The sequence below is a fragment of the Novosphingobium sp. 11B genome (genome assembly GCF_054589055.1).
On the sequence record NZ_BAAILP010000191.1, the window covers coordinates 24,256 to 71,438 of the forward strand.

The window sequence follows — 47,183 nt, forward strand, 5'->3', positions numbered from 1 at the left end:
CGCCTTCGATCCAATTGCAGGCAATGACCGGATCGAATTTTACATCACTTTGAATTTATAGTGTTTTGTCGTTCGTTGCCACGTGGCAACAGATCAATCGACCTTCCCGGCGCGGCTTTCCCAGGTGCGCAAAACGTCCTGTTCAATGTCATGGCAGACGTCGTTGAGGAAGCGTACGCACCGATTATGGACCTCATGCGAGGTGACCGGGCGGTCGAGTTCGAAGACCGTCTTCATGCGCGAACTGGCATTGTCGATCTCGGCGCTGACCTTGAGCACCGAGCCGATCATCGAGCCGCCGAACACCTGCCGCATCATCGCCAGGATCTCGCGGTGCATGGACTTGCTGTCGTCCACACGGCTGGCGACGAGGCGGATGAAATTGTAGGCAGGCCTCACCCTGCCCCCCAGCTGCTCCAGCTGCTTCATGGTGGTACGGGCCATGTCGATGAAAGACACGGTCGATGCGAAATCGATCACGCTGGGCGGCGCGGGGATGACCATGGCGTTGGCAGCCTGAAGCACGGCCATCGACACCATGCCCAGTGCCGGCGGCGGATCCATGACCACGATGTCGTAGTCGTCCACGACCTCATCGATCGCCTGGGCAATGATGTCGATGATATCGAAGCTCTGGTTCTGGGCTAGGTAGCCGGCGATCTCGTACTCAAGGTTATAGAGCTTGAGATTGGCGGGGATCAGATCGAGCCCGAAGAAATGCGTCTTGCGGATGATCGAACGCACGCCGAGCAGTTCGGGATTATGGAAGTGCCCATAGAGCGTGTCGTCCTCTCCGAGATCAACGTCGGGGCGATAGCCAAACATCATCGTCGAACTGGCCTGGCTGTCGCAGTCGATGAACAGGACACGGTAGCCGCGGATCGCGAAGTGCTGCGCCATGTGCAGGGCGAGCGTGGACTTGCCGACGCCTCCCTTGAAGTTCGACACCGAAAGGATCGCCGGAGTATCGCCCGGCGCGCGCCACGGCCGCGTGCCGAAGACGGCGCGCATGTGATCGAGTTCCTCCAGCGTATATTGTACCCGGTGCCCGGACGCGGTGCGGTCTCGCTCGGGCAGGCGGCCGTCGCGCTCGGCCTCGCGGATCGCCGAGGCCGTCCGCCCGACCAGGGACGCGGCCTTGGAGATCGGGTAGGAGGGACCGACCTTGTGGCCGGTCTCCGGATCGAGCGCGCCGTCGCGAATACGCTTGAGGATGGTGAGAGCCTTGCGGTGAAGCAGGCCAAGGCTATCTTCCAGCAGTTCGTCGCCGCTGATGTCAGAAGGAGCAGGGGTCGTCGCCATAGATACCCGTCTTGTGAGTTTGAAGCCCGACCCTACCCGGGTTGGAAGTTTCGAGCAACGACCGTCCACCAGTGTTACAAAACCACCGATGATCTCCGTGCTTTTTGCCCCGAAAAGAACGAAGGCGGCTATTGCCTCGATTCGCGCGACCGATGATCTCGGTGCCGTTGGCGACCTGCAGACGCAAAATCGCCCTTCAGGGGCAGCGCATCCCGATCGTTTGCGAACGCAGGGGCGAGGTTTTCCCCAAAGACCGATGATGACGGTGCCCAGCGATGATGACGGTGCGTTTGAACGATGATCTCGGAGCGGTTGGGACCGATGATCTCGGAGCGCATACCTATTACAAGAATCCCTAATCAATATCCGATTCGCGAATCGGCTTGATTGAAAAACAGGGAAATTTGGCAGTGGCGCGAAAAAGGCACCGAGATCATCGGTGAGCTTGTAGGTTTCAACCGCCAATTCCTGCCGAAACTGCCAACCTCCTTGCCAATCAGGCCGAAACCTGTTGTCTAAGCGGGACATTACAGGTCCCTGAGTCGGGGCAGAGCAGGGCGACATGAACGGAGATAGCAGCAAGCCGATCGGACACCAGTACGCGCTCGCCATGCTCGATGGCGGCGAGGCGCGGGTGCGTTCACTTGCCCAGGCTGCCGGATCGCAATTGACGATGGATGCGTTTCTGCGCGTCCACGACGAGGAACCGGTTCCGGCGTTCCTCCATTCGGCGCTATGCGCCATGTCGCTGCCGACCAAGCGGCCCAAGGACGAGACCCAGCCCATCCTGCGCGAGGATGGCAAGTATGCGCTGGCCATCAATCCGCGTCCCGTACTGCAGACGGTGGACGGCAAGCCGGTGCTGCGCAGTCTCGGCGTGCCGTATGGCGCCTATCCGCGCGTCGCGCTCATCTATCTGCTGTCGCAGGCCGTCTCGAAGCGGTCGCGGGACGTCTATCTCGGGCGCAACTTCACCGAATGGATGCGCAGGCTCGGCTACCAGACCGTGTCCTATGGACCGCGCGGCACGGCGAACCGCATGCGCGAGCAGGTCGATCGCCTGCTCGCCTGCGAATGGCAGATCCGCTGGGACGGCACAGAGGCGGGCGATAATGCGTTCGCGGTGCGCGACGTCAAGATTTCCAACGAATATGCCGGATCGCTCGAGAAGAACGGGGCCTTCGCGCGCGAAATCCGCATGTCGGAAGGGTTCTATTCGCACCTGATCGAGCATGCGGTGCCGCTCAACGAAGTCGCCATCCGCGAACTCAAGGGCACGCCCACGGCGCTCGACCTCTATACGTATCTGGCCTATCGGCTGCCGCGTATCGGCGTGGACAAGGGGCAGACAATCTCCTGGGACCAGCTGGCGCGCCACCTCGGCAACGACGCGGACAGCAAGCGTTTCCGCCAGACCGTGCGCGAGACCATGCAACTCGTCTCGGCAGTCTACCCGAACGCCAATATCGACATGTCCGGGCGAAAGGTCGTGCTTTATCCCTCGCCGGCGCCGCTGGAGCGCAAGCTGGTCGGACCGCATCTGCGGCTGCTGGGCGCTCCCGCGGCAAAAGAGGCACCGAGATCATCGGTCCCGGCGAAGGGCAGCGGCAAGCTTCGGCCGGATTCCGGAAATGCCGCGTCCGACGAACCCCTGCTCGACTTCCCGAACGGCAGCATGAGCTTCGGCGCGCGGGAAGCCGCGTTTCGCAAGATCGGCCTGGACAAGGGCCATCCCTGGGCGGTGGACCAGATGGCCGACGCATTCCGCGCCGGCTTCCCCGGGATTTCGCGCAAGCGCAGCGAAACCGAGTGGTTGCGGGTGTGGGACGCCTTCGTCGTCAGCTATGCCAGACGGCGTAGCGCTACCGAGGCCGAATGACCGATGATGTCCGAGCCGTTTGACGGCTGCGGGCACGCCATGTCACTCGCCTGACAGTTCGATCAGGCTGCGGAAGTTGCGCGTCGTCGGAGAGGCATCGCGCAAATGCAGCATCAAGAGCTGGCTGGAGAACGGCATCTCGATCGACCGGAAGGTCAGCGTATCGACATTGAAGCGGGCAAGCGAACGCGACAGGATCGTGATCCCGAGCCCTGCGGCGGTAAGCCCCACGAGTGTACCGAAGCTGTCGGCCTCCAGCGACACGGTCGGACGGAAACCGAGTTCCTCGCAATGGAGGCCGAGCATCTCGTTGAAGCCGGCGCCGTTCATCGAACTGAAGAGGATCAACTGTTCGCCTTCGATGTCGGCCAGCGTAAGCGGGCGATCGTACCGGGTGAACGGGTGATCGCGGCGCATCGCCAGCATCATTCCCTCGCACTGGAGCGGAAGCATCTGCATCTGCGGCAGCAGCGTCAGCGGTGAGAAGGCGCGCAGGATACCGATGTCCAGCGTTCCGCGCTCGACGCCGCTGATCTGGTCCTCGCGCGGGAGTTCGTGCAGTTCGACGCTCACTTCCGGAAACTTCGCCCGGAACCGGGCGAGTGCGTCCACCACATAAGGGGTGAACGGCACCGAAGGCGAGAAGCCGAGGCTGAGACGGCCGACCTCTCCGGAATCCGCCAGCCGGGCAATGCGGGCGGCGCGGTCGGCCTGCGCCAGCGTCTCGCGCGCGTGCGGCAGGAAATGCAAGCCGGCCCGGGTCAGCTTGACGCTCCTGCTGGTGCGTTCGAACAGGCGCACGCCCAGTTCGTCCTCCAGCGCGCGGACCTGCTGGCTAAGGGGAGGCTGGGAGATTCCCAGGCGCCGGGCTGCGGCGCCGAAGTGCAGTTCCTCGGCCACGCAGATGAAGTAGCGCAGGTGCCTGAGCTCCAAGGGTCATGCTCCGATTGATAGGTTTTGGATATTGATCATGCGTCCATATATATTGGACAGAAAAGATCCAAGCGCGCATCGGCGATCCCGTGAGGGGTTCCTCTCACGATGCGGCCGGCCAACACCGCTCCCGAACAACAAGGCGGGTGACCGATCCGTTTCCTGACCCGGCATCGCCGGCCGGGCTTTCGTCTTGCGCCTCGGGCGCGGCGGGGCAGGGCGGTGCGGCCGGTCTACGACGAGGATGGCGTTGAAGGGGTCGCGAGGCGCGGATCGACCGTGTCTTCGCGGCGCATGGAGAAGTCGATGATCGGTATCGTCAAAGTCGCCCTGAACCGCCCGCTGACGTTCATCGTCATGGCCATCCTGATTGCCGTCGGCGGTATACTCGCGGCGTTCAGAACGCCGGTCGACATCTTTCCCGAGATCAAGGTTCCGGTGATCGCGGTCGCCTGGCAATATGCGGGTCTGCCGCCGCAGGACGTCGGCGATCGCATGATCACCCCTTACGAACGCGTGCTGACCACCACCGTCAACGACATCGAACACGTCGAGAGCCAGTCCTACCAGGGCATCGGCATCGTCAAGATCTACTTCCAGCCGGGCGTCGATATCCGCACCGCGACGGCGCAGGTCACCTCGATCTCGCAGACGATCCTCAAGCAGCTTCCGCCGGGTGCGACGCCGCCGCTGATCCTCAACTATTCCGCTTCCACCGTGCCGATCCTGCAGCTTGCGCTATCGGGCAAGGGGCTGACCGAGCAGCAGCTTTTCGATCTGGGCCAGAACCAGATTCGTCCGCGCCTCGTCACCGTGCCCGGCCTTGCCATGCCGTTCCCGTCCGGCGGCAAGCAGCGTCAGGTCCAGATCGACCTCGATCCGCAAGCGCTGCAGGCGCGCGGGCTTTCAGCGCAGGACGTCGGCAACGCCATTGCCGCACAGAACCAGATCAACCCGGCTGGTTTCGTGAAGATCGGTGCGACCCAGTACAGCGTGCGCCTCAACAACTCGCCGAGCACGATCGACGCGCTCAACGACATCCCGGTCAAGGTCGTCAACGGCGCCACCATCTATATGCGTGACGTCGCCTACGTGCGCGATGGCAGCGCGCAGCAGCAGAACATCGTGCATGTCGATGGCAGCCGCTCGGCGCTGCTGACCGTGCTCAAGAACGGCGCAGCCTCGACGCTGGCCATCGTTAACGGGGTGAAGGAGGCCATGCCTTCCATCCAGCAGACGCTGCCCGACACGCTCAAGGTCCTGATCGTGGGCGACCAGTCGCTGTTCGTGAAGGCGGCGGTCAGTGGCGTCATCCACGAAGGTGCGATCGCCGCCGCGCTGACCTCGCTGATGATCCTCCTGTTCCTCGGCTCCTGGCGCTCGACGGTGATCATCGCACTGTCGATCCCGCTGGCGGTGCTGGCCGCCGTCATGGCGCTGGCGATCTTCGGGCAGACGCTCAACGTGATGACGCTGGGCGGCCTTGCGCTCGCGGTCGGCATCCTCGTCGATGACGCGACGGTGACGATCGAGAACATCAACTGGCACCTCGAGCAGGGCAAGGGCGTCGTGGAATCCATCCTCGACGGCGCGGCGCAGATCGTGACGCCGGCGTTCGTCTCGCTGCTGTGCATCTGCATCGTCTTCGTGCCGATGTTCTTCCTGCCGGGCGTCGCGGGCTATCTTTTCGTGCCGATGGCGCTGTCGGTGGTCTTCGCGATGATCGCCTCGTTCATCCTGTCGCGCACGCTGGTGCCGACCATGGCGATGTACCTGCTCAAGCCGCATGCCCCGCACGGCGAGAACCATCACAACGCCGGAGAGCCAGGCTCGCGCAACGTGTTCGTCCGCTTCCAGCGCGGCTTCGAGGCGCGGTTCGAAAAGGTGAGGGCGGTCTACATCAGCCTGCTGCGCCGGGCGTTGGGATCGAGCAAGGGCTTCATGATCGGCTTCCTTGCGATCGTGCTCGTCTCGTTCGGACTGATGCCATTCCTGGGCAGCAACTTCTTCCCGGCGGTCGATTCCGGGCAGATCGCCATGCACGTGCGGTTGCCCGCAGGCACCCGCATCGAGACTTCGGCCTCGCGGTTCGAGGCGATTACCAGCGAGATCCGCCGGATCATTCCGGCAGAACAGCTTGGCACCGTCACCGACAACATCGGCCTGCCGGTCAGCCCGCTCAACACCATCTATTCGAACAGCGGAACGATCGGTCCGCAGGATGGCGACGTTCTGGTCACTCTCAAGGAAGGCCACCAGCCGACCGAGCAATTCGTCGATCGTCTGCGTGTGGAAATGCCGCGCCGCTTCCCCGGCGCCACGTTCGCCTTCCTGCCCGCCGACATAACCAGCCAGATCCTCAACTTCGGTTCGCCTTCGCCGATCGACATCCAGATCGCGGGCAAGGACCAGGACGCCGCGCGTATCTACGCGCACAAGCTGATGACCAGACTTTCGCGCATTCCCGGGATCGCCGACATGCGGCTACAGCAGCCCGCGCGCTCGCCGCAGCTTGACGTGGAGGTCGATCGGGCACGCATCGGTCAGTACGGACTGAGCGAAAGGGACGTGACGACCAGCCTTGCCAGTTCGCTGGCCGGCACGGCGCAGACCGCCCCTCTGTTCTTCGTGAATCCGGAAAACGGCGTGTCCTATCCGGTCGTGGCGCAGGCGCCGGAGTATCAGGTCGGTTCGATGAACGCGCTGTCGGACATCCCGGTCTCGGGCACTGCCGGAACGCCCACGCAGCCGCTCGGCGCGCTGGCCTCGCTTACCCGGTCGAGCACGACCTCGGTGGTCTCGCACTATAACATCCAGCCCGTGATCGACATCTATGCGACCACGCAGGGCCGTGATCTCGGCAATGTCGCGGCCGCCGTACAGTCGGCCATAGATTCGCTCGAGAAGGAACAGCCCAAGGGTTCCAGCGTCACGATCCGCGGCCAGTACCAGACCATGAACACCGCTTTCTCCGGCCTCGGCTTCGGCTTGCTGGGGGCGATCTTCCTGATCTACCTGCTGATCGTCGTGAACTTCCAGAGCTGGGTCGATCCCTTCGTGATCATCACCGCGCTGCCCGCCGCGCTTGCCGGGATCGTATGGATGCTCTTCGCCACCGGGACCACGCTTTCGGTGCCTGCCCTTACCGGCGCGATCATGTGCATGGGCGTGGCGACCGCGAACTCGATCCTCGTCGTCAGCTTCGCGCGCGAAAAACTCGCCGAACTGGGCGATGCCACCAAGGCGGCGATCGAGGCGGGCCTCGTGCGCTTCCGCCCGGTGCTGATGACCGCGCTTGCGATGATCATCGGCATGGCGCCGATGGCGCTCGGGCTGGGCGAGGGCGGTGAGCAGAACGCCCCGCTCGGCCGCGCGGTGATCGGCGGCCTGATCTGCGCTACGATCGCAACCCTATTCTTCGTCCCTACCGTGTTCAGCTTCGTCCACCGCCGCCGCACCCATGGCGACGAGCAGACCCGTTCGATGGAAATGCAGCCCAGCCATGCTTGAACCCGAGATCACTGAAAACACCGCTTCCGTCCCCGGCCCGTCCAGCGGAACGCTGAAGAAGGTCGGCATCGGCGCCGCCGTCGTCGCGCTGGCCGTCGTCGCCTTCGGCGTCGCGAGCCGGATCAGCGCCACCAACGACCTCGAGGCGGTGGCCGCAGACGCTGCGGTTCCGACCGTCACCGTCGTTTCGCCCGCCACGGCCGAGGGCGGCGACGGGCTCGTCCTGCCGGGCACGATCCAGGCCTACAACAGCGCCGCGATCAACGCGCGGACCAACGGCTACGTCCGCCGCTGGCTGGCCGACATCGGCGATCACGTGAATGCCGGGCAAACGCTCGCCATCCTTGACGCGCCCGAGATCGACCAGCAGCTGGCACAGGCCAAGGCGGACTACCAGACGGCGCTCGCCAACCAGCGCCTTGCCGCGACGACATCGAAGCGCTGGCAGTCGATGCTGGCGCAGGATGCCGTCTCACAGCAGGAAGCGGACGAGAAGGCGGGCGACCTCGCGGCCAAGACCGCGCTGGCGAATGCCGCGCTGGCCAGCGTGCGCGAACTCAATGCCAAGCGCGGTTTCACCCAGCTTTCCGCGCCGTTCAGCGGTGTCGTCACCAGTCGCTCGGCCCAGATCGGCGCGCTGGTGGTGTCGGGCAATGCTGCCTCGCAGCCGCTCTTCACCGTCTCCGACGTACACCGCATGCGCATCTACGTGCGTGTGCCGCAGGTCTACTCTTCGCAGATCCATGCGGGGATGAAGGCCAGCCTCGATCTGCCCGAATTCGCAGGCCGCGATTTCGAGGCGTCGCTGACCCGCTCGGCCAATTCGGTCGATGCCCAGTCGGGCGCCATGCTGGTCGAACTGCAGGCGGACAATTCCGACGGCGCGCTCAAGCCCGGTGCCTTCGCCCATGTGCGCTTCGCCATCGACGGAGTTGGCGGTGGTTTGCGCCTTCCCGGCAGCGCGATCATGGCGGCGGAGGACGGCCCGAGCGTCGCGATCGTCGGCAAGGACGGGACGGTCACGCTGCGCCGCGTCACCATCGCCCGGGACGAGGGCAAGACCGTGCTGGTCTCGGTAGGCCTGAAGCCCGGCGACAAGGTTATCGATTCCCCGCCGGACTCCATCCGCACCGGTGACCGCGTCCGCGTCGCCGCGCCGGACGGGAAGGGCGCCAAGGAGGCCGGCGGCAATGGCTGACCCCATGGTTGACAGGGGCAGGGGCATGCTCGCCCGGACGCTGGGCCTGTCGGTCGCTCTCGCGCTGGGCGCCTGCTCGATGGCACCGGACTACCAACCGCCGCAGACCGCGGCGCCCGCGCAGTTCAAGGAAATGCCCGGCTGGGCCGCCGCGACTCCGCGCGATGCAGAGGGCAGGGGGCCTTGGTGGGACGTTTACGCCGATCCCACGCTGGCCGATCTCGAGGCACGCGCGGCCAAGGCCAGTCCGACCCTTGCGGCAGCCCTTGCGCGGTACGACGCCGCGCGCGCTGCGGCGCGGGTGGAGCAGTCCGATCTGTTCCCGCAAGCGGGCGTGAGCGGGCAGGCTTCGCGCGAGCGGCTGTCGGCGAACCGGCCGCTCAGCACCGGAAGCTCCCGCAAGTATAATGACTATACCGTGGGCGGGTCGATCGATTACGAGCTGGACCTGTGGGGCCGCATTCGCAACCAGGTGAAGGCGGCCACGGCGGAATCGGATGCGAGCGCCGCCGATCTCGCTTCCGCGCGCCTCAGTCTGCAGGCTGCGGTTGCGGACGCCTATTTCCGGCTGCGCGGGCTCGATGCGCAGGCGCAAGTGCTCGACCGTTCGGTCGAGGCTTTCGCCCGGGCTTATGACCTGACCGACAAGCGGCACACCGGCGGCGTCGCCTCCGGGATCGACGTCAATCGCGCCCGCACCGTCCTCGGCAATGCGCGCGCGCAAGTGGCGACGATCGCCAACCAGCGCGCCGCCACCGAGCACGAGATCGCCGCGCTCGTCGGCGAAGTGGCGTCCGGCTTCGATCTGCCGGTGGCGGTCGGCGATTTCACGCCGCCCGCGCCTCCGGCGGCGACGCCGTCCGATCTGCTGCAGCGCCGCCCGGACATCGCAGCTGCGGAGCGGCGGGTCTTCGCCGCCAATGCCCGCATCGGCGTGGCCAAGGCGGCGTTCTTCCCCTCACTGACGCTGGGCGCGGCGGGGGGATGGGAAACCACCAATGGCCAGTTGCTGACGACGCCGAACACGTTCTGGTCGCTCGGTCCGCTCACCAGCCTGCTGACGATCTTCGACGGCGGCCGCCGCTCGGCGCAGGTCAAGATCTCGCGCGCGGACTACGAGGAGACGGCAGCGGACTACCGCGAAACGGTGCTGACCGCCTTCCGCCAGGTCGAGGATGCGATCGCGGCGATGCATCACCTTTCCTCCGCCGCCGTCGCGCAGAAGGAGGCGGCCGACGCCGCGCAGCGCACGCGGGACATTGCCATGTCCCGCTACCGCGACGGTGCGGCCGGTTACCTCGACGTGGTGACGGCACAGACCGACGCTCTCGATGCTCAGCGCGCCTACATCTCAGTTCAGACGCAGCGGATGCAGGCGAGTGTAGCCTTCGTGAAGGCGCTTGGCGGCGGCTTGACGGAGTTTGGCGGCGCCATGTCGGGCGATTGAGCCAATATTAGGTCAGTTGAGCCGGAGTTCGCCCTGACGCGTTTCGCTTCGGCCCGGCGGGGCGGGCTGGTGCATGGCGGCCGATCGCCCCATCAGGCACCGGGCTCCGCCGACCAGCGTATAGACCGCATGCCGCCCGGCTCCGCGGTTCTGGTGATCGACGCGGAAGCCCTGGTAATGGCGCCGGACCAGTCCGGCCTGCACCAGTTCCGATACCGCGCGGCTCAAATTGGTCTTGCCCGATTTGCGGATACGCTCGTGCACTTCGGCGGCGATCACCGCTTGCGCTGCGGCCGGTTCAGCCGGGGCTCTGCCGGATGAGAGCAGATCAAGGCGCACTTTTTCAGCCAGCATCAGTCGCTTAGGATCGCGCGCACCCATCGGAGCGAGGGCGTCGCAAAGCCAGTCGCGCAGCAGGGTAGTGCGGCCCTCGCGCAGGATGAACGGCCCGGCGCTGCCATCGGGCCGCGCGATTTCCGCGATAAGGCTCAGCACCATGAAGGCATAGCGCGGCCGCGAACTTGTCTGTGCCACGCGGTCCAGCAGGTCCGCCATGTCGCTGGCCTGCCCGCGATGCGGGGAGAGGGGCGTGTGAAAGAACATAGCGAGGCAAAATAGAGCACATAAACGGAATCGTGAGAATCCCCTTTCCGGGCCGCGCTTCGCTTTGTCAGCAATGACACTTTGCCGCCGGTAAAGTGTCACGGGTGAAGGTTTCCCATGAGCCGCTGATTCGACCATCACTGCGGACCTCTCAAGCCAATCCGCGCAGCGCCGTCATTTTGCGACATTTGATAGAATTGGTAAGACCGAATGCAATATTGCGCTCGGTCTTGGGCGCCTCAGCCAAGTGCATGTGCCGCGAACTTCGGCTGATTCCTGAGTAAAAGTGTCATTTCCGGCACTTACCTCATGTCTGATGGCGCGCGCTTCGACAAATCGCCACGGCGAATGGCAACAGGAGCATCATCGCCGGGAAGATGTTGGCTACCACTGCTTCATTCCAGGCCGCCCCCCTCGTATGGTCCGCAAGCCGATCACGGGACGAAAGTCTTGCAATTGGCCGGACAGGTTTCCGCTTCGAGGAGACCTGGGGAACAATGGCCCCGCCACAAGAACGGGGTGATCGCCGGTCATTTCCCGAACCGCGCGGCTCGCAGGCCGCGTGGGGGAACGGCCGGAACGGTAAGACCAATGATGGGGATGATGTGATGAGGCTGCTTTCGTCTGTACTTTTGTGTTCCGCCAGCCTGGCCGGTCTCTCGACCCCCGCCCTTGCGCAAAATGCGGATACTTCCGCTGACGAAGCGGTCGCCGGCAACGTCATCATCGTCCAGGCTCGCCGCCGCGACGAGGCGGTGCAGGATGTTCCGGCAGTCATCGACACGGTTACGGCGGACGACGTGGCCAAGCTCAACATCCGTGACTTCAAGGAAGTCTCCACCCTCGTCCCCGGCCTCCAGCTCACCACCGAGGCGAACGGCGTCGGCGGCGGCGGCCGCCTGCGCGGCGTCAACTTCGACGTCTCGGCCAGCGGCACCAACCCGACGGTCGAATTCTACTTCAACGACGCGCCGATCACGGCGGGCGTGATCCTGCAACAGATGTACGACATCGGGCAGATCGAAGTGCAGCGCGGGCCGCAGGGCACGCTGCGCGGCCGCGCCGCGCCTTCGGGCTCGATCACCATCGGCGCCAAGAAGCCCGACCTCTACTCGGTGGGCGGCTTCACCGATATGACTGCCAACGATATCGGCACGCTCAACTTCAAGGGTGGCTTCAACCTGCCCATTATCGAAGGCATCGCCGCGATCCGCGTCGCCGGTGTCTGGGACGAGAACGAGGCCGACCGCGTCCGCCCGATCACTTCCGCGCGCGATCCCTTCCAGCGCACCAAGAGCGGCCGCATTTCCGCTATCGTGCAGCCCACCGACTGGCTCAAGTTCGAGGGCATGTACCAGAAGATGGACCGCAAGGCCCGTCTCTACGACCAGGTCGCGTCCTTCAGCGAAGTGAACCCCGACGCAGCTGCGAGCCCGGTCTATATCGACAGTTCGGACCGCCGCTCGATCATGGAATCGCCGCGTCCGATCCACCAGATCTACGACATCTACAACTGGCGCGCGGAGGCATCGGGCTTCGGGCAAGTGCTGATCTATCAGGGCCAGCACTATACCCAGAAGATCACCGGCATCGAAAATTCGGACGAGGCCAACTTCTTTTCCGCCGGCACCGTTCAGGATACGTATTCGTCGCCCAAGGCGACCTCGCATGAAGTGCGCCTGCAGAACGACGCGCGCATCGCCGACATCTTCGATTACGTCGTCGGCTTCTTCGACTACAAGAACGACAACCCGACGACCCTCAACCGTCCGACCATCCTGGGCTATCCGACGAGCGCGACGACCGGTGCCATCTTCGGCATCGTCAACACCGCGATCCAGCGTACCAATACCAGCCACGAGCAGTCGTTCTTCGGCAACCTGACCGCGCATCTGGGCGAGGGGACCGAAGTTTCCGGCGGCGTGCGCCACATCTCCTACACTTCGCAGAACGGCTTGTTCATCAATGGCGCCTCGACCGCCACGACCGGTCAGGACGCGAAGAAGTGGATCTACTCGGCTTCGGTGAAGCACAATTTCTCGCCAGACTTCATGGTCTATGCGAGCACGGGAAGCTCCTGGCGGCCCGGTATCAACGTGGTTGGCGATTTCAGCCAGCGCATGTCGGAACTGGAGGAGAGCTTCGTCAACCTGCCGCCGGAAAGCTCCAAGTCCTATGAGCTGGGCTTCAAGAGCACGCTTCTGGGCGGCCGCATGCGCCTGAACGCGACGGCCTACCACCAGAAGTTCAAGAACTATCCGTACCGCACCGGCGGACGCGGGGTCTACTTCGTGGACTACACCAATCCGGCCAACCCGGTGGTGACCCAGTTCAACTTCGTCGGCGCCGTCCCGGTCGAGGTCAACGGCATCGAGGGCGACGTCTCGATCGACGTGATGGACGGCTGGAACCTGGGTCTCGTCGCCAGCTACTCGATCGGCAAGATCAAGAGCGGTACGGTTCCATGTAACGACCTCAACGGGGACGGCGTGCCGGATGTGATCACGTCCGCGCCTTCGCTGCCGGTTCTGCAGGCTGCGGTTGGCAGTGACAACATTTCGGCTTGCCAGGTCAACCAGCGCTCCGGCTTCCAGGCGCCGTTCAGCGCAACGCTGACCAGCGAATACAGCTTCGCGGTGAGCGATCACGTCAATGCGTACGTGCGCGGCCTGTTCAACTTCTTCGGCAGTTCGCGCGTCGACCCGGTGAACATCTACGACAACCTCGGCTCTTACGGTCTGGTCAATATCTTTACCGGCATCCGCGACGCCAAGGGGGCGTGGGAAGTCTCGCTCTTCGCCAAGAACCTGCTGGACACCACCAAGACGCTGACCCGGACCGACCCGCTGTTTACGTCCTATCGCAACATTCTGGCGGGTGGCGCGGCGACCACGTTCACCAGCACTTACAACGGCGTGACCACCACCGCCCCGCGCGAGTTCGGTATCAACGTCCGCTACGCCTTCGGCAGCCGCTGAGACGCCAAGGACTTCGTCATTGCGAGCCGCGAAGCGGAGAAGCAATCCAGGGCAGCTTTACGTTGCTCTGGATTGCTTCGCTCCGCTCGCAATGACGAAGTGAGGCGGACTTTCGCTAATTCGCCGTTTCCCCTGCCAGTAGAGCGGGCAATCGGCGGCGCAGCAGCGCCACGAACAGGCTGACCTTGGGCGACAGGTGCTTGAGGCGCGGATAGACGGCCCAGATCGGCTCGTCGTTCGGGCATTCTCCGGCCAGCACTTCCTCCAGCCGGCCCTCCGCGATCGCCGAGGCCGTGTAGAACGCGGGCAACTGGCATACCCCCATGCCTTCCAGCGCCGCTTCCAGCACCATCGTTCCGTTGTTGCAGCGCCAGCGCCCTTCCGGACGAAAGGTTTCGCCGCGCTGGAAGTGCCAGAGCGCGGCCGAGCCGACGAGACAGTCGTGCTCCTTCAACTCGGCGATGCGTTGTGGGCGCCCCTTCGCGGCGAGATAGGCGGGGGCGGCGACGGTGACCATCGCCCGCGAAGCCACCCGCGTCGCGACGAGGCGCGAGTCCTCCAGATGCCCCGTGCGGATGGCGATGTCGTAGCCGTCGCGGATCAGATCGACGACGTCGTTGTCGAGGTCGCAGGCGATTGCGAGCCTGGGATGCTCACGCGCATACTCGCGCAAAACCGGGCCGATGAACCGTTCTCCCAATGTGTACGAGCAGGTGATGCGCAAGTTGCCGCGCGGGCTACCCTGCGCGGTGACGGCGGCGATGGCGTCCTCGCGCTCGGAGATCAGGCGGCTGCCGGTCTCGTAGAAGATGCGGCCCGCTTCGGTCAGCCCCAGCGAGCGAGTGGTGCGATGGAACAACTGGCTGCCCAGCTTCGCCTCCAGCCGGGAAACGGCGCGGCTCATGTGCGTGACCGAAGCGCCGAAGCTGCGTGCGGCGGCGGTGAAGCTGCCGGTCCGCGCCACCGTCACGAATTCCTCGATGCCGTCCCATGCTCCAATCACGATTTTTTCCACTCGGTTATAATGCTTTTCCCAAGAACCCCATTAACGACAATCCGGCAAGGCGCTAGAACCCGCGGCGAAAAGGAGACACCCCGCATGAAGACCCGCGCCGCCGTTGCCTTCGAGGCGAAGAAGCCGCTCGAAATCGTCGAAGTGGACCTGGAAGGGCCGAAGGAAGGCGAAGTCCTAGTCGAGATCATGGCGACCGGCATCTGCCACACCGACGCCTACACGCTCGACGGCTTCGACAGCGAGGGCATCTTCCCCTCGATCCTCGGCCATGAAGGCGCCGGGATCGTGCGCGCGGTGGGACCGGGCGTCACCAGCGTGAAGCAGGACGACCACGTGATCCCGCTCTACACGCCAGAATGCCGCCAGTGTAAGTCGTGCCTCTCGGGCAAGACCAACCTGTGCACCGCGATCCGCGCCACGCAGGGCAAGGGCCTGATGCCCGACGGCACCAGCCGGTTCAGCTACAAGGGCCAGCAGATCTTTCACTACATGGGCTGCTCGACCTTCTCGAACTTCACCGTTCTGCCCGAGATCGCGGTCGCCAGGATACGTGAGGACGCGCCGTTCCAGTCGTCGTGCTACATCGGCTGCGGCGTCACCACCGGCGTGGGCGCGGTGATCAACACCGCCAAGGTGCAGGTGGGCGACAACGTCGTTATCTTCGGCCTCGGCGGCATCGGCCTCAACGTGATCCAGGGCGCGCGGCTTGCCGGGGCGAACAGGATCATCGGCGTCGACATCAATCCCGATCGCGAGGAATGGGGCCGCCGCTTCGGCATGACCGACTTCCTCAACACCAAGGGCATGAGCCGTGAGGACATCGTCGCCAAGATCGTGCTGATGACCGACGGCGGCGCCGACTACACCTTCGACGCCACCGGCAACACCGAAGTGATGCGCACCGCGCTCGAAGCCTGCCATCGCGGCTGGGGCACCTCGATCATCATCGGCGTGGCCGAGGCGGGCAAGGAGATCGCGACGCGCCCATTCCAGTTGGTCACCGGCCGCAATTGGCGCGGCACCGCGTTCGGCGGCGCCAAGGGCCGTACCGACGTGCCCAAGATCGTCGACATGTACATGACCGGCAAGATCGAGATCGACCCGATGATAACCCACGTCATGGGCCTTGAAGAAATCAACAAGGGCTTTGACTTGATGCACGCGGGCGAATCCATTCGCTCGGTCGTGGTCTTCTGAAGAGGGAAATTTCGATGTTCACGCATATCATGGTCGGCGCCAATGACGTTCCGGCCGCCAAGACCTTCTACGATGCCGTTCTCGGCGCGCTCGGTCATGGCGAGGGCAACTTGATCGGCGAAGGGCACGGCGTCGGATACGCGACGTCCGGCGGCTTCTTCGCGGCGGTGACCCCGCGCGACGGCAATGCGCCGAGCTTCGCCAACGGCGGCACGATCGGCTTTGCCGCACCCGGCCCCGAGGCGGTCGATGCCGCCCATGCTGCAGGTCTCGCTGCAGGCGGCACCTGTGAAGGTGCGCCCGGTCCGCGCGAGATGTTCCCTGGTGCCTACGGCGCGTACTTGCGCGATCCGACCGGCAACAAGCTCTGCATCTGGCAGGCACCGAAGGCCTGATGCGATGAGCCTGGAGACGATTTCCACCAACCGCGGCCACGGCGGCACGCAGGGCGTCTATCGCCACGACAGCGCCGAGACCGGAACGCCGATGACGTTCTCCGTCTTCGTGCCGGACCATGAGCCGGGCACGAAGCTGCCGGTACTATGGTATCTCTCCGGGCTCACGTGCACGCATGCGAACGTCACCGAGAAGGGTGAGTTTCGTGCAGCATGCGCGCAGCATGGCGTGATCTTCGTCGCGCCGGATACCAGTCCGCGCGGCGACGACGTGCCCGACGATGAGAGCTACGACTTCGGCAAGGGCGCCGGCTTCTACGTCGATGCGACGCGTGATCCCTGGGCGCAGCATTTCCGCATGCGCTCCTACATCGAGGCCGAATTACCCGCGCTCGTCGCGCAGCATTTCGCGGTGGACACTGCGCGTCAGGGGATCACCGGCCACTCGATGGGCGGCCATGGTGCGCTGACGATCGCGCTGCGCAACCCGGATCGTTTCCGCTCGGTCAGCGCCTTCTCGCCGATCGTCTCGCCGCTGAACTGCCCCTGGGGCGACAAGGCGCTGACGGGCTATCTCGGCGATGACCGTGTCGGCTGGCGTGCCTATGACGCCTGCGCGCTGATCGAGGATGGCGCGCGCGTTCCCGCGCTGCTGGTCGATCAGGGGACGGCGGACGGCTTCCTCAACGAACAACTGCGCACGCCGCTGCTCGTCGCGGCATGCGAGAAGGCGGGGCAGCCTGCGACGATCCGCATGCAGGAGGGGTACGACCACTCGTACTACTTCATCTCCACGTTCATGCCCGAGCACGTCGCCTGGCACGCGGAGCGCCTTCGCGCCTGACTTTATCTCTTTCGTCATTACGAGCGAAGCAACCTGCCGCGGCAAGGCACTGCACTGGATTGCTTCGCTTCGCTCACAATGACGGAGGGTGTTTCCCTCTGATGCCTTACCGCGGCATGGCGACGCGCAGGGCCATCAACGCCCTGCTAGAATGACCGGGGCGATCTGGCGGCTGGCCACTTCGCGCAGGACGAAGCTGCTGCGGATGCGCCGCACGTGCGGGAGCACCGACAGTTCCTTGCGGTAGATCATGTCGTAGTCCTCCAGCGACTGCACGTTGAGGATCATGAGGAAGTCGGTGTCGCCCGTGACGAAGGCGCAGAACTGCATCGACGGGCTCTGCAGCACGGCGTTCTCGAAGTCCTGCAGCACCGATTCCGTTTGCGCGACAAGTTCGATCGAGACCATAACCAGCGTCCCGTAGCCCAGCGACCGGACGTTGAGGTTCGCGGAGTAATGGGTGATGTAGCCCGCTTCCTCCAGGATCTTGCGGCGACGGGCGACCGCCGTGCTCGACAGATGGACCTTCTCGCCCAGCCACACGTCCGATGCGCGCCCGTCGGAAACGAGGGCACGCATCAGCTTGAGGTCGGTATCATCGAGTTCATGCTGCGCGGGCTTGCCGCGCGCAGCATCCAGCCAGTGCAGTTTACCGGACTGCATATCCATCTTGTTGAGCGCCCCTTTTTTCAACTTCGAAACCATAGTGCCGAATGTCCTTTGGATTTCAAACAAAAGGGCGTGGGAGGGTGCGTTATTCCGACAGAATGTTGTCGAACCATCCGGTATCGCCACCGATCGGCATCCCGGCGGGGATCGGCGGGCGGGGGCGGCTCTGCTTGCCGATCTCCAGTGCGAGGCGTCCAGGGTCGCGCAGCAGCGCGGCCATCGAAATCTGCCACAGCGCATCCTCGGAACTGCCCTTCGCCTTCGCGAAGCCGCTGGCGGTTTCCTTGAGGTAGCCGTCGAGCAGGGCAGCGACGTCGGCGGGGGTATCGGCATCGGCCCGCGCCGCGGCGATCGCCAGCAAGGTCGCCTGCGAAATCCGGCGCGACACCGCATCGCCGTGCGCGGCCACGACCGGGGAGAGCTTACCCAGCAGCGTGCCAACGCCGGGCTGGCCTGCGTCGTAGCCGTGCTGGATGTGCAGGCGCGTCAGGCGCGCCGGTGCGAGCAGGCTGTCGAGCGTGACTTGCGCGGCGACTTGTGCGGCGACGAGCGGATCGAACACCGCCGCGCCCGCGCCGCGCATGACTTCGGGCATAGCCTCGGCGTCGGGGCGGGCGCTGCTGCCGCTCGACAGCATCATCGCGAGTGATGCGGGCACCGTCAGGACGCTGGGCGAAAGCGTGCCGACAAGCGCGTCGATCGCCTCCAGTTGCTGCGCGGCGGGGACCGGAGAGGGCGCGCTGCGCCCGTCGCCGACGACGGCGTATTCATAGTTCACCCCGCCCACCAGCTTGCCGGTGGCGTCGATCGAATAGCGGTGGAACAGCCAGATCGGCACGAACTTGCGCCGCAGGTTGGACAGCGGCTCGCCCGACAGAAGCACGCCGGGGCCGAAGTTCGCCAGCGCGATGCGGCGGACCTCCATCGTGTGGGCAAGGTCGGCTGGGGTGTCGTCGCCCTCGGTCCACATGTTGACGCCGGGCACCGCGAGGTCGGGCGCGCGGCCATCGACGTCGGTGCCGAAGATCAGGCCTGCCTTGTGGATCGCATCGGCCTTGGCGGCGGCTTCCACGTCGCCGTTCACGCCGGGGGCGGGCTGGCCGTAGAGCCAATCGACGGTGAACTTGTCCCACTTACCGATGCCTGCGGCGTAAGCGTCGCCGAGGTCCAGCTTGCCACCGGCGATGGCGACCTTGGGTGCGGGGTAGTCCATCACCGAGGCGCGGTCCTGCAGGCTGGCCTTGAAGTTGTGGACGAAGCCGATCGCATGGCCGACCTCGTGCGCGCCGAGCTGACTGATGCGGGCGAGCGCGGCGCGGACCGGGTCGTTGGGGCCGCCGGTGTTGTTCTGTGCGGTGCCGACGAGACCCTCGAAGATGGTGATGTCCTGCCGTACGCGCAGGGCGCCAAGCACGACCACGCCCTTGACGATCTCTCCGGTGCGCGGGTCGATCACGCCGCCGCCGTAGGACCAGCTGCGGTTCTGGCGGTCGGTCCAGTTGACCACGTTGTAGCGCACGTCCTGCGGATCGACGCCGGGGGGCAGGATCTCCACCTTGAAGGCATCGACGAAGCCCGCCGCGTCGAAGGCGTCGGCCCACCAGCGCACGCCGTCGGCCAGCGCGGTGCGGATCGGATCGGGCGCGGCGCTGTCGATGTAGAAGACGATCGGCTTCTTGACCGGAGAGCGCGCGGCGGACGGGTCGGTCTTCTCCAGCCGGAAGCGGTTGGAATATTCGACCAGCATCGGCGTGCCCAGCGGCGTGCCGAAGTCATAGGCTTGCGTGGCGTGGCTGCCCGACCGGATGTCGAACTTGCGCGGCACGAAGCCGGGTTCGGGCAGCGCGATCAGCGAGGAATGGACGGTGACGCTGACCGCGCGGCCATCGGGGGCGAGCGTATCGAGTTCGCGGCCCGCACTGTCGGCGGTGAAGGTCTGGACCGTTTCGAGTTCGACGTTCTTCGGGAAGACCTTCACCGAGGCGGGATCGAGCGCGCTGAGCTTTTCCGACAGCTTGTAGCCCTTGGCGCTTTCGCCGATCGCGCCTGCCAGGTCCATCGCGTCGGTCATCAGCAGCGGGGTGAGGTCGACGGTGACGCCGCCTCCAGCTTCGCTCACCACGTCGAGCATGGCAACGGTGCTGAACGGGAAGCTGGCCTTTGCGCCCATCTGCACGCCCGCATCGCCGCTGGCGCGGAAGCGCGGGTTCTCGAACAAGACCGCCACCTTGCCGCCCATGCGGCGGAAGGCGAGCACCTTGGTATCGCCCTGCATGCCCCGGTCGATGCGGATCGCGGCGGAGCCGAGGCCGGTCTTGATCGCCTGCGTGAACAGGTAGCGGCCCGAGGTGCCGTCGGCGGCGGGGGCGGGCAGGGTGAACAGCACCTTGCCCTTGGCGGCATCAACCTGCACCGGCAGCAGCGAACCATCGGGCGAGGAGGAGACTGGGGCGGGCGCGGCCCATGCCGGAACAGCGGTCATGCAAGCTGCAAACGCGCAACTCGCGGCGAGGACGGGCTTCATGCGGGCGACGAATGACATCGTGAGTATTCCCCCTGTGGAGCTGGTGGCGAGCGCGTGAACCCCTCATCTCGCCGTTGCAGCAAAGCCTAGCGCAAACCTCGCGCAGCTTCCCCGAACTTATCGGGGTGGAATGGCGCGTCGTTGATGGAATCCTGCGCAGAGGATGAAAAAGCCGCGAAAATCATGCGCGAGTGCTCGGTCGCCTGCACAAGTCGCCTACCGCATCGGCGATGCTGCGCTGCATTTCGCGAATCACGGCGCGATCGGGTTCGGGAAAATGCGCGGGTTCCCGAGCACCCGCACCAATCTTGCGTAGATCACGATATTAACGCTGAAATCCATCAAGCGATCGGCAAAATAGCCGCAACTTTATTGGGATCATTCGCCCCCTTCCGGATAGTATCGACGGCATCAGGCAGCGATCCGGATCGGGGGCAAACCGAAATCCAAGACGGACACTGCCGGATGATGGGGTTCCCGCAAGGGTAGGCGGGAACGGGGAATACGGGTCTTTCATCAAGCGCTTTGCCGGCGGCACCGCGAGGGCGGTGAGCACATCCGTGTGCCTGGAGGAACCACGTCCATTCCCCGTCCATCGGGATGAGGGCGCCTGTGGCGAGAGATTCGGTCACAGGGAGTTTTTCGCGATGCGCAATGTAGTCCAGGCCTCGGGCCGATCCTCGCAGCGCCGAGGCATGATGGAAAGCTTTTCAGCGCGTTCGGTCCGTGCCCTGCTGCTGGCAGGCGCGGCAGTGCCGCTGCTGCTCGCCGCTCCGGCCATGGCGCAAGGCGCGCCGACGCCTGCGGATGAGGAGCCGGTCAACGACATCGTCGTCACCGGTTCGCGCATCGTCGGCGACGGCTACAGCGCGCCGACTCCGGTCGCGGTGCTGGGCGAAGCGGACATCGCCGCGCAGGCCCCCGCGAACATCTCCGACTTCGTGAACCAGATGCCCGCCATCGCCGGTTCGGGCACTTCTGGCACGGCATCAGGCGGGCTTTCGAACGCGGGTGCGGGCATCAACTCGATCGGCCTGCGCGGGCTGGGCGTCGGCCGCACGCTGGTGCTGGTGGACGGGCAGCGCTCGGTCGCCTCGACCGTGGGCGGCACGGTGGACATCAACACCATCCCGCAGGATCTGGTGAAGCGGGTGGAAGTCATCACCGGCGGCGCTTCGGCGGCCTATGGTTCTGACGCGGTGGGCGGCGTCGTCAACTTCATCCTCGACACCGGCTACAAGGGCTTCAAGATCGGCGCCGACACCGGCATCTCGACCTATGGCGACGCCTTCAACTACCGCTTCACCGGCACCGCGGGCTTCTCGCTGCTGGACGACCGGCTGCACCTGCTCACCAACGTCTCCTACTTCAAGCAGAACCGCGAGGAGGGGATCGACCGCGACTGGAACAATTCCGGCTACTTCCAGATCAACAACCCCGCCTATACCGCCACCAACGGCGAGCCGCAGCGCCTCGTCGGCAGCGGCATCGGTCCGGCGGGCTACACCTCGGGCGGCCTCATCACCAGCGGCCCGCTGCGCGGCACCTATTTCCTTGGCGAGGGGCAGACCGGGCAGCTCAACTATGGCACCGTCTCCAGCCCGTGGATGATCGGCGGCGACTGGCAGACCACACTCGCCGGCCATGTCGGCACCAACACCCTCGTTCCGCTCGATGAACGCCTGAGCGCATTCCAGCGCGTCGGCTTCGAGATCACGCCCGACATCGAGATCTTCGGGCAGTTCTCCTACAACCGCTCGGTCAGCGCGTCCTCGTACCAGCAGACTCCCAGCACCGGGGTGACCATTGCGGCGGACAATGCCTACCTGCTCAGCCAGTACCCCACCGTCGCGGCGCAGATGGCGACGCAAGGGCTGTCCTCGATCACGGTGGGCACCTCCAACGCGGGCTTCCCGATCCCGGGGAGCAACATCAGGCGTCAGGTCTATCGCGGCGTAATCGGCGCCAAGGGCAAGTTCGACCTGTTCGACAAGCCCATGAACTGGGACGTCTACTACCAGAAGGGCGTCACTAAGGCGCGCGAGGAGCTGACCAACACCTGGATGAACTCGCGCATGGCTCTGGCGCAGGATGCAGTGTTCGACGGTTCGGGCAACATCGTGTGCCGCTCTACCCTGACTAATCCGGGCAACGGCTGCGTGCCGATCGACCGGCTGGGCACCAATGGCCCTTCGCAGGCGGCGCTCGACTACATCTACAACGACGGCAACCAGCCGCTGCGCCACCAGACGATCAAGCAGGACGTCGCCGCCGCCACCATTTCGGGCAAGGCCTTCGCGCTTCCCGCCGGCGATATCGCCTTCGCTACCGGCGTCGAGTGGCGGCGCGAGCAGATCAACGGTTCGGTCGATCCGGTCTTCAACTCGGGCTGGCTCTACGGCAACTTCCGGGTCAACCAGGGCAAGTACGACGTGGCCGAGGGTTTCCTCGAACTCGACGTGCCGATCTTCGACGGGATGAACGTCAACGCCGCCGCGCGTGGGACGCATTATTCCACGTCGGGCTGGGTCGGCACCTGGAAGGTCGGCGCCAACTGGCAGGCGCTGGACTCGCTGCGCTTCCGCGGCACGCTGAGCCATGACATCCGCGCGCCCAACCTCGATGAACTGTTTGCTGCGGGCACTGCGCGTACCAATTCGGTGATCATCCCGACGGGCGCGAATGCCCCTCAGACCGGATCGCTGCAGTTCGTGCAGAATGCCTTCGGAAACCGTGCGCTCAAGCCCGAAGTGGCGGACAGCTGGACGCTGGGCGCGGTGTTCGAGCCCAGCTTCCTGCCGGGCGTCTCGCTTTCGTTCGACTACTACGAGATCAAGATCAAGGACGCGATCGGATCGATCACTGCGCAGCAGACGGTGGATCTGTGTTATGAACAGAACATCACCTCCTACTGCCCGAACATTCACTTCGTGAACGGGCAGCTGAGCACGATCGACCTCACCCCGATCAACTTCGCCCGCCAGCAGACTAAGGGCTTCGACATCGAGGCCAGCTATACCGCGCAGGTGGGCCCCGGCACCCTGCGCCTGCACGGGCAGGCCACGCACTATATCGAGAACGTGGTCGACGACGGCATCAGCTTCCCGATCGACTACGCGGGCGTGCTGGCGGGCGGCACGTATGCCTCGCCCGACTGGGTCTACCGCGTCAGCGCGTTCTACGATATCGATCCGGTCAGCCTGAACCTGGTGGCGCGGGGCTTCACCGACGGCGTCTACGGCAACGACTGGATCGAGTGCGATGGCGACTGCCCGGCCAGCACCGCACAGTACCGCACGATCAACGACAACTCGATCAAGGGCGCGGTCTACTTCGACGCCTCGGTGGACTTCAAGTTCCCGACGATGGGCGACGGCATCGGCCACCTGACCTTCATCGTGAACAACCTGCTGAACAAGGACCCGGTGCTCGTCGGCAACGGTCCGGACGGCAACAACGTACCCGCTTATGCCCAGACCAACCGCAGCCGCTACGACGTGATCGGCCGCACCTTCCGCGTCTCCGCCAAGGTCGAGTTCTAAGAGAGGATTTCGGATCATGAAGACCGTCAAACGCGCCGCGCTCGCCGCCGCCCTTGCCACCACCGCGATGATGGGCGCCCCTGCCCATGCCGCCGCGCCGCAGCCGCTCAAGGACGAGGTCGCCAAGGAAGTCGAGGCGCAGCGCAAGCAGATCCAGGTCATGGTCGACCAGATCTTCAGCTTCGCCGAACCCGGCTTTCAGGAAGTGAAGACCAGCGAATACCTCACCGGCATCCTCGAAAAGAACGGCTTCACGGTGACGCGCGGGGTGGCGGGCATTCCCACCGCCTTCACCGCCACCTGGGGCAAGGGCGGGCCGAAGATCGCGCTGGGCAGCGACATCGACGACGTGCTCGGCGTGTCGCAGACCCCCGGCCTGCCGTATCTCAAGCCCATCGTCGAAGGCGCGCCGGGGCATGGCGAGGGTCATAACTCGGGCATGCCGCTGATGGTCGCCGCGGCCATCGCGGTGAAGAAGGTGATGACCAAGCACGGCCTCGAAGGCCGCCTGATGCTCTGGCCCGGCGTCGCCGAGGAGCTGCTGGCGACCAAGGCCTATTACGTGCGTGCCGGGCTGTTCAAGGACGTGGACGCCTCGATCTTCACCCACGTCAGTTCCGATTTCTCGACCGGCTACGGCGAGATGGGGAACAACGGCATGGTCTCGGTCGAATACAGCTTCAAGGGCAAGACCGCGCACTCGGCGGGCATGCCGTGGGAGGGCCGCAGCGCGCTCGACGCGGTGGAGATCATGGACGTCGCGTGGAATTTCCGGCGCGAACACCTGCCGCTGACGCAGCGCTCGCACATGATCATCACCAACGGCGGCGGCCAGCCCAACGTGGTGCCGGACAAGGCCAGCATCTGGTACTTCTTCCGCGAGCGGACCTTCGCCGATATCCGCAAGCTTTACGAGACCGGCAACGACATCGCCAAGGCCGCCGCGCTCGCCACCGGCACTACGGTGAGCCAGCAGACGCTGGGCTATGCCGCGCCCAACTTCGGCAACAAGCCGCTGGCCGAAGCTGCCTATGCCAACATCAAGGCGGTCGGCATGCCGCAGTGGAGCCCCGACGACCAGGCTTTCGCCAAGGCCGCGCAGACCTTCAACGACCGCAAGATCGAGCCGCTGAAGTCGGAAGTCGCCGAACTCTCGACGCCGGAGAACCGCAAGCCCTCCACCGGTGGCGGCTCGGACGATATCGGCGACATCATGTGGGCGGTGCCGACGATCACCATCCGCTTCCCCTCGAACATCCCCAACATGATCGGCCACAATTCCACTTCGGCTTTCGCCATGGCCACCCCGATCGCGCACAAGGGCGTCGAGGCGGGCGCCAAGGCGGTAGCGATGACCGTGCTCGACATCCTGACGACGCCGCAGCTGGTCACCGACGCCAAGACCTATTTCACCGACGTCCAGCTGAAGACCGACACCTACGCGCCGGTGCTGACCGACAAGGACGTGCCCGCGATCTGGCTGAACGAGCGCAACATGCAACTCTACCGGCCGATGATGGAGAAATACTACTACAACCCGGCCAAGTACCCGACCTACCTCGACCAGCTGGGCGTCAAGTACCCCACCCTGACGAAGCCGGCGGAGTAAGCGGGATGCGGAAAAAGGCATTGCTCGCCGCCGCGCTGGCTGCGGCCTCGTTCATCCCCGGCGCCGCGCGGGCGGCCGCCGACCCCGCGCTCAAGCAGGAAGTCGCCGCCGCCGTCGAGGCGCAGCGCAAGCAGATCCAAGTCATGGTGGACGAGATCTACTCGTTCGCCGAACCGGGGTTCCAGGAGGTGAAGACCAGCGAGTACCTCGCGGGTATCCTCGAGAAGAACGGCTTCAAGGTGGAGCGCGGCGTGGCGGGCGTGCCGACCGCGTTCACCGCGACATGGGGCACCGGCGGGCCGAAGATCGCGCTGGGCAGCGACATCGACGGGCTGCTCGGCGTATCGCAGGTGCCGGGCGTGGCGGAGGTCAAGCCGCTCACCGAAGGCGCACCCGGGCATGGCGAGGGCCACAATTCGGGCATGCCGCTGATGGTCGCCGCCGCGCTCGCCGCCAAGCAGGTGATGACGAAGCACGGGCTGCAGGGCCGCCTGATGCTGTGGCCGGGCGTCGCCGAGGAGCTGCTGGCGACCAAGGCGTACTATGTGCGCGCGGGGATGTTCAAGGACGTCGATGCCTCGATCTTCGCGCACGTCAACACCGGGTTCGGCACCGGCTGGGGTGATCTTGGCCTGACCGGCATGATCTCGGTCGAGTACGAGTGGAAGGGCAAGACCGCCCACTCCGCAGGCATGCCGTGGGAGGGTCGCAGCGCGCTTGACGGCGTGGAGCTGATGGACGTCATGTGGAACTTCCGGCGCGAGCATCTGCCGCTGACGCAGCGCTCGCACGACGTCATCACCAACGGCGGTGGCCAGCCCAACGTGGTGCCGGACAAGGCGAGCAGCTGGTACTATTTCCGCGACAAGGACTTCGCCTCGCTGCGCAATCTCTACGAGGTGGGCAACCAGATATCCGAAGCCTCGGCGCTGGCGACGGGCACCACGGTCAGCCGCAAGGTGCTGGGCTTCGCCGCGCCGAACTACGGCAACAAGCCGCTGGCCGAGGCGCTCTACGCCAATATCGAGACGGTGGGCGTGCCGCAGTGGTCCGCCGCCGATCAGGCGTTCGCGAAGGCGGTGCAGGTGAAGAACCACCTCAAGGTCGCCCCGCTGCCGGATAAGGTCGCGCCGCTCTCCACCCCGGACCTGCGCGGCGATGCCAGCTTCGGTGGCTCGGACGATATCGGCGACGTGATGTGGACGGTGCCGACGGTCACCATCGGCTATCCGGCGAACATTCCCAACGTGATCTTCCACCACGCCACCGCCGCGATGGCGATGGCCACGCCGATCGCACACAAGGGCACCGTCGTCGGCGCCAAGGCGGTGGCGATGACGATCCTCGATCTCGTCACCACGCCGCAGATCATCACGGAGGCCAAGACCTGGATGAAGGACGTCCAGCTCAAGGACCAGAAGTACGATCCCCTGATCGCCGCCACCGACATGCCCGCGATCGACCGCAACGCGCGCACGATGGCGCAGATCCGCCCGGCGATGCAGCCCAGCTACTACGATCCGAAGAAGTATGATTCCTACCTCCAGCAACTGGGCATCGATTACGAGGCTTCGGGTCGCGAAACCTCCGGCGCGGGCAGCTAAGCCCCCCAGCGCGCCAACCGGCCGGGGTCACGAACACCCTGACAAGAGCCAACTGCCCCGGCCGGTTCTTTTCCTTACGATATCCTCCTTCCCACGAAGGGACCTGCAGATGGCACGCATCATCGTCATCGGCGCCGGCATCACCGGCGTCACGGCCGCCTACGCCCTGCTTTCGCGCGGGCACGAGGTCACCCTGGTCGAACGGCACCGCTACCCGGCGATGGAGACGTCCTTCGCCAATGGCGGGCAGCTTTCCGCCAGCAATGCCGAAGTGTGGAACTCCATGGCGACGATCACCAAGGGCCTGCGCTGGCTGCTGCGCCCCGACGCGCCGCTGCTGTTCAACCCGCGCCCCTCGCTGCACAAGTATTCGTGGATGGCGCAGTTCGTCGGCGCCATCGGCAGGCACCACGCCAACACCGTGGAGACAACCCGCCTCGCCATCGCCGCGCGTCGCCACCTGTTCGACATCGCGGAGCGCGAGGGCATAGACTTCGACCTCTCGCGCTGCGGCATCCTCCATTTCTATCGCAACGCCGAGACGTTCGAGGCGGCCCGGCGCGGCAATGCGCTGCTGGTCGAGGGCGGGCTGGAGCGCGAGGAAGTCTCGCCCGCCGAGATCGCCCGCATCGAACCGGCGCTGCGGGGCGATTTCTGCGGCGGCTTCTTCACGCCGTCCGATTCCACGGGCGACATTCACAAGTTCACCACCGGCCTCGCCCGCGCCTGCGCCCGCCTCGGCGCGCGGTTCGTGCTGGGCGGCGAGGTGGACCACATAGCGCTTCGGCCCGACGGTGTGTCGGTCCGGCTGCAGGCGGCGGGCGGCCTTGGGGAAGGATCCGATACCGGCCGTCTGCAGGATTTTTCGACCGATGATCTCGGTGCCGAAACGGTCGTCGAGGGGGACATGGTGATGGTCTGCGCCGGGGTCGCCAGCCGCGCGCTGGCGGCGAAGCTGGGGGACCGGGTCAACATCTACCCGGTCAAGGGCTACTCGATCACCGTCATGCTGAACGACGAAGAGAGCCGCGCCGCCGCGCCCGAGGTCAGCCTGCTCGACGAGGACGCCAAGATTGTCACCAGCCGCCTCGGCGCGGACCGTTTCCGGGTGGCGGGCACGGCGGAGTTCAACGGCTTCAACCGCGACATCCGCGCCGACCGCATCCGCCCGCTGGTCGACTGGAGCGAGCGGCACTTCCCCGGCATGAGCACGCGCCAGGTGGTGCCGTGGGCGGGCCTGAGGCCGATGACGCCGACGATGATGCCCTTCGTCGGCCGGGGCAGGCATCCGCGCGTGTTCTACAACACCGGCCACGGCCACCTCGGCTGGACGCTCTCGGCAATCACCGCGGAACTGGTCGCGCAGATGATCCCGCCGGATGAGACCGAACAGCGCCGCAGCGCCTGAGGCGTCAGGCCGCCAGCGTTTCCGAACGCGCGTCCACGAGGACCCGGTTGCGCCCTTCGCGCTTGGCACGATAGAGCGCGGCGTCGGCGGCCTTTATAAGCGTGGAGCCGTCGCGCTCCATGCTGTCCTCCCACGATGCGATGCCGAAGGACATCGTCAGCGAACCCAGCGCGCGGCCGCCCTGGTGGACGATCAGTTCGCTGATCGACTGGCGTACGGAGTCCACTCGCGCGGCGAGAGTGACCGCTGAGGTACCCGGCGCGATGATCGTGAATTCCTCGCCGCCGAAACGGCAGACGACGTCGCCGTCACGGAAGCGGCTGCGCATCTCCGTCGCCACAGCCTGCAGCACGGCGTCTCCGGCGTCGTGGCCGAACTCGTCGTTGAAGCGCTTGAAGTGATCGACGTCGCACATGACGAGGCTGAGCGGGCTGCCTGAACGCGAGGCACGAGCGATTTCCAGCGCCAGCGTCTCTTCCATGTAGCGCCGATTGAACAGGCTGGTGAGCGGATCGCGGATGGTCTGCTCGCGCAGACCGCGCTGGAGGCGGTGGTTGACGAGGGCGGAGGCGATGTTCTCGGTCAGCACCGTCAGGCGGAAACGGTTCTCGGTTCCGACCACGCCCTTGAGGTAGAGCACGCCGATAACCTCGCCTCCCGCCAACAGCGGTTCGCAATGGTAATGGTCGGTCTGGTTGCCGACATGGGCGCAGACGATGTCGGAATCGGGCTCGACGACGAAGTGGCTCTGGCCTCGGCGCAGAGCCCAGCACTGATCGGGCGCGAAGCCTGATGAGGCAACATCCAGCCCACCCCAGGCCGCGATCGGCACCAGCAGGTTGCGCGAATTGTTGTGGGCGTAGAGCGCGCCCGGGATTTCGGGCAATACGCGCGGCACGAAGACGCGGATGATGGATGCGAGTTCGTCATCCGTCCGCGCTGCCTGCATGCGGTGGGCCATGCCGCCGAGCAGTTCGATCACCTCGCCGCGTTCGCGCAGGACTTCGGTGTTGCGGCTGAGTTCCGCATTGGCGACGTGGAGGCGATCCTGGCTTTCGTGCTGGTCGGCGACGGCGCCCTCCAGTTCCTCGGCCATGGCGTTGTAGCCGTTTGCCAGCCGTTCGAACTCGCTCGATTCCATGTGGGCATCAATGCGCGCGGCGCGGTCGCCCGCGCCAAGCTGGCCCATGACCGTCATCATCGCATCGACCGGGCGGCGGATGCGCCGGATCAGCGTGGCCGCGGTGTAGCCGACGAAGATCATCGTCAGCGGCACGCCGCCCAGCACCAGCCAAGTGATGTAGCTCAGGCGCTTGTCCACGACGTCGGTTCGCGTCGTCGACAGGGCGCGTTCCTCGTTGAGCAGGTCGTTCACGCGCGCCTCGACGAGTTGCATGAGATAGCGTCCGCGTCCCGATGCGACGGCGGCCTGTGCGCCGGTGAAGTCGCCCGCGCGGGTCTGCTTGGCGATCTGCTCCAGCAGGTCCGCGCGCTGGCCGATCAGGGTACGGATCTGGACGGCGCGGTCGTTCTGGGCGGGATTGTCCTTGGTGAGGATGACAAGCTCGCCTGCCGCCGCTCGCGCCGCGCCGACTTCGGCCTCTACCGTCTCGCCGAATTCGGGGTTGTGCGTAAGGGCAAAGCCACGCTCGCCGGATTCCGCTTGTTGCAGATGCCCCATCGCGCGGTTTGCGGTCTTGAGCACCTGCGAAGAATGGATGACCCACGCGAGGCTGGCGCGCGTCTGCGCGGACCCTTCGAGCAGCAACCCTGCGAGCAGTGCCAGCAACAGGCACAGCACGCTGCACAGGATGACGATGCGACGCGACAACGACCCGACCAAGGGAATCTCCGTATAAGCGGGAGATAAAGCCCTCGGTCATCTGCCGCCGCGTTGCAATCGAAATTACAAAACTGAAATGTGACTTGAACGCGGCGGCAGGCGGTCTATCGGCACGTCAGGCGATGGTCGGCACGATCCCGCCTTCGACGCGGATCGCCGCGCCGTTGGTGATGGCGCCGAGCGGGCTGGCGAGCAGCGCGACCTGCGCCGCGATCTCGTCAGCTTCGATCAGACGGCGGATGAGCGACAAGGGGCGCAGCTTGGCGAAGAATTCCGCCTCGCGCTCGGCTTCCGGCGCATCCTTGTTGTCGACGACCGAGCGGATGAACTCGACGATGCCTTCCGAGCGCGTCGGCCCGGGCATGACCGAGTTCACCGTCACGCCCGTTCCGCGCGTCTGCTCGGCAAGGCCGCGCGCGATCGCCAGTTGGGCGGTCTTGGTCATGCCGTAATGGATCATCTCGCCGGGGATCACGAGCGCGCTTTCGCTGGCGATGAAGATCACGCGGCCCCAATCCTGTTCCAGCATCTTCGGGAAGTAGTGGCGGGCAAGGCGCGCGCCGCTGACGACGTTGACTTCGAAGAAGTGGTGCCAGTCCGCGTCGGTGATCTCGGTGAAGGGCTTGGCTTCGTAGATGCCGAGGTTGTTGACGAGGATATCGGCCTGCGGGACCGCGGCGATCAGGGTTTCGGCACCCTCGGCGGTTGCAGGGTCGGCGAGCACGGCGCGTACCTTGCCGCCGTTCGCCGCCGCCGCGCCGACTTTGGCTGCGGCTTCGTCGAGTTTCGCCTGATTGCGGCCGGAGATGACGACGTCCACGCCCTCGGCAGCGAGGCGCTCGGCGATGGCGAGGCCGATGCCGGCGGTCGAGCCGGTGACGAGTGCGGACTTGCCGGTGAGTTTGAGATCCATGACGTGATGTTCCTTCTGGTGTGGCCGGAACCTAGGTGCTCGCAGGATTGATGACTAGTGAGAGGTGGGGCATATCAGAAGTGAATCAGAATCACGGATCACGCGATGGACAACCGCTTCGGCGAAATGCAGATTTTTCTCGCCGTGGCACAGGGCGGCAGTTTTGCCAGTGCCGCCAAGGCGCTGCGCCTGACGCCTTCTGCGGTGAGCCGCGCCATGGCGCGGCTCGAGGGGCGGCTGGGCGTGCAACTCGTCTCGCGCACCACCCGGGCTCTGGCCCTGACTGCGGAAGGGGAAGTTTATCGCGGCCGGGTTGCGGGCCTCGTCGCGGAAATCGACGAGGTTGAGCGTGGCTTCGGTTCGGCGGAAGAAGCGCCTCGGGGGCCGCTGCGGATCAATGCCTCGGTGCCGTTCGGCATGCAGTGTCTGCTGCCGATCCTTCCGCGCTTTCGCAGGGCCTGTCCCGGGGTCACCGTCAATCTGGCGTTGTCCGATACACTGGTCGATCTGGTGGAGGAGCGGGCCGACCTTGCTATCCGCATCGGCCCCTTGCGCGATACCGGCCTCAAGGCCAAGAAACTGGGGCGCAGCATGATGGCGGTTGTCGCAAGCCCCGAATATCTGCGCGAGCATGGCGAACCGGCGCATCCGCGCGAACTGCCCGACCATGCCTGTCTCCAGTTCAGCTTCCGCCGCTCGATCGATACATGGCCGTTCCGGGTCGATGGAGCGCTGGTGCAAAGGCCGATCGAGGCCGCCTTTCTGGGAAATTCCGGCGAAGTCGTGCGGATGATGGCGGTTGCGGGCGGCGGGATTGCCCGGCTGGGCCGGTTTCATGTCGCCGCTGATCTTGCGGCGGGAAGGCTGGTCGAAATCCTGACGCCATTCAATCCGGGCGACCATGAGGACATCCACGCCCTCTACGTCGGCCATCGACGGCTGGCCTCGCGCATCCGGGCATTCCTCGATTTCCTTGATCGGGAACTGGTGCTGCCGGGAACGGGCTAGCGGGCGCGGCGGCCGGTCCTCCAGTTGAGCGTGGCGACGGTCAGCGCGGCGCCCAAGCTCAGTTCGCCGAGCCAGGCGATCGTGCCCATGGCAAGACCGAGCAATGCCGCGCTTACGGTCCAGCCTGCACCGAGCAGCAGCCATCCTGCCATTCGTACCGGCCGCATTTGCGCCTCCGTCAGCGATTTGCCGAGGAGATCGCGCTGGTGCCGCTTCATGGCGGCGGCCAGTGCAAGGAACCCGGCGAAGGTGATGAGGGCGGGAAGAAGATGCATCATGCGCTCGTCACCTGGCGGGATGTTGCGCGCGGTTTCCGGCCGAGCGTCGCCTTGGCCCGCGCCCGGGCACTTTTCACGGCGGCGAGAAGGAAGCCGGCGGCAAGCAGCAGCATGACCAGATCGAAGGCAGCGAAAGTCCAGTCGCCTGCCAGCAGGCTGGGGAGCAGTCCGCGCGAAGTCGTCAGTGCATTGACGAGGGGTATGGCCACGAAGCAGGCACCGGCCATCGCCAGCGTCTCGGTCCACGCGCGGCCGGCGGGCCGTAGCATTCCCCATAGTCCGACGCCGAACCACGCGAGGAACAGGCTGTCGATTTCATGCTCGGCGCGGTCGGCCATTTCGAGGGGCAGCAGGCGGTTGGCGAGGAAGTAGGCCGCGATACCCGTCGCCAGTCCTGCGATGGCGGCGATATTGAGCCGCTCGACGATACGGAAACCCATGTGCGGGCGCGAAGGATCGGGCAGCCGTGCGCGCCGTTTCACGGTCCACAACACAAGGCCGCTGCCGACCATCACCGTCCCGCCGAGACCGCTCAGGAAATAGAGCCAGCGCAGGCCCCACTTGGCGAACCGGCCGGTGTGCAGGCCGATCATCACGCTCTCCGTTGCCAGTGCGGCTCCGGCGGCGCGGTGGGAGCCGATCGGGCGACCCGTGGCGCCTTCAAACGACGCCGTCTGCCCGCGCGCGCGGAATGCCGCTTCGGCGGCGCGGCTCATATCGATCCGGGCGGCGGCATCGTTGGGGTTGGCGATGCTGATATAGCCGACCCGCTCTCCGTGCCATTGGGCGGATGCTCGGCGGACCAGCGGCGCAAGGTCGACCAGCGCGGCGTGTCTGCCGCTGGCCTCCACTTCGGCTGTACGCCCGAAGACCGCTTCGGAGAAGGCGGCGGGCGCTGCATAGTTGGCCGCGATGCCCCAGGGCATATACATCGACGCAAGCGTCACCAGCCCGGTGAAGGTGATCATGAGATGGAAGGGCAGCGCCAGCACGGCGGTGACGTTATGTGCGTCCAGCCAGCTTCTTTGCCCCTTGCCGAAGCGCAGCATGAAGAAGTCGGCGAAGATCTTCTTGTGCGTGATCACGCCCGAGAGGATCGCCACCAGCATGAACATCGCCGCGACGCCGACAAGGTAGCGTGCCCACAGCACCGGCATGTAGTGCAGGTCGAAATGGAAGCGGTAGAGGAAGAAGCCGCCGCGCGTCTCGCGCGTGGTGATGGCACGGCCGTCACGGTCGAGCAGGGCGCTGGTCTCGCTCCGTTTCGCCGGGCGTTCGCCGGAAGGCTGCCAGTAGACTTGCGTGGTGGCGCTGCGGCTGTTGGGAAGGGAAATGTACCAGCTCTTCGCATCCGGGGCGACGGTGTTCAGATAGCGCATCGCACCCTGCGCGGCGATTGCCGGGTCGGCGTCGCCTGTCACTTCGGGCTGCATCCAGCGGGTGATCTCGTCCTGGAAGTAGGCTGCGGTCCCGGTGGCGAACATTGCGAAGAGCAGCCATCCGAGGAGCAACCCGCTCCAAGTATGAAACAATGCCATCGATTGGCGAAGGCTGTCCTTCATATCCGCCCTCCCATCGAGAGGGAGAACCACAATGCAGCGCCGAGCAACAGTCCGGAGCCTGCCAGCCACAGCCAGAGCCTGACCACCGAACGCGCTCCGAAGGCCACGAGCGCGAGCACGGCGAACAGGGCGAAGGAGGCCAGGGTTGCGGCCACGCTTGCATTGGCCGGATCGACGCCCAGCCCCTGCCAGAGCAGCCGCGCAAGACAGGCTGTCGCAACGGACGTCAAAAGGTAGTTGGCGGGTATCGCCGCAATCAGCCGCGCGGCGATCTCGCAGCGACCGATGGTGCCGTTGCGTACGGTCATCGGCGAATTGCCGCCATGCGAATTTTCACGGAACCCCCTAATCGTTGACGTAACGATGTTATTGCGACGCACTCGCAATATTCGCTAGTCGCGGTACGGGGCGTTGTCAACGGATGGGCGCGCGGCCCTAGCCGGTGGCTGGGACTTCCTTCAGGCAGTGCACCGAACGAAAGCGCGGCATCGGAATGCGCAGGGAAAAGGCTTCACCCTGCCATGCGCGCTCGACGATCCAGCTGTCTTCATCAGCGCGCAATGCATAAGTTCCGCGTGCGAACAGATCGGGCCGTTCACGCCGCCGGTCTAGCAGGACACGGGTAAGCTCCAGCTTGCGCGCGGACAGGGGAGGCACCTTGCCGGACGCCAGTGCGTTCCAGTCGATCGGACGGCGATTGTCCGGGTCGGTCAGCCCGATCGCCAGTATCTCGCTGCCCTGGTAGATGTCGGGAATGCCGGGCGCTGTCAGTTGCAAGGCGGCCTGTGCCAGCACGACGGTTTCGATCGCGGCGTCGAACTCGCCGCGCAAATGGGCTGGCAGCAAGGCGCCGGCCGCCAGTTCGCGATGGAGCGTGCGGCACAGCTCTGCGACGGCAGCCTCCGCCGCCTCGTCGGGTGCCTCGTGCCGCGACATGTCCTTGCCTTCGCGCATGGCCTTCGCGATGTGCGCGTCGATACGTTCCGCCGCATCCGGTTCGGCGCGCAGCATCAGGGCCGTCTGCAGGGCATAGAGCGCCCATTGTTCTGGCACCCCCGCTTGCTGCGCGTGGTGCCGCGCATCGGCATAGAGCCCGCGCGCGAGGTCGGGGAAGTAGCCCAGCGCGATGAGGACGGCCCGCGCATCTGACGAGCGCTTGGTGTCGTGGGTGGACACCGCATCCAGCGCGAGGGGTGTCAGGTCGCCACGCCTGGCCATGGCGGCGGCGAAGCCGGCAGCGTCGATGGTATCGAGTTCGGGTTCGGCACCCACTTCGCATAGCGGCAGAAAGGCCACGCTGCGGAAGAACACGGTGTCTTCCTCGGACTTCGCGGTCAACGCACCGGTCAACTGTTCGAAGCGGGCGGCAAATGTGCGTGCCAGCATATCGTCGGGCGCGCGCAGCAGATCGATCAGGCTCGCGGCCATGGGGTCCTCCGCCGCTGGGCCGATGGCCTCCGCGATCTGGGGGGGAAACGAGGCCAGATCGGCCGCGTAGGAGCGGTATACCGGCCAGATCGTCGCTAGCCGGCAGATCGCTTCCGTTATCTGCGGCCGAGTCTGCTCGCCGAGTGCGAGTGCTGCCAGCGCGGCACCCGTCACGCGGCGAAGTTCGGGCGTGAAGACCTCCTCCAGCAATTCCTGGCGGACCTTGCGGACTTCCTGTCCGTAGTCACGCGGGACGGCATCGGTCGACGCTTCGCGCACCGCCGCCAGGCCTTCGGGAGACGTCAGAAGGCGGGTAAGCGGGGTGATGAATTCGTAGCCGCTCATGCCTTCAACCGGCCAGGCAGGGGGCAGTTCTTCACCGGCCTTGACGATCTTTTCGACCCATATCGGGGTGTCGCCCACTGCATCGCGCAGGCGCTGAAGGTAGCCGCCGGGCCGAGCCAGTCCGTCGATGTGATCGACGCGCAGACCCTGGATATGGCCTGCATCGACCTGATCGATGATCCAGCGGTGAGTCAGCGCGAAGACCTCGGGGTCTTCCTGAAGGACGCCGATGAGGTCGGTGATGTTGAAGAAGCGGCGGTGGACGATACTGTCCGCGCTTGTCCGCCAGTCTCCCAGCGACCAGTGCTGCTCAGCCAACAGGGCGCGGAGAGTCGGCGCGTCCAGCGAGCGCGCTGCGCCGCAGAGATGGCGGGAAAGGTCGGTCGGGCGCAGTGGATATTCGCGTTCGTAGACACGCAGGCGTGGGTCATCGCCATCTCCCGCCAGAGCGACCTGATCGGCTGGCAGCAGGTCTTCGATGGTTCCGTCGAGGACCGGAAAGTGCAGCGGCCCGGCTTCCCAGTCGATGTCGAAGATGCCGGCGTGCGCGCTGTCGCGGCCATGGCGCAGCACGTCCGCCAGCCACGGGTTTTCGGGAGTGAAGCCCATGTGGTTCGGCACGATGTCGATCACGATGCCGATCCCGGCGAGCGTCGCCGCCTGGCTCAGACGCTCGAAGGCTTCCTCCCCGCCCAGCGCCGGGTCGATGCGGGTGGGATCAATCACGTCGTAGCCGTGGGTCGAGCCTGCAGCGGCGTGGAAGGGCGGGGACAGGTAGAGGTGGCTGATGCCCAGCGTCCCCAGCCACGGCAGCAGTTCGCGCGCCTTGTCGAGGTCCACGCAGTTCCGTAGCTGGAGCCGGTAGGTGGCGACGAAGGGTATCGCTTGCGGCATCGGCATCACTCCGGTGAAACGGTCATCGACAGCGCGAAAGGGCTCGACGCATCGGCAAGCAGCAGGATCGGGTCGGGGAGGGACTCGAACGGGGTGGTGGAGCCGCCCAGTTCGGCCCGCAGCCGCAGCGTTCCCGGCGCGAAGGACCATTGCGCCCCGATGCCGGAACCTTCTTGTCGAACGGCGGCGACCGGCTGCGGGTTTCGGGCGAGCAGGGGCGTCACATGCGTTCGGCGCAGGTCGAGCAAGTCACGCACGAAGGCTTCATGCTCCTGCTGGTCGGCCCGGATGGGACGGCCAATGCTGGACGCCATGAACGTTTCCGGCGCCACCGGGTCGGGAACCTCGCCGCCGAAGCTGCTGAAGCGGGCGAATTCCTGCGCCCGGCCCTTGCGGACGGCTTCGGCGAGGTCGCCCTCGAAATCGACGAAGAACTGGAAGGGCGCATCGGTGAGGAACTCGTCGCCCATGAACAGCATCGGCGTGAAGGGCGTCAGCAGGGTGAGTGCGGTCATCACGCGGTAGGCATGGCGGTCAGTGACGAGATGATGCAGCCGCTCGCCTCGAGCGCGGTTGCCGACCTGATCGTGATTGCCGAGGAAATTGACGAAGGCGGTGCGGGGAAGGTCGCCCGATGGTTCGCCGCGCGGGGTATCGTCGCCGTTCTCGCGCGGCTGGCCCTGCTCGACGTAGCCATCGGCGAGTGCTGTGGCGATGTCGGCCACCGGGGCGACCGCGAAGGGGGCGTAGTAGCTTTCGTCCTCCCCGGTCAGCAGGCAGTGGACGGCATGGTGCCAGTCGTCGTTCCAGGTGCCGTCGTAGGGCGCATCGGCGGTAAAATAGCGGACGAGATTGCGTTCGTCCTCGGTGACGAGGTGGATCGGCCGGCCGAAGTCACAGGCGCGGATACGCGCGGCCAGTTCGTCGAGGAAATGGGTTTCGGAATGGTCCTCGATGGCGTGCACCGCGTCGAGGCGCAGGCCGTCGAGGCGGTATTCGTCCAGCCAGTGCAGGGCGTCGGCGATGAAGTATTCGCGCACGGCCGGGGCCTCGAAGGCGATTCCTGCACCCCACGGTGAGGCACGCTCGGGGTGGAAGAACGAGGGGCACCACGCGCCGAGGTAATTCCCGGAAGGTCCGAAGTGGTTGTAGACCACGTCCAGCATCACGGCGATGCCGTGGCTGTGAGCCGCATCGACCAGCGCGCGCATCTCGTCCGGCGTGCCGTAGGCGGGGTGCGGTGCGAAGGGCAGGACGCCGTCGTAGCCCCAGCCCCGGTCGCCCTCGAACTGGGCGACGGGCATGATCTCGATCATCGTCACGCCGAGGTCCGCAAGGCGCGGCAACTCTGCAATGGCAGCGGCGAACGTGCCTTCCTCGGTGAAGGTGCCGAGGTGGAGTTCGTAGACCACCGCCTCGTGCCAGGGGCGTCCCGGCCATTCGTGTCGCCATTGGTAGGCCGCCGGATCGACCAGCATCGAGGGGCCGTGCACGTCGCCGATCTGCGCCCGCGCGGCGGGGTCGGGATAGGGCGTGCCCTCCATGACCCAGCGATAGGCGTCTCCGGCGGTGGCCTCGCCCTCGAACAGCCACCAGCCCTGCCCGGCAGACTGCGCGGGCATTGCCATGCCGCCGACTTCCAGCCGGGCCTCCTCCGCGTCCGGCGCCCAGAGGCCGAAGCGCCAGCGACCGTCGCCCAGAGGCTGGGCGCCCCAGTGCGTTGCCATCACGCGGGGCGGAATAGGCAGAGGCTGCCGGGCGAGATCGCGGCGGCCTCGCGGTCGACCGGCTCCTCGGTGAAGGGATCGTCGCGCGCGGTGTCGAGCAGGCGCACCCACTCGCCCTCGGGCAGCGTGAAGTCGAGACCGTCGCCCGCGTTGACCACGGTGAATAGCGGGCGCCCGCCGTCGAGGAAGACCTCGCGGGTCGAGTAGTCGAGCAGCATGCCGAGCACGCGCAGGCCTTGCTGGCCCCACAGCTCGCCGTCCATCGCGCGGCCGTCCGGCTGGAACCAGGCGATCTCCAGGCGCTCGTTGTCGCCGGTCTCGCCCATCAGGAAGTTCTCCTGGCAGAGCACCGGGTACTGGCGGCGCAGGGCGATCATGCGGCTGCAGAAGTCGAGGAATGCGTCGTCCCGGCTCTCCCAGTCGAGCCAGCCGAGTTCGTTGTCCTGGCAGTAGACGTTGTTGTTGCCGTGCTGGCTGTTGCCGATCTCGTCGCCCGAAAGCAGCATCGGCACGCCCTGGCTGACCATCAGCGTCGCCACCATGGCGCGGCGGCGGCGGGCGCGGGCGGCGGTGATGGCCTCGTCGTCGGTGGCCCCTTCGGCGCCCATGTTGTCGGAAAGGTTGTTGTCGTGCCCGTCCGCGCCGCCTTCGCCGTTGGCCTCGTTGTGGCGGTCGTTGAACGAGACGGTGTCCATCAGCGTGAAGCCGTCATGCGCGGCGAGGAAGTTGATCGAACTGGTGGCGCCGCGATCCGAATGGTTGAACTGGACCGGCGAGCCGATCAGGCGCTGGGCGATGTCGCCCACCAGCCCCTCGTCGCCGCGCCAGAACGCGCGGGTGTCGTCGCGGAACTTGTCGTTCCATTCGCGGAACGGGTGGGGGAAGCCGCCGACCTGATAGCCGCCCATGCCGATGTCCCACGGCTCGGCGATCAGCTTGACGCCGGCAAGGATCGGGTCCTGCCGGATCGCGTCGAAGAAGCCGCCCTCGCGATCGAAGCCCGCTTCCTCGCGGCCCAATGTGGAGGCGAGGTCGAAGCGGAAGCCGTCGACGTGCATCACCTGCACCCAGTAGCGCAGCGAATCGAGCACCATGCGCATGACCATCGGATGCGCCACCGCCAAGGTGTTGCCGGTGCCGGTGTTGTCGAAGCTGAAGCGCGGGTTCTCGGGGCTCAGCATGTAGTATGCGGCGTTGTCGAGGCCGCGGAAGCTGAGGGTCGGACCCTTCTCCGAGCCTTCGGCGGTGTGGTTGTAGACCACGTCCATGATGACCTCGATCCCCGCCTTGTGGAACCGCTTCACCATGTCCTTGAACTGGCGGATGGCGCGCGGGGCGACGTCGCCGCCGCGCAGGAAGCGCGGTTCCGGTGCGAAAAAGCCGAGCGTCTGGTAGCCCCAGTAGTTCGACAGGCCCTTGTCCAGCAGCATGCGGTCGTCGAGGAAGAACTGGCTGGGCAGCAGTTCGATGGCGCTGACGCCCAGCTTGCGGAGGTGATCGAGGATCGGCTCGCTGGCCATGCCTTCATAGGTGCCGCGCAGGGCCTCGGGGACGTCGGGGTGGGTCATCGTCAGGCCGCGCACGTGGGCCTCGTAGATCACCGTCTCGGTCCAGGGGCGGGAGAGGGACTTGTCGCCTTCCCAGTCGAAGTCCGGGTCCTGCACCACGCTCTTGACCATGAACGGGGCGGAATCGCGGGCGTCGAAGGTGGTGTCGTCGCCCGTCGTCAGGTCGTAGCCCCAGAGCGCGTCGTCCCATTGCATCGCGCCCGAAACCTCGCGGGCATAAGGGTCGAGCAGCAGCTTGTTGGGGTTGAAGCGGTGGCCGCTCGCGGGATCGTAAGGGCCGTGGGCGCGCAGGCCGTAGAGCTGGCCGGGCTTCACGCCGGGGAGGTAGCCGGAGAAGATCGAACCTTCCCGCGATGGCAGTTCGAGGCGGGCGGTTTCCTCGGTGCCGTCCTCGGAAAACAGGCACAGTTCGATCGCCTCGGCATTCTCGGAGAAGACGCCGAAATGGGTGCCCTCGCCGGTATATTCGGCGCCGAGTTCATGGATCATCCGCTCGGGGCGGGAAAACGCGATGTCGGCGGGATGGTCGGTAGCTGGGCCCTGCGTCACGTGCTGCCTCCTGCATGATGCTGCATCCGCTAACACGCATGGGGGGCGGGAGGTTCCGGGCAGGTTTACACGGTTGACACGCTCCAGAGGGAAAAGGTGTCACCTTTGGCCGGAAAGTGTCACCTTAGGTGCGCAAGGTGACACCTTTTGCTGACGATGTGTCACCTTGTGAGGAGAAAGTGTCACCTTGCGGTGTAACCTTGTGCAGCTGGAAGCGATCGGGCGCGGCATGGGCGCATCGTAGCGCGGCGCCCATCCTGTAGGAAAGCGCCCGCTTCTTTACGTGAACAAGGCCCAGCCCGCGAAGGCCCCTCCCGCGACCAGCGCGGGCGTCACCCAGGCCCCCTTGATCCGCCACACGACCGCCAGGGCCACCGCGAAGATCGCGAGCGCACCGAGCGGGGCGGTCACGCGCAGTCCGGTCGCATAGGCAAGCTGCACGAAGGTGGCGGCGATGATCCCCACCACGGCGGCGGCGATGCCTTCGAGCAGGCGGTGCAGCGCCGGATTCTCCACGATGGCCTCCAACCGCTCGAACAGCACCAGCGAGAAGGCGAAGGCGGGCAGGAACATCCCCGCAGTGATGGCCAGCGCGCCGCTCACCCCGCCGGTGACATAGCCCACGAAAGTCACGAAGATCACCAGCGGCGCAGGCAGCACCCCGGCGAGCGCAATCCCGTCGAGGAAGGCGCCGTCGCCGATCCAGCCCCGCCCGACCGTGTCCGAACGGACATAGGGAATGGCCGTATAGGCCCCGCCGAAAGTCAGCAGCCCGCCTTTGAGCCCGGCGACGAACAGCGCGAAGGTTGTGACGGGAATGCCCTGCACGGCATGCAGGCTGTCGCCAGAGCCGGAAAGCAGGTGGATCGCGGTCGCCAGCGCGAGGGCGACCGCAAGGATCGCGCAAGCCACCAGCGGCCGATGCGACACGGCATAGGTCAGTCCGCCCGCCGCCAGCAGGATCCAGAACGGCACCCCCAGCAGGGTCAGGACGAGGCTTGCCACCGCGATCACGCCGAGCAGCGCGTTCTCGACGATATGGTGTCCGATGCGCACCACCGCGCGCAGGATGATCGCGAGCACGGCGACCTGGACGCCGAGAAGTGCGCCCGCCAAAGTCAGGTTTCCGGCGACCCAGGTGACGTAGGCCCATCCCGCGACCAGCATCAGCACCAGCCCCGGCAGCATGAAACCCAGCCCGGCCAGCAATCCGCCGATCCGCCCGCGCGCGATCATGCCGAGGTGGACGCAAAGTTCATGCGCCTCCGGCCCCGGCAGCACCTGCAGGACCGCGAGCAGGCGATTGAAGCGGCCCTTGTCGATCCAGCGCTCGTCCTCGACCAGCGCCTGACGCAGCATGGCGATCTGCGCGACCGGCCCGCCGAAGGCCAGCGCCCCGAACCGCAGGAACTTGAGGAACAGTGCAGGCAGCGAAAGGGTGGGCGGCGCGATAGTGATGCAGGCGGTGTCGGTCGTCATGCAAGTGCTCCGCAGGCCGCAGGTACGGCTGATGGAGCGGACTTGGACGTTGCCGTCTGAACGGGCGTCCGCGCGTGCCCGTTGGTGGGATTTCAGCGCAATGGTGGGGGGAAGTCAAGGCGTGAGGGAGCGCCCGTTGCGCTTTGCCCACCCCGCTGCGACTAACTTCGCTTTCGGCTCAGCAAGTCTCGCTGCCCCTCCCGCAAGCGGGCGGGGTAAACCGCTTTCGCCCTCCCGCTCGCGGGAGGGCCAGGAGGCTTGGCCCGAAGGGCTTAGCCGGACGGGGTGGGCCAGCTCGCAGGCGGTTTACCACCCGAAAACCAGAATAGGGGCATCCGGTGCCGCCCCTTAGCGGACTTCGCGTGAAGGTGGTGGACCGGCCTTTTCCCATTCCTCTGCGGTGTACTCAACGCACGGTATCAAGGTGCTACACCTATATCGCTCGCCAACCGCGCGACGAATAGCGGCAACACGATCTCGATCAGATGCAAGGTCAACCACGAAGGCAATTCCCGGCCGAGGATCAAGTTGCGCATTGTCTTCAAGGTAATCGAACACAGTTTCGTCGCTGGTTAACTTACCATTCCAAAAGAGCTGATTGTCACGAATCTCCAAGAGATTCACGGTGGCCAGCTCGCCAAATTCGCACCCCTGCCGTTGCCAACCTGATGGTGATGGGTGGCAGTTAGGCCTACCCCCATTTTGCGTTAGCGATCTTTCACCACTATCCGCGCTCGAATTGCTTGTCAGATGAGCGACGGCCATGATGAAAGTAACGAATGTCATGCGGCGGAATGCTATCATGTGAATGGCAGCAATCCACCCGAAGTCGTCATTCAAACACCATCTTCATCCCAGCCTCGCCGAGACGCCGCGACGTGACGAGAGCGGTCCCAGCCTTCGCTGGGATGACGGACTGTATCGGCACCATCAGCGCGCACCCAAACGAAAACGGCCCGCCCTTTCGGGCAGGCCGCTCTCGCATCACAGCAGTCGTCGCTTAGCCGACGAACGCGCGCTCGATCACGAAGTCGGCGGGCTTGTTGTTCGATCCTTCGACGAAGCCCAGACCTTCCAGCATCGCGGCGATGTCCTTGTTCATCGCCATCGAGCCGCACAGCATCACGCGGTCGGTCGCAGGGTCCATGCGGGCCTCGCCCTTCAGACCCTCGAACAGGCGGCCGTTCTCGATCAGCACATTGATGCGGCCGGTGGTGTGGAATTCCTCCCGCGTGACTGTCGGCACATAGGTCAGCTGCACCAGCGCCTGGTCCTCGACCAGCGGGTCGCCGGCCAGCTGGCTCTCCAGCTCCTGGCGGAAGGCGAGGTCGGCGACGCGGCGGACCGAGTGGACGATCACGACCTGCTCGAACATCTCGTAGACGTCCGGATCGCGGATCAGCGAGAGGAACGGCGCGAGGCCGGTGCCCGAACCGAACAGGAACAGGCGCTTGCCCGGCGTCAGCGCGTCGGTGACGAGCGTGCCCACCGGCTTGCGGCCAAGGTAGATCTGGTCGCCCGGCTGGATCAGCTGCAGCTTGGAGGTCAGCGGGCCGTCCTCGACTTTGATCGAGAGGAACTCGATCTCCTCGGCCCACGAGGGGCTGGCGATGGAATAGGCGCGCAGCAGCGGCTTGCCGTTGTCGCCCTGCAAGCCGATCATGATGAATTCACCCGAGCGGAAGCGGAACGAGGCCGGGCGCGTGATCTTGAAGCTGAAGAGGTGCTCGTTCCAGTGATGGACCGAAAGCACCGTTTCCACGGTCAGCGCACCAGTGGGTTCCAGAACGGTCGCAGGAGCCGCCGAATTGTCCAGGGTGGCGGCTTCTGCCTTGCTATCGTTCATCAACGTCAGTCCTTGGTTCATCGAATGGGTCACGCCGGCGGGTTTATCAGTGCAATGCCGAAGCCGGCGATGGTCATCGCGGCGCTTGCGCGGCTCATGGCCTGGGCGACCGCGGCGACCGTGTCGCATGGCACGACATGCGCGAGAGTCGCGCGCACGTTTTCGCGGCGGCCTATACCGACATCGCGCCAAAGTGCAAGGAGCAACGCCTCATGTTCGCAGATGCGGTGGCAGCCCATCGGCGCGACCATGATCCTTTCGGATGCCCGGCGGCTGACGAGCGCCATCGCCATGTGAAAGTCCGGCAGGACGGTGGCGGCGTTGTATCCGGCAAAGGCGCGCGCCAGCGACTGCGCCGGGCAATTGCCCTTGGATGCCGAATGCGCCCATCCGCGCATGGCCCAGAGCAGGAACCGGCCGTCGTTGTCGAGTTCGGTGACCGGCCGGTCGAGGAAGTCGTACATGCGCGTGCCTCAAGATATGCTATTGCGAATTATTCGCATATCTTGTGCATCGTGCGGCGCGATGCGTCAACCCGGTGTCGCCGTACGACGAGGTGGCGCGGGGGAAGGGTGGTCCGAAGCCATGGCGCGCGTCCGGGCCTTGCCGCAATGCAACAAAATGCCCTACCGCGGTTTGACGGGGGCAAGTCGACGCACCAACAGCCAAGAGTTCATGAACCCAGACCGCCGCACCGTTCTTTCCGGTATCATCGCCAGCGCCATCGCATCGGGCTTCTCGTTCAGGGCTCTCGCCGCCGAAGAGGTGACGCGGGTGGACGATCTCATCAAGAAGATGACGATCGAGGAGAAGGCCGGGCAGATGACCTGCCTTGCCGACGCCTTCCGCCCCTTCAACCCGCCCAACCCGGCGGCCGGCATCCAGGACGTGAAGCGGCTCTCGGAGGAAATCCGCAAGGGCCGCGTCGGCTGCCTGTTCAACGGTATCGGCGTGGCGGGCGCGCGCAAGGCGCAGGAGATCGCGGTCAACGACAGTCGCCTCGGCATTCCGCTGCTGCTGGCGGGCGACGTGATCCACGGGCTCAAGACGATCTTCCCGGTGCCGCTGGCCGAGGCGTCCAGCTTCGATCCGGTGCTGGCGCAGCGCACCGCGCGCGCCATGGCGCTGGAGGCGACGGCGGCGGGCCTGCACCTGACTTTCGCGCCGATGGCCGATGTCGCGCGCGACCAGCGCTGGGGCCGCGTGGTCGAGGGCTCCGGAGAAGACGTGACGCTGACCGCGCTGCTCTCCGCCGCGCGGGTGCGCGGATTCCAGGGGCGCGACTTGCGGCGCGACGACTCGTTGCTCGCCTGCCCCAAGCACTTCGCTGCCTATGGCGCGGTGGCGGGCGGGCTGGAATACGGCAGTGTCGACATCAGCGACGAGACCCTGCGCGAGACGCACCTGCCGCCCTTCGGCTCCGCCTTCGCGGCGGGCGCGCTGACTACGATGGCGGCTTTCAGCGAGATCAACGGCGTGCCCGCGACCGCCGACCGCACGCTGCTCACCGATATCCTGCGCGGCGAGATGGGCTTCACCGGCTTCGTCTTCTCGGACTACACCGCCGACGAGGAACTGGTCGCCCACGGCTATGCCGAGGACGACCGCGACGCCGCGCGGCTGGCAGTGCTGGCGGGTGTCGACATGTCGATGCAGAGCGGCCTCTACATCCGCTACCTGCCTGACCTCGTGAAGAGCGGCGCGGTGCCTATGGGTACTGTGGACGTGGCGGTGCGGCGCATCCTCTACGTCAAGATGGCGATGGGCCTGTTCGACAACCCCTGGCGCTCGCTGGACGAGGCGGCGGAGAAATCGCGCATCGGCGCGCCCGTTCACCGCGAACTCGCGCGCGAGGCGGGCGCGCGCTCCATCGTGCTGCTGCAGAACGACGGGGTGCTGCCGCTCGACAAGGGAAAGAAGCAGAAGATCGCGCTGATCGGTCCGTTCGGCGATGACAAGGCGAACCTCTACGGCCCTTGGGCTTTCTACGGCGATCCCGACAAGGGCGTGGACGTGGCCAGCGGGCTGCGCGGCGCGATGGTCGATCCGGACCAGCTGACCGTCGTGCCCGGCTGCGCCATTCACGGCCCCACCGACGGCGGGATCGAGGCGGCGGTCAAGGCGGCGAAGGCGGCCGACGTGGTGATCCTCGCCCTCGGGGAATCGCAGGACATGTCGGGCGAGGCGCAGTCGCGCACCGTGATCGAGATCCCGCCCGCCCAGCAGGCGCTCGCCGATGCGGTGGCGGCGGTGAAGAAGCCGACCGTCGTGCTCCTTCGTCACGGTCGTGCGCTGGCGATCCATGACGGGGTGGCGAACGCCAATGCCGTGCTGGCGACGTGGTTCCTCGGTTCCGAAGCGGGCAATGCGATCGCCGACGTGGTGTTCGGCAAGGTCGACCCCTCGGGCAAGCTGCCGGTCAGCTTCCCCTGGGAGTCGGGGCAGGAGCCGTTCTTCTACGATCGCAAGTCGACCGGCCGCCCGACCGTCCCCAACGGCAGCACCGAGTACAAGGCCCGCTACGCCACCACCGACAACAGCGCGCGCTACCCCTTCGGTCACGGCCTGAGCTACACCCGCTTCACGCTGGACAAGCTGCAGGTTTCCGACCCCGCCCTGCGCTGGGACGGCACCGTCTCGATCACCGCGCGCCTGACTAACAGCGGCAAGCGGCGCGGCAGCGAGATCGTGCAGCTCTACACCCGCGACCGCGTGGCCAGTCGCACCCGCCCGATCCGCGAGTTCAAGAAGATGGAGCGCGTCACTCTGGAGCCGGGCGAGAGCCGCACCGTGCGCTTCACCCTGTCCCGCACGGACCTCGAATTCGTCGGCGCAGGCAACCGGCGGCTGGCGGAGCCGGGCGCGTTCGACGTCTGGGTGGGCCAGTCTTCCGAGGACGGGCTGCACACGCAGATCACCTTGTACGCGGCGGCCCCGGCGAGCGCTTAGGGCGCGATCTAAAGTACGTTCGTCATTTCGAGCAAAGCGAAGCAATCCAGGGCGGCGTAGTGCTACCCTGGATTGCTTCGCTTTGCTCGAAATGACGATTTGTTGGGAAATCATCGTGCCATGCCGTTTGGCGGCTA

Annotated in this window: 31 protein-coding genes; 14 read left to right on the forward strand and 17 right to left on the reverse strand. The window is 65.7% G+C overall.

Annotated elements, in window-relative coordinates:
* Window positions 1-93: 93 nt before the first annotated feature.
* Window positions 94-1,302, reverse strand: a complete 1,209-nt coding sequence (locus ACYPYD_RS17160) for an AAA family ATPase (RefSeq protein ID WP_008831478.1) — start codon at window positions 1,300-1,302, stop codon at window positions 94-96.
* A gap of 562 nt (window positions 1,303-1,864) precedes the next feature.
* On the opposite strand from ACYPYD_RS17160, the gene ACYPYD_RS17165 reads away from it, so the two are divergent.
* Window positions 1,865-3,181 (forward strand): replication protein RepA, encoded by a 1,317-nt coding sequence (locus tag ACYPYD_RS17165; protein WP_036527087.1) that lies wholly within the window; start codon window positions 1,865-1,867, stop codon window positions 3,179-3,181.
* Window positions 3,182-3,223: 42 nt separating this feature from the next.
* On the opposite strand, the gene ACYPYD_RS17170 is transcribed toward ACYPYD_RS17165, so the two are convergent.
* Window positions 3,224-4,114, reverse strand: a complete 891-nt coding sequence (locus ACYPYD_RS17170; RefSeq protein ID WP_008831476.1) for a LysR family transcriptional regulator — start codon at window positions 4,112-4,114, stop codon at window positions 3,224-3,226.
* A gap of 306 nt (window positions 4,115-4,420) precedes the next feature.
* On the opposite strand from ACYPYD_RS17170, the gene ACYPYD_RS17175 reads away from it, so the two are divergent.
* From ACYPYD_RS17175 to ACYPYD_RS17185, 3 genes are read left to right on the forward strand one after another with little or no spacing between them, the layout of a single operon-like run.
* Window positions 4,421-7,624: an efflux RND transporter permease subunit gene (locus ACYPYD_RS17175; protein WP_036527186.1), complete on the forward strand. Its 3,204-nt coding sequence runs from the start codon at window positions 4,421-4,423 to the stop codon at window positions 7,622-7,624.
* A complete protein-coding gene (locus ACYPYD_RS17180; RefSeq protein ID WP_008831474.1) occupies window positions 7,617-8,822 on the forward strand; it encodes an efflux RND transporter periplasmic adaptor subunit in 1,206 nt (401 codons plus the stop codon). Before ACYPYD_RS17175 ends, ACYPYD_RS17180 begins: the two co-directional genes overlap by 8 nt.
* 4 nt (window positions 8,823-8,826) lie before the next feature.
* Entirely contained in the window at window positions 8,827-10,269 is a 1,443-nt protein-coding gene (locus ACYPYD_RS17185; RefSeq protein ID WP_459664413.1) for an efflux transporter outer membrane subunit, read from the forward strand.
* Window positions 10,270-10,281: 12 nt separating this feature from the next.
* Here the strand turns inward: ACYPYD_RS17185 and ACYPYD_RS17190 are convergent, their stop codons facing one another.
* Window positions 10,282-10,824 carry a hypothetical protein gene (locus ACYPYD_RS17190; protein ID WP_036527188.1) on the reverse strand — a complete coding sequence of 181 codons (543 nt, stop codon included), beginning with the start codon at window positions 10,822-10,824 and terminating at the stop codon, window positions 10,282-10,284.
* 656 nt (window positions 10,825-11,480) lie between these two features.
* On the opposite strand from ACYPYD_RS17190, the gene ACYPYD_RS17195 reads away from it, so the two are divergent.
* Window positions 11,481-13,850, forward strand: coding sequence for a TonB-dependent receptor (locus tag ACYPYD_RS17195; protein WP_036527094.1), 2,370 nt, complete (start codon window positions 11,481-11,483; stop codon window positions 13,848-13,850).
* Window positions 13,851-13,965: 115 nt separating this feature from the next.
* Here ACYPYD_RS17195 and ACYPYD_RS17200 read toward each other — a convergent pair whose 3' ends face one another.
* Window positions 13,966-14,853: a LysR family transcriptional regulator gene (locus ACYPYD_RS17200; protein ID WP_236727383.1), complete on the reverse strand. Its 888-nt coding sequence runs from the start codon at window positions 14,851-14,853 to the stop codon at window positions 13,966-13,968.
* A gap of 96 nt (window positions 14,854-14,949) precedes the next feature.
* Here ACYPYD_RS17200 and ACYPYD_RS17205 point away from each other — a divergent pair, with 96 nt between their 5' ends.
* Genes ACYPYD_RS17205 through fghA form a run of 3 tightly spaced genes read left to right on the forward strand, consistent with a single transcriptional unit; the run spans window position 14,950 to window position 17,301 of the window.
* Window positions 14,950-16,062 (forward strand): S-(hydroxymethyl)glutathione dehydrogenase/class III alcohol dehydrogenase, encoded by a 1,113-nt coding sequence (locus ACYPYD_RS17205; RefSeq protein WP_036527096.1) that lies wholly within the window; start codon window positions 14,950-14,952, stop codon window positions 16,060-16,062.
* A 14-nt stretch (window positions 16,063-16,076) separates the two neighbouring features.
* Window positions 16,077-16,457, forward strand: a complete 381-nt coding sequence (locus ACYPYD_RS17210; RefSeq protein WP_036527099.1) for a VOC family protein — start codon at window positions 16,077-16,079, stop codon at window positions 16,455-16,457.
* Window positions 16,458-16,461: 4 nt separating this feature from the next.
* Window positions 16,462-17,301 carry an S-formylglutathione hydrolase gene (fghA, locus tag ACYPYD_RS17215; protein ID WP_036527101.1) on the forward strand — a complete coding sequence of 280 codons (840 nt, stop codon included), beginning with the start codon at window positions 16,462-16,464 and terminating at the stop codon, window positions 17,299-17,301.
* Window positions 17,302-17,436: 135 nt separating this feature from the next.
* Here fghA and ACYPYD_RS17220 read toward each other — a convergent pair whose 3' ends face one another.
* Window positions 17,437-18,006, reverse strand: coding sequence for an Lrp/AsnC family transcriptional regulator (locus tag ACYPYD_RS17220; RefSeq protein WP_008831466.1), 570 nt, complete (start codon window positions 18,004-18,006; stop codon window positions 17,437-17,439).
* A gap of 49 nt (window positions 18,007-18,055) precedes the next feature.
* A complete protein-coding gene (locus ACYPYD_RS17225) occupies window positions 18,056-20,452 on the reverse strand; it encodes a zinc-dependent metalloprotease (protein WP_231958320.1) in 2,397 nt (798 codons plus the stop codon).
* Between the two features lie 689 nt (window positions 20,453-21,141).
* Between ACYPYD_RS17225 and ACYPYD_RS17230 the strand changes: the two genes are divergently transcribed.
* The 4 genes from ACYPYD_RS17230 to ACYPYD_RS17245 all read left to right on the forward strand — a co-directional run bounded on the left by ACYPYD_RS17230 (window position 21,142) and on the right by ACYPYD_RS17245 (window position 28,657).
* The gene (locus tag ACYPYD_RS17230; RefSeq protein WP_231958319.1) at window positions 21,142-24,036 is read left to right on the forward strand and encodes a TonB-dependent receptor plug domain-containing protein; all 2,895 of its coding nucleotides are present in this window, start codon (window positions 21,142-21,144) and stop codon (window positions 24,034-24,036) included.
* Window positions 24,037-24,052: 16 nt separating this feature from the next.
* On the forward strand, window positions 24,053-25,645 hold the full coding sequence (locus ACYPYD_RS17235; RefSeq protein ID WP_036527105.1) for an amidohydrolase: 1,593 nt from the start codon (window positions 24,053-24,055) through the stop codon (window positions 25,643-25,645).
* 5 nt (window positions 25,646-25,650) lie between these two features.
* Complete coding sequence (locus tag ACYPYD_RS17240) at window positions 25,651-27,249, forward strand: peptidase dimerization domain-containing protein (protein WP_459664415.1); 1,599 nt, start codon at window positions 25,651-25,653, stop codon at window positions 27,247-27,249.
* Window positions 27,250-27,358: 109 nt separating this feature from the next.
* Window positions 27,359-28,657: a D-amino acid dehydrogenase gene (locus ACYPYD_RS17245; RefSeq protein WP_459664417.1), complete on the forward strand. Its 1,299-nt coding sequence runs from the start codon at window positions 27,359-27,361 to the stop codon at window positions 28,655-28,657.
* Window positions 28,658-28,661: 4 nt separating this feature from the next.
* On the opposite strand, the gene ACYPYD_RS17250 is transcribed toward ACYPYD_RS17245, so the two are convergent.
* Together ACYPYD_RS17250 and ACYPYD_RS17255 are read right to left on the reverse strand one after the other, a co-directional pair.
* Window positions 28,662-30,500: a diguanylate cyclase gene (locus ACYPYD_RS17250; protein WP_459664419.1), complete on the reverse strand. Its 1,839-nt coding sequence runs from the start codon at window positions 30,498-30,500 to the stop codon at window positions 28,662-28,664.
* Window positions 30,501-30,615: 115 nt separating this feature from the next.
* Window positions 30,616-31,413 (reverse strand): SDR family NAD(P)-dependent oxidoreductase, encoded by a 798-nt coding sequence (locus ACYPYD_RS17255; RefSeq protein WP_459664421.1) that lies wholly within the window; start codon window positions 31,411-31,413, stop codon window positions 30,616-30,618.
* Window positions 31,414-31,518: 105 nt separating this feature from the next.
* Here ACYPYD_RS17255 and ACYPYD_RS17260 point away from each other — a divergent pair, with 105 nt between their 5' ends.
* The gene (locus ACYPYD_RS17260; RefSeq protein WP_459664423.1) at window positions 31,519-32,421 is read left to right on the forward strand and encodes a LysR family transcriptional regulator; all 903 of its coding nucleotides are present in this window, start codon (window positions 31,519-31,521) and stop codon (window positions 32,419-32,421) included.
* On the opposite strand, the gene ACYPYD_RS17265 is transcribed toward ACYPYD_RS17260, so the two are convergent.
* From ACYPYD_RS17265 to ACYPYD_RS17305, 9 genes are all read right to left on the reverse strand, one after another.
* Window positions 32,418-32,699, reverse strand: coding sequence for a DUF3325 domain-containing protein (locus tag ACYPYD_RS17265; RefSeq protein ID WP_459664425.1), 282 nt, complete (start codon window positions 32,697-32,699; stop codon window positions 32,418-32,420). The two genes, ACYPYD_RS17260 and ACYPYD_RS17265, sit on opposite strands and share 4 nt — an antisense overlap.
* Window positions 32,696-34,261: a PepSY-associated TM helix domain-containing protein gene (locus ACYPYD_RS17270; protein WP_459664427.1), complete on the reverse strand. Its 1,566-nt coding sequence runs from the start codon at window positions 34,259-34,261 to the stop codon at window positions 32,696-32,698. The genes ACYPYD_RS17265 and ACYPYD_RS17270 overlap by 4 nt, the downstream gene beginning before the upstream one ends.
* Complete coding sequence (locus ACYPYD_RS17275; RefSeq protein WP_008832197.1) at window positions 34,258-34,569, reverse strand: hypothetical protein; 312 nt, start codon at window positions 34,567-34,569, stop codon at window positions 34,258-34,260. Before ACYPYD_RS17275 ends, ACYPYD_RS17270 begins: the two co-directional genes overlap by 4 nt.
* 127 nt (window positions 34,570-34,696) lie before the next feature.
* Entirely contained in the window at window positions 34,697-36,928 is a 2,232-nt protein-coding gene (gene treY, locus ACYPYD_RS17280; RefSeq protein ID WP_459664429.1) for a malto-oligosyltrehalose synthase, read from the reverse strand.
* 5 nt (window positions 36,929-36,933) lie between these two features.
* Entirely contained in the window at window positions 36,934-38,655 is a 1,722-nt protein-coding gene (treZ, locus tag ACYPYD_RS17285) for a malto-oligosyltrehalose trehalohydrolase (RefSeq protein WP_459664432.1), read from the reverse strand.
* Window positions 38,655-40,772: a glycogen debranching protein GlgX gene (gene glgX / locus ACYPYD_RS17290; RefSeq protein ID WP_081799082.1), complete on the reverse strand. Its 2,118-nt coding sequence runs from the start codon at window positions 40,770-40,772 to the stop codon at window positions 38,655-38,657. The genes treZ and glgX overlap by 1 nt, the downstream gene beginning before the upstream one ends.
* A gap of 279 nt (window positions 40,773-41,051) precedes the next feature.
* Window positions 41,052-42,251, reverse strand: a complete 1,200-nt coding sequence (chrA, locus tag ACYPYD_RS17295) for a chromate efflux transporter (RefSeq protein WP_459664435.1) — start codon at window positions 42,249-42,251, stop codon at window positions 41,052-41,054.
* Window positions 42,252-43,251: 1,000 nt separating this feature from the next.
* Window positions 43,252-44,097 carry a ferredoxin--NADP reductase gene (locus ACYPYD_RS17300; RefSeq protein WP_008829865.1) on the reverse strand — a complete coding sequence of 282 codons (846 nt, stop codon included), beginning with the start codon at window positions 44,095-44,097 and terminating at the stop codon, window positions 43,252-43,254.
* 29 nt (window positions 44,098-44,126) lie between these two features.
* Window positions 44,127-44,561: a hypothetical protein gene (locus ACYPYD_RS17305; protein WP_459664439.1), complete on the reverse strand. Its 435-nt coding sequence runs from the start codon at window positions 44,559-44,561 to the stop codon at window positions 44,127-44,129.
* A gap of 211 nt (window positions 44,562-44,772) precedes the next feature.
* On the opposite strand from ACYPYD_RS17305, the gene ACYPYD_RS17310 reads away from it, so the two are divergent.
* Window positions 44,773-47,046: a glycoside hydrolase family 3 N-terminal domain-containing protein gene (locus ACYPYD_RS17310; RefSeq protein ID WP_459664442.1), complete on the forward strand. Its 2,274-nt coding sequence runs from the start codon at window positions 44,773-44,775 to the stop codon at window positions 47,044-47,046.
* The last annotated feature ends 137 nt before the right edge of the window (window positions 47,047-47,183 follow it).

Excerpts from the sequence above, each read along its gene's own strand:
- ACYPYD_RS17160 (WP_008831478.1), bottom strand. The coding sequence starts at position 1,302 with ATGGCGACGACCCCTGCTCCTTCTGACATCAGCGGCGACGAACTGCTG.
- ACYPYD_RS17165 (WP_036527087.1), top strand. The coding sequence starts at position 1,865 with ATGAACGGAGATAGCAGCAAGCCGATCGGACACCAGTACGCGCTCGCC.
- ACYPYD_RS17175 (WP_036527186.1), top strand. The coding sequence starts at position 4,421 with ATGATCGGTATCGTCAAAGTCGCCCTGAACCGCCCGCTGACGTTCATC.
- ACYPYD_RS17180 (WP_008831474.1), top strand. The coding sequence starts at position 7,617 with ATGCTTGAACCCGAGATCACTGAAAACACCGCTTCCGTCCCCGGCCCG.
- ACYPYD_RS17185 (WP_459664413.1), top strand. The coding sequence starts at position 8,827 with ATGGTTGACAGGGGCAGGGGCATGCTCGCCCGGACGCTGGGCCTGTCG.
- ACYPYD_RS17190 (WP_036527188.1), bottom strand. The coding sequence starts at position 10,824 with ATGGCGGACCTGCTGGACCGCGTGGCACAGACAAGTTCGCGGCCGCGC.
- ACYPYD_RS17195 (WP_036527094.1), top strand. The coding sequence starts at position 11,481 with ATGAGGCTGCTTTCGTCTGTACTTTTGTGTTCCGCCAGCCTGGCCGGT.
- ACYPYD_RS17205 (WP_036527096.1), top strand. The coding sequence starts at position 14,950 with ATGAAGACCCGCGCCGCCGTTGCCTTCGAGGCGAAGAAGCCGCTCGAA.
- ACYPYD_RS17210 (WP_036527099.1), top strand. The coding sequence starts at position 16,077 with ATGTTCACGCATATCATGGTCGGCGCCAATGACGTTCCGGCCGCCAAG.
- fghA (WP_036527101.1), top strand. The coding sequence starts at position 16,462 with ATGAGCCTGGAGACGATTTCCACCAACCGCGGCCACGGCGGCACGCAG.
- ACYPYD_RS17220 (WP_008831466.1), bottom strand. The coding sequence starts at position 18,006 with ATGGTTTCGAAGTTGAAAAAAGGGGCGCTCAACAAGATGGATATGCAG.
- ACYPYD_RS17225 (WP_231958320.1), bottom strand. The coding sequence starts at position 20,452 with ATGACCGCTGTTCCGGCATGGGCCGCGCCCGCCCCAGTCTCCTCCTCG.
- ACYPYD_RS17230 (WP_231958319.1), top strand. The coding sequence starts at position 21,142 with ATGCGCAATGTAGTCCAGGCCTCGGGCCGATCCTCGCAGCGCCGAGGC.
- ACYPYD_RS17235 (WP_036527105.1), top strand. The coding sequence starts at position 24,053 with ATGAAGACCGTCAAACGCGCCGCGCTCGCCGCCGCCCTTGCCACCACC.
- ACYPYD_RS17240 (WP_459664415.1), top strand. The coding sequence starts at position 25,651 with ATGCGGAAAAAGGCATTGCTCGCCGCCGCGCTGGCTGCGGCCTCGTTC.
- ACYPYD_RS17245 (WP_459664417.1), top strand. The coding sequence starts at position 27,359 with ATGGCACGCATCATCGTCATCGGCGCCGGCATCACCGGCGTCACGGCC.
- ACYPYD_RS17255 (WP_459664421.1), bottom strand. The coding sequence starts at position 31,413 with ATGGATCTCAAACTCACCGGCAAGTCCGCACTCGTCACCGGCTCGACC.
- ACYPYD_RS17260 (WP_459664423.1), top strand. The coding sequence starts at position 31,519 with ATGGACAACCGCTTCGGCGAAATGCAGATTTTTCTCGCCGTGGCACAG.
- ACYPYD_RS17265 (WP_459664425.1), bottom strand. The coding sequence starts at position 32,699 with ATGATGCATCTTCTTCCCGCCCTCATCACCTTCGCCGGGTTCCTTGCA.
- ACYPYD_RS17270 (WP_459664427.1), bottom strand. The coding sequence starts at position 34,261 with ATGAAGGACAGCCTTCGCCAATCGATGGCATTGTTTCATACTTGGAGC.
- ACYPYD_RS17275 (WP_008832197.1), bottom strand. The coding sequence starts at position 34,569 with ATGACCGTACGCAACGGCACCATCGGTCGCTGCGAGATCGCCGCGCGG.
- treY (WP_459664429.1), bottom strand. The coding sequence starts at position 36,928 with ATGCCGCAAGCGATACCCTTCGTCGCCACCTACCGGCTCCAGCTACGG.
- treZ (WP_459664432.1), bottom strand. The coding sequence starts at position 38,655 with ATGGCAACGCACTGGGGCGCCCAGCCTCTGGGCGACGGTCGCTGGCGC.
- chrA (WP_459664435.1), bottom strand. The coding sequence starts at position 42,251 with ATGACGACCGACACCGCCTGCATCACTATCGCGCCGCCCACCCTTTCG.
- ACYPYD_RS17300 (WP_008829865.1), bottom strand. The coding sequence starts at position 44,097 with ATGAACGATAGCAAGGCAGAAGCCGCCACCCTGGACAATTCGGCGGCT.
- ACYPYD_RS17305 (WP_459664439.1), bottom strand. The coding sequence starts at position 44,561 with ATGTACGACTTCCTCGACCGGCCGGTCACCGAACTCGACAACGACGGC.
- ACYPYD_RS17310 (WP_459664442.1), top strand. The coding sequence starts at position 44,773 with ATGAACCCAGACCGCCGCACCGTTCTTTCCGGTATCATCGCCAGCGCC.